Here is a 50420-nt window from a genome sequence, read left to right as displayed (position 1 = left end):
CCCGCGTGATCAGATCAAACGGCCGGTGCAGCCGCGACGGGCTCCAATTCGGCCTCAGAAAACCAGCGCTCATGTGCCTCGCCAGCATCGTTCCAGCCGAGCAAAACAAGCTTCGCGCCCGTCTCCTCATCGAATTTCACACGGATGATTTCGCCCTCGACAATCACGGGGCGAACGCGGGCCTTGTCACCTTTGACCATGTCTTGATCCTCGAAAGTATTGCGGGAGAGCGGGACCTCAGACCGAGAGGTTATATGTCACGCTCAGCGTATCGCCCGACTGCAGGAGGCGGTTGCCGCCAGCGAAGGCGCCGGCGGAAATCAGCGTCCCCGTGGTGCCGCCCTTCGTGGCGCTCGTGCAGAGGAAGCACCCGGCGATCGTGCCGGAGGCGTTGATGTTGAAGACGATCGACACGCTCGCCTTGGCGCCGGCCACGGCAGCGTTGAAGGTCGCGGCCGGGCGGCCGGCGTTCGAGTAGCCCTGATTTTCGGTCCAGCCGGCATGCGAGGCCAACGTGTCGGCGGCGGCAAAAGTCGGGGCCGAGGCACCGTCGACGAGGCCGAGATAGAGCGCGGCCGTGTAGCTCGAACCAGACAGGAAGGTATCGAGCAAGAGGTTCTTGCCCGAGGTGACGACGAGGTTCTTGAACTCCTCGGAATAGAGCAGCTCGCCGGCGGCGTTACGATGTTCAATCGTATAAACGCCCTTGGCCTCGGCCTGCTCGGCATGGGCCGAGCCGGCGATCAGGGCGGCGGCCGAGACGAAGGCCCCGACCAAGCGGTTCATCAGACGCATAGATGTTCTCCGGGAGAGCCGGGCACGCCGGCAGGGCTGGCCGCAGCGGGCGCCGGGCCAAGATCAGGGGAAGGGTCGAAGGGAAGGCGGGCGCGTCAGATCGTCGGTAGCGGCCAGACGCCCGAGAGATCGCCCTGCCGCACCCGGTCGGCGCGCCAGAGACTTTCCTCGACATCATCGGGCGTGAACCCGAAGGCTCCCGCGAGCGCGAGGAGCTGCGCGCGCAGGACGTTGTTGGCAAATTCGAGCCGCTCTTTGGCAACCTTGCCGAGCACCGCGCCCGTCGCATCAGGCGCCGCGATCAGCGCGTTGACCTTGCCGGTCACCTCATCAATGCGAGGTGTCCCGTCCGGCCGCTTCCATAAGGTCAGGCCAACGCGCCAATCCGAGAGCGTCGGATTATCGGGCGCGACGACGGACGGCGCCGCGAAAGCCGCGACCGGCTCAGCCGAGCCTGCCGCGATCAGCGCGAGCAAGTCGGCATAGGTCGGATGCGTGACGGGCAGGTAAAATGAAGCGGGTCCGGAGACCGTACCGAGCTGATCGCCGGCGGCCAATTCGACCGTGACCCCGGCACCCTCGGCATTGGCAAAACGCGCTTTGATCATTTCAAAGCTCCGAGGAGAGCGTCATAGAGCCATCGTACTGCAGCCAGCCCGCCGCTTGCTGCGTAAAGCCGATGCGCGCCGAGGACGTGTCGACGTAGCTGACGAAGGCGGCGGCGACGTTGTTCGAGTAGAGGGGCGCTCCGATGACGGCGATCGGGGCCGAGGCCATTTCCTCATCCCATCGGTACACCATCAGGAGGCCGCCAGCGTCCGCATATTGCCGATCGCCGAGTGGCACCTCGCGGTAGTACCGCAGGCACCGGCGCCGCTCATCGTCACGGCGCTCGAACGGTATCGGATAGAGACCAAGGGCGAGCTGATGACGCCCGAGCGTCTTGCTCGAGCTGATATCGAACTCGACGACAAGGTCGGCGCCAGCCACGACGCCGGGGACGGACATCGCGGACACCGCCTCACCGTTCGGCAGCACAACCGCAATTCCGGCCGCGAAGGCGGGCGGGCTGCCCGACGACTTCGGATAGACGCGCGCCGTGGCCGTGCCGAGCCAGGTGAGCACATAGCTGCCGGAGTCCGGCAGGTAGAACACGCCCTCGACGATCCGTTTGACCGTGTTGGCGGCCGAGCCGGCACCCGTCATGGTGCCGTCACCGTTTGCGGCGGTTGCAAGGGTGTACGAGGCCCCCGAGGCGCCGGCCTTGACGCCGTCGTGGCCGTAAGCGCCGGCAGGCAAAGTCACCGTGCCGGTGAGCTTGCGCTGATTGATCCGGAGCATTCCGTTATGGAGCTTGTTCCGGAAGGAATGGCCGAGATCCGCCGGCGCGGCGACCTGCGAAACAACGGCAGCCGCGCCGAACGCCACCTTACTCGCGCCCGCCGAGGAGGCGAGCACATAGGCGCGCGAGAGGAATTTCACCGCGGCGTTGTATTGCCCGACGCCGATTTCCCATCCGGCGCCTTCCTCGGCGCGATAGGTGCAATAGGCGCCGTCGACCATGCCGGCCGCAGCGAAGGTCTGCGCGCCCGCCACTGCCGCCGAGAGCGCGAAATCGCCCGTGCCTGGCGCCGAGGCAAGCGTCATCTGTGCGTTGACGAGCAGCGCCACGGGCCAGCCTTTCGAGGAGGATCAGGGAAGGGTAGGGATCAGCCGAGGGGAGGCCAGTCGATCGCGTCGAAGGCCTGCGCGGCGGCGGCAGGCGTTGCGGCGGCCTCGATCGCGGCCTTGCCGTGCAGACGGGCGCCACGGATCGCGGCGCCGGCGGCGAGCCAGGCCGCATAAGCCTTCTGCACGGCGCGCGCCACGCCGAGCACGTCGGTCGCCGGGGCATTCGTGCTCGGATCGATGTCGATCCCGATCGAGGCCGCGAGCATCGGATAGGCCGCCGGCGTCACGCTGGCGGGGGACGCTTGCAGAGCGGCGAAGGCCTGCGCCTGCGTCTCCTGATATTCCATCGCCTGCCCGGCGCCGGGCGTGGCGATCGAGAGGCGCAGCGCCTCGGCCCTGGCGTCGACGTCCTCGGTCAAGGTCCGCTTGGCGAGCGCGAGGACGTCGGCCGGGGCAACCCCGCGCTCGGCGAGCTGCGCCAGGGTTGCGGCAATGTATTGTGTGCCGCCGACGATCAGCGAAAAGCTGCGCGTTTCAAGATTAGTCATGTCTTATCCTCCGGCCGCAGCCAAAAAAATGAGAGTTCGAGAAAGCTTTCGAGATCAGCTCAAGCTTAGGCGGAGGTGAGGTTTGACCTGTAATCGACTGAGCTGTTCGGATTGGCGCCGGCCGCGATGCCCTTGAAGATATGGCCAGCGGCGCCGGTGCCGAGCGTCGTGTTCGTGAAGCCGACATAGGACTGCAGGCCATATCCGGACTCGAACATCGATACACCCTTGCTGGCGTCCTCGATCGTCACGGTGCAGTTGAGGAACGACACGCTGGCGCCGTAGCCGCGCAGGACCGTCTTGTTGTCGAGCACGTCGGGCGTGGCCGGCAGGCGGACTTCGAGCGATTGAAAGATCGCGAAGCTGCCGAGCAGGTTGAGGTAGCCCGGCTGACGGCCACCGCCGACATAGGGGGAGTCGACGCTCTCAGCGGCGAAACTGAGCCGGCGCTGCGTGTAGGTCCAGGGCGAGTTGAACACGCCGGGGCTGCGCAGGGCGCCAACCACGAAGATGCCCGAGCCGGCCGCCCAACCCTTCGTGATGGTCTGATCCGTGAAGCACAGGAACCAGTTGATCACCGAGAGATCGGCCTGCGAAATCGCGTAGTCGATCGTCTTGCACGGCGCGCCGATCGTCTTGCCGTGATTGGCATCGTCAACGCCGGTATTGAAATCGATGTACCAAAACACCTGTGCGGCGCGGTACAGGAAGCTCTGGATTGCACCTTCCGCGAGGGCGGCCTTGTTCTGCAACAGCGCGGCGGCTGCGTTCAGAGCATCGACCGCCGCATTCTCGGCGGCGGTTGCGTCGTTCATGGCATCGGCAAGCGTCGACATGCAGGGTCCTCTCAGGCGTTCGTGAAGGCGCGGACGAAGGCGCGCGCCTTGTCGGCAAGGGCGCGCTGGCCGGCGGCGCAGAGCCGGGCAAGCACGGGGAGGGTGTCAGGCAGATCCGGCCGTGTGACCGTGATCGCCATCGAGGCGACGGGGAGCTGCGACAGGAACAGATCGTGCGCGAGTTCGAGGCTCGCCTTGTCGGTCAGGAAGCCGAGCGGATAGGTCGCCGAGGACCATAGGCAGAGCAGCGTGCCATCCGACAGGAACCAGCCGACCTCATTGATGGGCGCCGGCGGGGTGCCGGTCGCGGCGGCCGGGACCTCGGCCAGCACGCGAAACCCGAGGGGATCGCTACCGGCAAGGCTTCCGATCTGCGAACCCGAGAGCAGGGGAACGCGGGTGATTTCGGACTTGAGCGCGGTCTCGGCGCCGGTTGGGCTGTAGCCGACAGCGTTCGATCCGCTCACGACGCCGCGCCCAATCGCGACGGCCGCTATCGTGGCGAGGAGGCCGCTGCCCTGCGCGTTTCGACAGGCCGCGAGGCCTGCCCGTGTGATGGTAGGGACGAGGTCTTCGCTCACGGACGCCTCACGTCGGAAGGATGGGAACGACGGCGTGCGCGATCCGCGTCCTGGCCGTGAAGGCCAGAGCGAACGCGAGCGCCGCATGTGTTTCGGTTGCCGGCAGCGGCGCCACGCCGCGCCGGATCGGCACCCTGGCGACCATGACCGGCGCCAGGCCGAGCGTGTCTTGCGTGCCCGTGGCTGGCCTCGGGACCACACCGCGCCGTAATGGCACCTTGGCGACCATGACGGGCGCCAGGCCGAGCGTGTCGCCGAAGCCGGCGCCAATCACGATATCGAACGCCCGGCTCAGCGGCTTGGCGCGCAGGACGCTCGTATAAGCGACCTTGATCAGGCGAGGATCGAGGAGAGGGCCGTCATAGAGCCGAGCGCGAGCGCGGGCCTTAACAGTGAAGGCGTAGGGCACGCCGCGCGGCGCTTCCTGCCACCACTCAATCACCTCGGCGTCGATCTTGAGGGCGGAGAGCGCCGTCTTGACCGCATAGACCGTGCCCTTGTGCCGATGCACCTCGGGCGCCGCCTTGATCGTCGCCCGCTTGATATCGTCGGGCCACAGCGGGTCCCACACGTCGACGGAGACCGCCTCGGCACGCGCCGGGAGGTATGCGGCCGGGACCTCTTCGATATCCGGCGAGCCGGCTCGGCGGATCAGATCCGTATCGGCATCCGTGACGGCGGCGTTGGCGCCGCCGATCGAGCGCTCGCGCGGCGTCGCGTGCGAGGGGAGGAGCGTATTGCGATCCGCATCAGCCATAGGTTTGCTCGACGCGCAGGGCGATATCTCCGCCGACAATCAGAAGTGTGCCGTCGTCGCCGGCGGATTGCGTCACGCCCTCCGGCCCCGGCGGGGCGCAGTAGGGCGCCACGAACGCCGGGGAGGGGTTGGCCGCGCTCACCGGGCCGGGATTGACGTCGGCGAAGCTGCCGGGGTCGACGAAGCCGACGAGCGGCGTTCCGGTCGCGTCCGGCACTTTGCAGGCGGCGAAGACGTCCTGCAGTAGAACCGAGCCGCCCGGCCTGTGCTGGAAATCCGCCAGAGCGCGCAGACGAGAATAGGCGGCCATGCCGACCGCGCCGAGGTCGACGCCAGGGCCGCAATAGAGCGTCGCGGCGAAGCTCCACGGCAGGACCGTGGCGGCCGAGGCCGTCACGAGGTCGGCGATCGGCCGGCGGCTGTCAGCGGAGACGGCGGCCTGCACGGCTGCGACGAGCGCGGTCGACGCTGTGCCGTCGCCGGCATTGGCCAGGACCGGGATGCGAACCTCGCCGAGCGGCACGAAGGGCGCGAGCCGCGTGCCGCCAAAGCTCATCGGGCCATAGCATCCGGCCGAGAGCACGCCGGGCACTTCGAGCGTGAACCACACATATGCGCCCTCCGGACCACAGGTCGAGAGCGCCTCGGGCGCGAGCAGGATCAGGGCGCGATAGACGTCGTCGGGCTGCCAATCGTCGACCGAGTCCGTGCCGTAAACGTAGGGGCGCGGGTTCGCGACGATCGCCTTGCGCCCCACGGGCGGCGTTTGGCCGGCGCCGAGCGCGTCGAGGTAGGGGCCGAAGGACCACGGCACGAGCACGGAATAGACCGCGTCATCAATCGCCGCCTCGACCGCCTCGACGGCGTAACCGAAGGCGCGGCCCGTGATCGCGTAGGTGTCGGTTGCCAGGTTGACGACGTTTCCCGGCGTGCCGGCGACGTTGTACGGGATACCCTCGGCGTTGAGCCGGGAGGCGAGGTCGGCCATGTAGGCGGCATAGATCGCGTCATAGCCTCGCGCCGTGACCGGACGATCCGGCAGGCGCGCCAGGTCGATCGCGGCAAAGCGGGAGAGCGCCGCCGTGACGGCGGGCGGCAGCGTCGGCATCGTCGACCTATCGGGCGGGAGGGGCAGGGTTCAGGCAGCGAGGACGCGCAGCCGGATACCGGTGTTGTCGTTGGCGGCCGTGAGGCCGATCTTGCGCAGGCCGCCCTCGACCGTGAGGTCGCCGGTGAGCGCCTTCGGCCGGTACTCGCAGAGGATCGTGAAATTCAGCTCGCCGAGGCGCAGACCGTCCGCCGTGTTGCCGGCGGCGACCACCTTGACCACGTTGAGCCGGGGCTCCCACGCATTGATCGCGAGCGCGATCACCATGCGATAGAGACTCAGGTTCGTGAGCGTAGCGCGGCGGCCGAGCAGCTCGGGCAGGCCGGCGCCGAACCAGCGCAGCATGACCATTTCGCCGATCCGGGTCATGAAGATGACCGCGACGCACTGCAGGACGTGCTCGAAATCGGACAGCGGCGCGCCCGTGTAGCGATCGATGCCCGTCGACGACATGCCTTGACCTTATAAGATTCGAACGTTCGAACGTTCAGACATCCGGACCCTGCGACTTGCCGCCGCCAGGCTCGACGCCAAGGTGAACGTGATCCTTGCCGATGTTCTGTGTGCCGTGATGCACCTTCGAGCCATCGGGAAAGGTAATCTGATCTTTTTCATACGTCGTCGAGTTGCCGTCGATCGTATGTGTAATTTTGGCGCCTTCGTAGACCGTGGACGCTTTGTCGTTCGTGATGGTCAGCTTGGTTCCGGTCTTGTCGACCGTGCCTTTGATCTTGCCGTGATTGAACAGCACGATTTCGTCGACGTCTCCGGCGGGGTTCGGATGGGCCGTGTTGTGCCCGAAGGGCAAGACGACGCCTTGAGCCTGATCACCGAACGGCGCGAGGAAAAGGCATTGCTCGCCATTGCGCGGCACTCGGCTGTGAAAGCCGGACTGCTCGGCCATGACGCCCCAATCCGTTTTATGCGGATCGCTGCCGTCCTCGCCGTCCGCGTCCGTCTGCAGGCGCACGCCCTTGTCTTTGTCGCGGGCCACGACAGGGCCAACCCGGAACATATTGCGGACAGCGGCCTTGAGATCCCTGTGGTCGCGCTCAAGGCGCTGTAGCCAACTGATCATCTCGCCGAGGTCGCTCATGGGGCCTCCGCCCGGACGGTTGTCGTGTCATTGATCGTTGCGCTCGCCATAGGCGGCGAGCTGTCGACGCCGGGCAGCGGGCCGTTGCCGAGTCCGTCACCGTCCGGCCGGGAGAGGCCGGCGAAGGCGAGTTCGGCCTGAACGTCTGTCAGAGGTTCGCCGGCAATCAGCGCCTCGAGGAAAGCGGCCTCCTCGCCGGTAAAAGCGTCGTCGGCGCGCATCTTGTCGACAATGTCCGGCCAGGGAAACGGCGCCGGCGCTCCCAATGGCGGCGGCATGATTACCCGGCAGGGGATCGAATAATCTATGATCGGCAGCGGCGGCTTGTTCGGCCGCTCGGCTCGGCCCGGCAAACCGTTGATCGGTTCAGGATGACCGATCCAAACAGCCTGCAATAGGGCGCGCCAAGTGCCGTTACCCGGCACAGTGAAGGCGCGCCGGATTGCCTCGTGCATAGCGGCATAGATCTGCCGCGTGCCGCCGGTGCGCGTATCGAACCGGCAGGCAACGCCGCCGATTTCTGCAACCAACTCAACGGGAAGAACGATCTGCACGACGAGTTCGATCGTGGTTTCACCCTGCGCCCACTTCCGGCGCTCGACCTTCGCGGTCTCGTCGCCGACGAACACGGCGGCAATGACCTTGCCGCTCTCATCGGCGAGGGAGAGTGCGTCCTGTGGCTCAAGCTCGACACGCACCCAAGCGGGCATCGTCTCCGCCAGGGCGCCGGTTGCCGTGATCGCCAAGGCGAGGGCCTGCAGGCTCATGCGTCACACCGGCTCGACGTAGTGGATCACCCCGCCATCGGTCGGCAGAGCAGCGGAGGAGATCCGGAATTCCGCCGGCTCTCCCTGAGGGGGGCATTCGCGTCGGACGTGGTCGCCGGCCCTGCGCTCCAGGCGCGCAGCAAGCGGCGCGTCGAGCCAGAGGAGCCACTTGCCCGAAGCAACCTGTAGATTGCCGGCATTTTGGCCGCCGTCGCCGCTCCGCTGCACCGTGAGAGGCTCGCGCGAGAGGGCACCGCGGAACGCAATGCCGGGCCGCGTAGTATCGGCGCCGGCACTGCCGCCGGTTCGGCCGCTCTTGCGTTCCGGCAGCAGCGTCATTGCCTCACCGAAGGTGCGGACAACGACGCGCTCGGCAACGGCAAGCGCCCGGTCGAAGGGCGAAGGCATCGGCCAGCCTTACGAAACGACGCCGTTGAGACGCACGCGACCCACCGTGAGGCCGGCCGTGTTGGCAACGGCCAGCATGGCGGCGCCGATCAGGGTGTTGCTCGTGTTGACCGTGGTGCAGACCTTGGCGGTGTTGTCCCAATAGATCTTAGCGCCCTGCGCCCAGGCCTGCGCATCGGCCTTGGCGAGGTCGAACACGCCGACAACATCGGCCTCGACCGGAGCGCCGCTAAGCGCAGCGAAATTCGCGACGCCGAAGACGGAGCCAACGAGCAAGCCGCCACCGGAGGCGACGTCATAGGGGGCGATGAGCGTAACGGTGTCGCCCTTCTGGATACGGTTCTTCATGGGGCCTCAGGCCTCCGAATTCAGGGATGACAGACGAAGGGCCGCCCTCTCGGGTGGCCCTCGACGGAACAGGAAGCGGAGCCGCTTAGTTGGCTGCGCCGGGGTTGCGGTATCCGCCGCGGAAGTCGATCGGCGCGACGCCGAAGTCGTGCTCGAGCTTCACCTTCATGCCCTGCACGCCGAACACCTGCTCGGAGGTCAGGCGCGGCCCCTCGTAGCCCTCGAGGTAGCCGTAGACGAAGCACGGCGCGACGGCCGGGTCGGCAAACAGATACCAGGGCAGGAAGGCCGAACCGTCGTCGTTCGCGAGGTTCGCATCGGCAACCGGAGCCATCCGGCGGAAGCTCTCCGGCACGGCGTTGCCGCTGATCTGCGGAGTAATCGCCGTGAAGAGCTGCTCGGCCGCGGTCTGGTTGTCGGGGCCGACAAGCAGGGTCTTGGGCTGCAGGTTGAGCTTGAGGCCGTCGAGCGACTTCTGCTTGACCATCTGAGCCCGGCCCGCCCCCACGCTGCCGACCGAGATCGCAGCGCCGGCACCGGCAAGATTATTGTGCTTGGCGTGGAAAACGGCGGTGTTGTCGGTGAGCAGGTTGCCGTTGCGGAGCAGCTCCGCGAAGGCAATCGCGTTTTCCCAATCGGTGACACGCTCGCCGACCGAGCCGAGGACCTGATCGATGGCGCCGAGGTGATCGTTGACGATCATGGCGCGCGATAGGTTCACGCTCACGCCGTAGGGCTTGACCCGGAAGGTCTCGGCCGACTCGGAGAAGGTGCCGGACTTGATCTCGCCGGCCTCGTTGACCGGCTGGAGCTGCGGGAAGTCGCCGGCGCGGATCACGTAGGTCGGACGGAAATCCGTCGTCGTGTAGAGCGCTGCGAAGGTACGATAGGTCGGCGTCGCCGTGCGGTAGCGGGCAAGCAGACGCACGTTGAGGGCGTCGACGAAGATGCCGGGGAAGTCCGAAACCGTGTGGAAGGCCCGCTCGAACACCTCGTTGACCTGGCGCGAGGTGCGCAGGGCGCCGCGGTGGCCGATGCACTCCGCCGCCATCTCGGCGAGGCCCATCTCGGCATAGGCGCGAGCGTGCTCCGGAACGACAGCGGTCCGGTCGCCGCCGGCGTGAGCCATGCGGGCCGAGAGAGCGTCCGCCATGCCGCGGCGACGGCTGTCGTCGGCGTCCTGGCCGCCAAACTCGGCAACGCGGCCGGTCGAGCGGGTCATCGTCGCTGCGTCGCGGGTGGCGAGCGCCTCGAAGGCCTGCGAGCGGAATGCCTCGACAGTCAGGTCGGGGTTGCGCAGGGCCGTGTCGATCGCCTCGGCCGACATATGGGCGCGGCGGCCGATGTCGGAGATCGTGGCGGCGCGCTCGGCGGCAGCAACGGTCGCGGCGCGGGTGGCATCGGCGTTGGCGAAGCCGCCGGCGGCCGGGGCCGGAGTTGCGGGAGCCGGCCGCGGGGCCGCCTCGAGCGTGCGGATCTCGGCGCGAGTTGCCTCAAGGTCGGAGAGGATGCCGGCGTGTTCGGCCTCGATCGCGCGGCGGGCGTCCTCGGCCATGCCGTCGATCACTTCGCCGATTTTGGCAGCGGCGCGGGTGACAAGCTCACCCTCGGTCTTGCGGAGCGAGGCAAGGGCGAGCGGGCCGGCCATGACGAGGTCGCCGAAGAGATGCGACACGGAATGAGCGGGAGCGAGCGACAGCGGAGTCGCGGCGAAGGCAGCATCCGGCGCCATGGCGACGACGAAGGCGAGTGCGAGAGTGCAGGCGAGCGCGATCAGGCCCGCCGCCCGGTAGGAGCGATGCATAGGTTCCTCGAATTCGGGAGGGTAGGGCCGGGGCAAAAGCAGGCCGAGTCCGCGGCCCCGGTTGAAGCGCGGATCGGGTTCGGAGAGGCGCCGCGGCTACAGACCGGCGGCGCGCGCTCGCATCTTCATGCGCGCCAGAGTGCCCGCGGCCCCCGAGCCCCCGACGGCCGAACGGCCGACGATCTCGAGGGGAAACGAGTGCTCAGCACTGCGCGCCTGCGCGCCGGCATCGGCCGGCACGGTGACGAAGGACAGCTCGTAGGGCGTCCAAGACTCGACGATCCGGCGCTCGACGTCGCCAGCCTTCTGCGGCTCGACCACGCGAACGCGGTTGATCGTGTAGCCGACGGAGAGGTTTCGGACGATCTTCTGACGGACCAGCTCGAAGAGACGATCGGCATCGGGATCGGTGCCGAGGCTCGGGAAGCGGATCTCCGCATGTCCTTCGCCGCCCCGTATCCACGCCCGCTCGACAACCGCCATTTGGCCGCGGACGGAATAGGTCATGTGCGAGTCGACGACAGGCGCGCCCGCGTTGAGGCGGGTTAGGTCGACCGCCGCGTCGGAGACGATCAGCTCCTCATCAAACGGAACCGCCGTATCCCAGCCGACGTAGCGTCGACGGCGCACCGTCGCGCCCGTTGTCCAAACGACAGGCACTGTACGGCTTTCGACATTCACCTCGCCAAGCGTGGCAAGGCGCGTCTGCAGAGGAAGCACCTCGGGATGCGCGTCGGGTCGCGCGCCAAGGCGCTCGGAGGGAACCGGCATGTGCGGAGGTCCTGTCGGGATGACGCCGTCAGCCCTCGGCCTTCGGCGGGTCTGTCGGGTTGACCTCGCCCGGCGGCGTCTGCGCTACGCCGAGCTGAGAGGTCCTGCGGGGATCGATGTCGAGAACGACACCCATCTTGTCGATCTGTTCGAGGAACGACGACGTATCCTTGACCACCTTGCGCCAGTCCTGCCCCCAGGAACCGATGAATTCCTGCGGCGTCAGACGGCCGGCGCGAACGGCCAGAATGTCAGCTTCGAGATCCTTGCGCGGGTCGATCGGCTCGACCGCCGGCAGGACGTAGTTCCAGCGATAGCCGCCCTTGCGGGGCCGCAGTACGCCAGACATCAGGGCCGCATCGGTCCACCAACCCGTGACGCGCCGCATCATCTGCGGAACGATCACAAGGTTTTGCTCCTGCTCGGTCAAGCGCCGCTGCTCGATCTTGCCAGCGCGGAGGCTCGAGTAGTTCGCCTGCCGCAGGTCACCTGTAACCTGATCGAGCGTGAGACCGACGCCGGCCGCGAATGCCATCTGCGAGGCGAGCCACACCGGCTCGAACTGGCCGGCGCCGGTCGGACTGGCGAAGCTGACCTTCTCGCCGGGATTGAGGTAGCTGATCAGGCCCGGCGCAAGGCGCTCGATCAAGCGCCTGCCGCCGGCCGGCTCTTTCGAGACCTGTCCGAGGCCCGTTGCCGGCTCGCCCGTCGTCTCGACGAAGGCGGAGAAACACGCCTCCGTCTTGGCCTTGATCAAAACCGCGTCCATCAGGTCCGCGAGGTCGCGGGCATTGAGCAGGACCGGCGCGAAGATCGGCACACCGCGCACCTGGCCGGGGCGAAGCGGATTGTAGAGGTGAATGACGTCCTCGGCCGAGACGAACTTCGAGACGAAGGCCTGCCCGAAATAGCTCAGATCGCCGGGATGCTGAGGATGCAGCCACAGGCCAAGACGGCGATCCCAATCGCCAAGACCGACGCCGAGGCGCGAGCGGATGCCGTCATAGATGGCACGATCGCGGAACCCGTCGATAAAGTCGCCCTCGAGGACCTGCAGCTTGAGCGGCACTTGGCCCGGCCGCACATCGTCCATTCTCAGGCGGACCCGGCGAAGCACCGTGTCCCCACCCTCGTACATGCCCGACACGCCGAGCTTCTGCTGTCCGCCAAAGGACAGGACGCCCTCAACGTCAGACGTCTCCGCCCATTCGTCGAAGGCCTCGCCGGCGCGGCGATCGACGGCGTCGGAGCCATTATCGGGAACGACCGTGATACCGGAGCCAATCGCGTGCCCGACCTTCACGTCGAGGACACGTCGGCCGCCGGAGGTGTTGCGGGCGAGGTCGCGCGAGCGGTTGCGGAGGCGCGAGAGCGCCGCCCCAATCTCGATATTGGCCGAGCTGTTGCGGTCGCTGAACGACTCGCCGCGACGGCCGAGCTTCGCGCCGTCATAAGAACGAGACGCGTAGAGCGCGCCGAGCGCATGCGCCCGAGCCATGGCCGCGCGCGGCGCCACCCAGGCGAGCGCAGACAGCGCCTTGGTGGCAAAGGTCATGCGATCAATCCCGTGAAAAGCCAGCGTAGGTCGTGCGGATCGGTTCGGGTTTGGCCCCGATGGCGCTGGCGATCTCATCCCGGATCGAGCGCATATCGGCGAGGGTGCGGTATTCGACCTCACGGCCATCGGCAAAGCGGACCTTGCGGGCCGCCGTGCCAATAGCCTGATTGATCGCGTCGAGATCGTCCCGAGTCCAAGTCATCAGCGCTCGAACCATCCTTGCGAGGAGCCGCCGAACCAGTCGTCGTCAGGCACCGGAGGCGGAGGAAAAACCGCCGGCGGGACGGAGGGGATATCCGCCGGCGGGGGCGACAGGCCTTCGTCGCCGGGACCTGCCGAGCCGTCGGGATCAGGCGCCAATCTGTGCTGGGGGCGGAACAGATCGGGCGTGGTCAGCTCATCAGGCAGGCCCCGGCGCCGCGCGACCTCGGCCCATTCCTCCGGGGAGGTGGAGGAGAGCCCGAGGTATTCGGCAAGCGCCAAGTTGTAGATCCGGCAATCGAGCAAGTGATTGTCGCCGGACACTTCCCATTTTCGAGCGGCCGCCTTTCCGAGGACCTTGACGTCAACAAGGTATTCGGAGGTGACTTGCTTGAAATAGTTTTCGTCGTGCCAGTCGCCGAAGTGGCAATAGCCGTCCGGATCGACCAACTGGCCCGAGCGAATGCCGAGCTTGTGCAGATCCGAGTAGAACCCGGCCTTGAGCGACCAGGTGCCGACCGGCCAGAGCTTGCAGCCCTGTTTCACCTTTTTGCCGTCGAGATCGATGTCGACGAGCGTCGGCGTGCCGATCGGCGGCGGCGGCCACCCGTCCTGGCCCTTGACGGCGAGGACGATGTCGCGACCCGTCCAGGGGTGCAGCGTTTGCACCTTCCGGACCCACGAATAAACGACGTGCGAGCGATAGCCGGAGTCTACCGCGAAGGCGTCGACCGAGCGCTTGCGGCCGTAGGCATCCACATACTGGCGCTCGAGCACCCGCCGCAGCTCGGCAAACACCGGAGCATCGGGGCTCGACGTGTCGCCGTCGAGGTAGCCGTGATCGATGGACCACGTCTCCCGGTTCGGCGCATGCGCAACGATCTCGTACCAGATGCCGCGCATCTGGACGTCGGCCGCGCCCGTGAGCAACAGACCACGAACCGGGATGCGCTTCTGCACGAGGCCAGACTCGCGCCGCTCGAGCAGCCGCCGGTGATCCGGGGCGTCGCCGCGATACTTGTGCGGCAGGCCGAGGGTGAGGTTGTAGAGGCCCTTTTTCGCGCTTTCCGTCCCGGCCTTCTCCGCCTTCAAAACCTCCTTGGCGATCTCGCCATAGGACATCATCAGCGAAATGAACGCGTCGACGTGAAAGCTCGGGTGCCTCCCCTCTCCCCCGCGAAGAGGTATCCAGCGACCCTCGCGAACCGCAATAACCCTCTCGCCTTCGGAAACGGGGTGCTCGCAGTGAGGGCAGCTATAGCGGCTGCGATCGGGGTTTTCCCGGTCGATCTTGAGGCGGGAGACCTCGTGATAGAAAAAGCTGCCGCAGTTGGGGCAGGCGATGTTCCAATAGCGCTGATCGCCAGCCTTGAAGGACCGATCAATGCGGCAATGTCCGGCATCGGTGCCGTCTTCGGAGCCCGTATCGACCTCAGGGGTCGAGATTTCAAGGATTTTCCAATCCTTGGTGCGCCGAAAGGCCGTAAACCGGCCCATATACAAGTCTTCAGGATCGCCGCGACCGGGGATATCTTCCCACTTTGACAACTCGTCTTTGACGCCTTTCTTCGTCGTTTTAGACGAGAGGTCCATCGCCGAGTTGGCGTTGCCGAGTGTCACGTACCCGCCGGCGAATTTCTTTTCGAAGGTGGTCGATCCGACGCCGGAACGCGACGTCTGAGGCTCGATCACAGTGCGATCGAGCTTCCCGTGCCAAGCCTCGATCATCGGGCCGAGCTTCTGCCCGGCGAGATCTTTCAGCGCGTCGGTGCCAGGGATGGCATAGATCAGGTTCGCCGGCTCGCGGTCGGCGACATAGAGGCACCATCCGAGGCCGAGGACCGAAACGCCGGTCTGCTGACTCTTGCGGACGGTGACGAGGTTGCAGGGGTGATCCTCGCCGAGGCAATCGGCGATCTCGACGAGATACGGCGCGCCCTCTCGGCTCCAATACTGGCCGGCGAGCGGTCCATCGATCAGCACGACGTGCTTCTCGAGGTACTCGGACACCGGCATGTGGATGACCGGCTCAAGCGCGCGAGCGAGGCCCCCGGCAACCATTTTCAGGGCGCCAGGATGCCCGTTCATCACATATCCCCCGCACCCTCCGCGTCGTCGCCAAGGGGCTCGTCGAGGGCCGGGGCTCCCGCGGCCAGCGACTCGAACCTCTTTGAAAGTTTGCCGCGCAGGCGCACGGCCAGCCCCTTGAGAGCCAAGCGCACGCGGTGCACGTCGTCGAAATCCAGTTCGACCGCGAAGGCGTCGGCCTCCTGCGGCAGAGCGTCGATCAGGCGCGCCAGCTCGGCGCCGCAGCTCGCGACGCTGGAAGTGTAGCGATCGAGGCGCACGAGCTTGCCGCGGATCTCCGCGGTTTCCAGTCGACGCTTCTCGACGTCGAACCACACCTTTTGGCGCAGGCCCTCGTCATAGGAATCCTTCGCCGGAGCACGCACAGTCGGCACCTCGGCCGCGGGCGCCGGCAGGGGAGCGTCCGGCTCCACCGTCGGGGCCTGCGCCTTTGACGGATCGGAGAACTGTGCCCGGAGGCTGTCGTATTGGACCACGTTGACCAGGGAGACCCGGCCGCGCGTATCGCGCTCGACGTAGAGCCCCTGGCGCTCGACGAGCCGGGCGACGTGGTTCGAGACGGTCGGCTTGGAGACCTTGTCGCGCGCGGCGATCTGCGAGACCGACCACAGCACGCTCGGGTGCGGTCTGTTAGGGTCCATTTTACAGACCTGTTAGGGGTGTTAGCCCTGATTTCCGGACTGGATTACTGGAAAAATGCCGGGTGCTTCCCGCCCGCAGGACCTCCGACCGGGGGAGGGACCCGCCGAGGAGGGCCGGAGGGTCACGGGAGGAGGCGGCCGAGGCGTTTGAACACCGCGGCTTCGACAAGCGGCGCCGCCTGTCCATGGAAGGCTGCGGCGCTCTCGTCCTTCACGATTTCTTTCGCGATGCTCGGGCCGTAGAGAGCGCGGATCGGGAAGCGCGACGAGCCACGGCGGGCACGCAGCAATCCCTTGCGGCTCGTCTTGAACGAGCGCTCGAAGGTATGCCCGACGTTCCACGGCTGTGCCGTCACCGGCCCATGAGCAGCAGCTGAGACCGGAAACTCTTTGATCGGCAGCCCCTTGCCCAGGCCGAGCACCGTATATTCGAGGTTTCCCGCGCTTGCGCGGCGTGTGCCCGTGTGGCTGACGATCGTCCCGTAGCGCTTGACGCCCGTCTGACCTTTCAGGGCGCGCCTGTCGATCGTGCGAAACTTGTCGCCGCCCTCGTTGAGGCCCTCCGCAAAGGCGCGCATCGCCCTGGCTGGAACGGCAGAGAGCGCGGCTGCATAGCGTTCGACGCCAGGGCCGAGCGTGACCGTGATACGCACCCGATCGGCTCCGGCGGTGCCCCTTCGGGCGAAACCTTCCAGAGTTTAAGGACATACAGGAAAGTTGGTCCGGACGTGGTTCTGCCCCGTGAGGAGCCCGGCCCATGACCCGCGCCGAAAGGGGGCCGGATATGCTCCGGCGGGCAGCCCATGATGCGCCAGTGCGAAGCGGCCGATTTACGTCGGGCAGACGGCCAGTTTCCGCCGGGCGCGGCGGTCCTTCCGGACAAGGTTTGACATGCAACCTCTCGGCACGGCGCAGGGAAGTTCCCGCAGGCTCTTGGGTTACGTGTTCGGCCGCCCGTGACGTGCGACCAACCCGCTATTTCCGGGTGCAAGCAACAGCGAATGGCATCGGCGGCAAGCTAGTCGAGGGCTCTCAGCGATCCCGACCCGGCTTTGTATGGCCGCTATATCGAAGGCTTAGCGCATAGCTGTAGACCCTGGCCGCGGGCGGATCGCCGTAAGGCCTTCCGGAACGCAAAAACCCGCCGCGAGCTGCGACGGGTTCTTTTGTCCCTTCTGAGGGTGTTCTGACTATCGTCAAGTTTTTTCCCCCGGTCAATCGAAACCCGCAGGGGCCAAATTCATGCGGCGCAAGCCTTTGATTTTGCTTGAGAATTGCCCGAACTCCGAACCTTCCGCGGGCGGCGCTTGCCCGGCGAAGGGGCGGCCTCCTCGGGCTCCTCATCCTTGAGCCCGTCGTTCCACGCGATCAGGCCCGGCAGCACGCGCGGCTCGTCGAGCCATGGCGCCGGCGAGGCGGCCGGCCCCGTCACCTCGTACTCGCTCGATCCGGCGAAGATCTCTCGCAGGATGCCGCAGGCCGCGTGCCAGACGGCATAGGAGGCGCGACCCTCGACGACGGCGTGCAGCGGCGTGACATAGACCGGCTCGTAGCCGACGGCTTCCTTGCGAGCGCCCTCATAGATCGGGCGCATGCGGGCAATCTCAACTGCGGGCACGAAGGGGCGATCGGCGGCGCGGCCGTGTTGGATCAGCAGCGTCGACGTTACGATGCGCGTCAGACGGCGGGCAGGTCCGGCCGGCAGGAGATCCTCGCGGCCGGCGCCGACGCCGCCCCGGCGCTCGACCCTCACGATCGTCGACGCGCCGTCGACCGTGTCGATCCGATGGCCGAGGCGCTCTGCCGTGTCCGCATCCCAAACCCGGCAGTCGAGCCCGGTGACATGCTCAACGTAGAAATCCTCGAGCGACAACACGACGTCGTGCAGGTCGAGCAGGCCGGACGGCGCATTGGCAAGCCGAGCCTGCATTTCGCGGACCTGTGCGGCGACGCGGGAGGAGAACGACGAGGTGTCGACCTTGTCATCGGTCGAGTAGCCGCCGCCCGCGCCCTTCGGGCCGCTCAGCCCGAGCGCCACGGCGCCGACGTCGCCGAGCCGGTGGATCGCCTTCTCGTAGTAGGCGCGGATCAGGAGCGCTTCGATGTCGATTTTTTCGCGGCTCGGCATAGTTGTCCCCAAGGTCGTTTGCGAGGGTTGCGAGGGTTCGCGAAGGTTTCAAAAAACCCTCGCGCGCCAATTTCGTTTTATTTTCGAGTTACTTGCTTACCCTCTGCGAGGGTTTCGAGGGTTTGTCTTGATAGTACACATGAGAAAAAAGCTTTGATCGGGATGCCCCGGACCCCAATGCTCATATGCAGGAGCGCGCGCTAAAACCCTCGCAACCCTCGCAGGGGCCGCGCAAGCGGTTCGGATTGTTGAGATATTCGCGCCGCGAGGGTTTGCGGAAACCCTCGCGAAACCCTCGCAACCCTCGCAGAATTCAGCACAATTTGGCCGCGCGAGGTCGGGCGAATACTATGCGCGCCAGGGCAAAGCCTGTCGAGCCCCTCCCCACCTCCGGTGAGATGGGAGAGCGCGCAGCGCGAACCCTCGCAGGCGGATCGGGCGCGAGGGTTACGAGTCACTACGGCCACCTCGACCAGGGGCATGGGGATCAATCATGGGGATCTCGCCCATGTCGAGCTTGACGTTGAGGTAGCGGCGCACGCGTCCGTCCTCGCGCACAAAGCCCTTCTGAGGCATGACGCGTCCGAACATGGTCTCTTTCCAGGGGCGGACGGAGTTGGCCTCGCACCAACTGTAGAAGGCGTTGTACATCGTGCGCGCCGCCACGAACTGGCCCTCGGCCGAGACGACGCAGGCCTTGGTGAATTCGCTGATCGGGTCCATTTCCGCCCGGTAGGAGGCCGTCGCCTCTCGCACGCTGTCGGGCTCGAGCAGGCCCTCGCGAAAGTACGTATCGAGCCCCTCGATCAGCCAGTTGAGGATTCCGGATCGCTCCTCCTCGAACTCGGCCAGCACCTCGGCCATGGGGCGGCGCTCGCCCTCCGCCAGGGAGACCGGCCAAACGACAAGCTTCACACGGCGCCAGATGCCGTTGTCGAGGCCGCCGATCGACGGCTTGTCGTTGCCGCTCATTTCGGCCTTGAACACGGGCACGAAGTTGAAAAACCCCTTGTTGAGGTGGCGCACCTTCATCGGCTCGCCGCCGGTGAGCGCCTTCACGAGGGCTTCCTTGAGCGGCTCGCCCCGCGGCAGCTCGGAGACGCGCAAGTAGCGGGCGCCAGGCAGGTCGGCGAAGTCCGGCGTAGCCTGATCGCCGCGCCGCTGCCCCTGGCCCGTCACGGACTCGGCGTTGAGCGTGTCGCCATAGGTGCCGTAGAGGCGCCCGAGCGCTTCCATGAGCGTACTCTTGCCGTTGGCGCCCGAGCCGAAGTTGAAGACGAAGCACTGATGATCGGCCATGCCGGTGAGGCCGAGGCCGTGATAGACTTGCAGAAACTTTCTCTGAGCCTCATTCGGCTGAAACTTTTCCATGAACTTGAGAAAGCGCGGGCACTCCGCCTCCGGATCGTAGACGACAGGCGCTAGCTTCGTGATGAGATCCGCGCGGTTGTGCGGCAATAGCTCGACCTTGAGCCGATAGTTGTCGTGGTGGTCCCCGATGTTCACCGGGTCGAGTTCCCGCGTGAACCGAAGCGTACCGTTCTCGACGTTGAGCAACATGGGATCGGCGTCGATCTCCGACGGCGCGACGCTCTTGTGCGGGAGCGCCTGCGAAATCATCGCCGAGATCTTCGAGGCATTGCCGGACGTCGTCGCGTGCTTGTGCAGCGACCGCCGGCGGCCCTTGAGTGCCTTCTCGGCATCGTCCGCCTGATCGACGGCCGCCTGTTCCTCGGCGCTCAGCTTTCTCAGGCCGCCGGTGGCGGTGCGCGCCGCCTTGGCCGCATTGATCAGCTCGACCTCGTGGGGCAGGTGCTCGAGCAGGGGCACCTCGCCGTGGATACGCTTGGCCGTGCGTTGGGCATAGGTCACGACAGCTTCGTCGCCGCCCTCGCGCTTCCACAACTTGCCCGACCAAGTGTGCCAACCGACCTCGCGCACGTGCTGCAGCTCGTCGCCGAAGTGCAGCAGCAGCCGACGCCCATTATCAGTGTCGTTCAGCTCGAGCCCGGCGCATTTCGCGAGGGTTTCCCAATCGCCTCGATCCTCGACCGGGGGCACGGGGGCGTCAGACTCGTGGGCGTCGTCGTCAGCGGGATCGACGTCGTCGAAAGCGCCGGGAGGCATGTCCCAAGCGGAGCCGATGGCGGCAGGATCGGCAGCCGAGGAGGGCATGCGGACGCCCGCCCATGCAGGGGCGGGCGGGGCGCCTGTCCCCAGCGCCGGCGCGCGATCGATGATGTCGACGCTCGTCGACGGGATTTCGATTTCCACGGAACGCACTCACTCGGCCGCGAACAGCGGGAGGGTTTCGGAGGCCGCGGGAACGGAGCGGCGCCGGATCGGCAGGCTCGCATCCTCCTCGCGGTAGTTCGCGGCGACAAGCGCGCGGGCGATATCGGGGCAGACGGAATTCCCGCACATGCGGATCTGCGCCGTTTTGGTGAGCGGGATCGTGGTCCCGTCCTCGGCAAGCCCACGGTCAATCACGTAGTGATCGCCGAACCCCTGCGCGCGGAACAGCTCGCGGGGCGTGAGCATCCGCATGCCGATATCGGTGATCACGTAGGGCTCGCCGGCGACGAGGACCTGCACGAGGCCGAAGCGCGCCTTTGTCGTCGTCGTGTGCGCGGGCTCCTCGAGGGGCTGGCCAACGCTCGGGCCGTAATATTTCGTGAGGAAGGCACGCACCTCGGCGGCGTGCGTGCCGCCAGCGAGCACCGTCGCCGCCGGCGCCTCCACGTCGCGCAGGCGGCGCTCCGAGCCCTTGAGGCTCAGCAGGCCAGCGGAGACGACGGCCTGCGTGCAGCCCTTGCCGACGATCGTCGAGACGGGCTCGGTCGCCGCATGGCCGACCATGTCCGTGTTGTGCTGCGCCAGGAAGGCGGCGACGAGCGCCGTCTTGCCACCACCGCCAGCCGTCACCGTGCCGACCGGTTCGGTGGCATCGGACCCAACCGAGGCGCCGAACTGGCGCGAGAGCATGACGGCCGCGACTTGGTTCTGATCCTTGCTCGACGCCGTAACCGTGTGCAGCGGCTCGCCGGCCGAGCGCGACCGGCCGCCTTGCTGCGCATGGGTGAGGATTGGCGCGACGATGCCGATCGGGGCCGCCCCGCCTGGCCGAACCTCGAAGCCGTTGGCCGTGACCGTGCAGAGCGGCACCTCGGCCGAGGCGCCGACGTGCCCGGTGCGGTGATGGGCAACGAACGGCGTGACAATCGCTTCGCCGCGGCTGCCCGTGAGGGTCCGCATGACCTCGTCGACGCCGTATTCGCGGCGACCGCCGCTGTCGCCATGGTTCAGGCTGACGATGAAGGGCGCGGCCGCGTCGAGCACGTACCGCTTCACGCCCTTGGCGATCCGCGCCATCGTGTTCTCAGCCAAGGGCCGGTTCACGCCGGCGGCACGGCCGTCTTCGCGCGTCAGAAAGATGCTGTGGCAGGGCTGCGACCAATCAATGATGCTGGCCGCCGTCCGTTGCGGGCGCATGCCCTGCAGGTCGGCCGAGGTAAGGCCGTGTCCCTTTGTCCAGGCCGTGACCAGGCCGTCGCTGTTGACGTGCAGCGGGGCGTGCGTCGGCGCCGGCCAGACGATCGGCCGGCCGTCACGGCGGGCGATCAGGAACAGGCGCTTGCGGATCGTGGGCGCGCCATAGTCGCAGGCGCGAAGCTCGCGCCACTCGACGCGGTAGCCGAGCCGGCGCAGCTCGCCGACCCATCGCTCGAACGTCTGGCCGCGGCGCTCAGGGCACGGATAGAACTTGCCGGGCTCGCGCTCGACGAGCGGCCCCCAATCGGCGAACTCCTCGACGTTCTCGAGCAGGATCACGCGCGGCCGGGCACGCTTCGCCCATAGCACCACGACCCACGCAAGATCACGGATCGCCCGCTTGACCGGCTTGCCGCCCTTGGCCTTCGAATGATGTTTGCAATCGGGGCTGAACCAGGCGAGCCCGATCCGCCGGTTGCCGACCTCCTGCAGGGGATCGACCTGCATGATGTTCGCGCGCACGTGGCGCGTCTCCGGATGATTCATCCGGTGCATCGCCAAGGCTTCGGCGTCGTGATTGTAGGCGAGATCCGGGCCGCGGCCGAGCGCGAGGGTGATGCCCTCGCTCGCACCACCGCCGCCGGCGAAACCGTCGACGATCAGTTCGCGCATGTCAGTATGCCTTTGCCGCCCGAAACCGGGCCGAGATGCTGGAAGGGGAGGGGACGGGCTTCGCGCCGACGCCGCAGCACGCGCACCACGCGCGGGTTGTCCGGCGGGCCTTGAGGTTGCGCTCGAAGTCGCGGCCGTAGACCTCACCCTCGAAAGCATGGGCGAGCGTCACGGCGCACCCGGCGCCGATCGCCGCTTTGACCAGCGGATTGCCCCTCGGGCCGCAGGTCATGTGCTCGGAGACGCGACGCGCCACCGTCGGATCGGGCGTGAACCCGATGTAATGGCGCGCATGGGCGAAGGGCGGATCGAAGTGCAGGACGTAGACGCTCACGACCGCCTCGATCAGAACAGCGAGTAGGAGTCGGGCTCGACGAGCTTGCCGGCGGCGCGGTCGCGCTCGGCCCTCTCCGCGAGCTTGGCGCCCTTGACCGTGGCGGCGCGGCGCGAGAGCGGAGCCGTCGCCAGTTCCATCCGCCGAGCAATGTCGATGCAGTGCTTGGGCTCGCGCTCGATCAGGATCGCGCGCAGGCCCTCGCGCCAAGCCGCTTCACCTGTCGTGCCGCTGCCGGCGAAGGGATCGAGCACCAGGCCGCCCGGCGGCGTCACCAGCCGCACGAGGTATTGCATCAGGTCGAGCGGCTTGATCGTCGGGTGCTTGGAATTCACCCGGTCGAGCGCGTCGGCCTTCGCCGTGTAGAAGTATCGGGCGGCAGAGCCAGCGCCGTCGCCGGGATGGAAACCGCCTCCCATGCCCGCGCCATAGACGGCATTCCTGCCGTTGGCCTCATAGGCCCGAGCCTCTTTGACGACGGACGAGCCGCCGGTCTCGGGGAATGGTGCCGCTACCTCGTCCGAGCCGTCGAGGATGAGGTTTGCGGGAAAGCGCCCCTTGCTAGCGTCATACGAGGCCGCGCGGTCCATTGCCTCGCCGCCGCCATAGGCCGACGAGCCGCCGATCGAGCGCGTGTTGTTGAAGCCGCCGATGCGCTCGCCAATGTAGGCAGCATCTTCGGCCGACATATCGACCCGGCACCCGTCGATATTCAGTGCGCCAACGCCGTGCTTGAGCACGTTGGCAGCAACGGTGCCGTCGAGCGGCTTACGAGCGAGAGTGATGGGCTCAAGGGCGGGTTTGAGCGCCGTGCCGAAGCCCTGCCATTGGACCGCCAGATCGGAGAGCGCTCGGATCTTGTTGTCGCGCACCTCGAAACGATGATCGCCAAAGCCGCCGGGCGCGCCGTCATGCTCGCCGAGGATCTCGGCTCCCTTCCACACATCGCCCAACTCTCCCTTGCGGGCATTCAGGCGCGCGACCTCGGAATCCATGCTGTCCGCAAGCGTGAGCACACGCTTGAGCGTTACCCATTGCTCCGGCGTCGGCAGCGAAGGTTGGCTGTCTGTGTCGCGGGCGGCCCAGTGATCGATTAGCCGCGCGTTGCAGTTGCCGAAGTGATGCGTCAGGTCTCTCGACTTGAGGCCGAGGCGATCCATCGCGGCTCGCACAAAGCGGCAGACCACCCGCACCGGCTCAGCATCATCGCGCTGTTTGTCGATCGCCTTCGACACGTCCATCGACTTCGGGAAGCCGGAGCCGAAGACCCAGGCCATCATCCCGCCGAACGTCGAATTCTCGCAGCACCGCATGAAGGCGCCGCGCTGTTCGTCGTCGAGCGAGGCCATGAAGGCAGCGACGTGCGTGTCGGCCGCGACCGCCTCCCAAATCGCATCGCGGATCTCGAAGCCGGCATCCTCGATCGCCACCGTCATCCGGTGAACGGTGCGGTTGGCCGAGAAGGCGAGGAGGTGCCCGCCGGGCTTGAGCACCCGGAAACATTCTTTCCAGAACGCGACGGAGAAGGCCCGCTGATCGGGACCGGCCGTATCCCAGGCGCGCCCCATGAAGGCGATGCCGTAGGGCGGATCGCTCACGATCGCGTCGATCGAGGCCGAGGCGAAGGTCTTGAGCACGGCGAGGCAATCGCCCTCGTGCAAGGCGACCTTGCCGTCGAGGAACAGGGTCGGCGCGCTCATGCGTCGAGGTCCTCGCGGCAGGTCGGCAGGATCATGCCCGCTAAGCGCGGCCGGCTGTCGAAGCGGTTCGGGTCGAAGGCCTGGCGCTTGAACTCAGCCGCGACGTGGCCGCAGCGGTTGCAGACGTCGCGCGAGCGCAGGCCCGATCGCGTGCCGATCTCAATCCGATCGACGTCGCAGCTCGTGCATTCCGGGCATTCGATGTAGGGGCGCAGCGAGGGTTTCACGGGCGCGCTCCCGAATTGTCGAGGAGCACGAGGCCCGCGGCCGTGATCGTGTCGGACCTACCGAACCGCGTGATCAGCCCGACGCCGCCGAGGAAGTTGCGGGCGCTATGTGGCTCCCGGCTCCGATCGCCGGTGCCATCACGAACGGATTTCAGTACTGAGAGGGCGGAGGAGGCCGCCAGCGCATCCTTGCCGTAGGCGCCCGCCCGCCCCTCGAGGGCGCGATCGAGCGCCGGCAGATCCGTCGGCTCGAGGAGATCCGGTCCATTGGGCGGAGGAGAGCGGCGGCCGCGGCGGCAGAACAGGCTCACGACACCACCTCGCCGGCGAGGAGATCGCGAACCGCCGCCTCGTGGGGCGCCAGCCGTCGCAGGAGGGCGGCGCCTTGGCGAAGCTGATCGCGGCGCAGGGCCATGTCGTCACGCGCCCATTCGAGGCCGTGCGACTTGCCATTCGGGCGCGGCATGGCCTCGATCCGATCAATCCCGTCGATCGAGACCTGCAGGCTCTCGGCTGCGCTCTCGACTACGAGGGCGAGCAGGCCCAGCCGTATCAATGCCCGAGGAGAAGCCGCCGGCCAGGTCGCGACGGCCGAAGCCGCCGCTGCCGCATCGAGCGGGCAGGCGCCACGGCCGCGAGGCGGCGCGGCCAGGTCGAACCGCGGGCCGAACATGCGGAAGGGCGACAGGCGCGCGGCGAGCGCGCCGAGCAAACGGCGTGTCATGCGAATTCTCGGGCTCGGAGGCGGGCGCGCCGCAGGGTGTTGAAGTCCGTCCCCTCGGGCGCCATCGCGGTACGGATGACGCGGCCCGGCCGAGCCCAGCGGGCGGCCGCGCGAGCGAAGGTTTGCTCGGTCAGGAACGGGTCGGAGTCGCCGTCGCCGAGGAGAATGACCTCGTCGACGCTGTCGGGGATCGGAATGCCGTCACCCTTCGGCACAGGGCCGGGGACGCGCACAGGCCGGTTCCCGCGGTCCTTTTTGACGGGGTGCGCGACGGTGCCGTCGTGCGGGCCGCCAATGTTTCCGAGGTTGATCCCGGCCCAAAAGGCAGCGTCCGAGATATCCCGGCCTGCCTCGCGAAGATCGTCATAGACCGAGAGCGTCGTCTCGATCCCCTCGCCCATGTAGAGGCGACGGGGAGAGGGGTGCCGCACAAGCTCGATCCGGCCGCCCCGCTGAGAGCCGCGAACCTTTTTCGCAGGTAGGAACTCGCCCGTTTCCGGATCGGGCACGCGCGCCTTGCCGTCCTCGTCAGCAAGGTCGATCCACGTCATGTGGAGAGCAGAGAACAGGCCGTCGCGGCCCGTGACCGCCGCGAACATGGCCGGGCCGGTATGCACGACGGCCGCGCCGCTCTTGTTGTCTGCGAAGAGTTGTGCTGCCGGCTCGAGGCGCAGTCGCGCGCCGCGCGGCAAGCTCAGGCCCCGATGGCTCAGGTATCTCTCAACAATCGTTCCGCGGGGACTGAGAGCCTTCTCCCACCACCGGAACACGAGCCGCCGCTCTCTCTCGCGGTATTTCTCGGCCTCGAGGTCCTGCGCCCGACGGCGGTCGGCGCGCTCCTGCTCGCGCGCGGCCAGCTCGGCATCGGACAACCTGTGTCCCTGGCCTTTCGGAGGGGCCTGCCCCGTGAGGATCTCGACGGCCGCGAGGAAATCGCAGTCATCGAGCCACATCACGAGGTCGATCACATCGCCGGCCTTCGGGTGGCACTGGCGGCAAAACCAGACGCCCTTGTCGGCGTTAATGTCGAAGCGATCGTAGCCGTCGCAGTGAGGGCACGGCCCCTTGCGTTTGGCGCCGCGGCCGAACAGGCGGAACCCGCGCTCGTCGCACACGTCGGCGATCGACACCGCGCGAGCGGCGTCGGACCATTGCCGAAATGCGGAGTCGACGTCGCGGGCCATGGATCAGGCCTGCGCGCAGAGAAGCCCGGCGCCACCTCCGAGAGCGGAGGGCTCGGGCACGATGCGACGGGTGGTGAGGCCGTCGGAGACGATGCGAACCGACGGATAGAAGCGGTCGCAATGCTCGTAGAGGTCGGCGAGGTGGTGCGTGTTCGCCGTGAGATCGGAGAGCGGAGCGTCGCCGTAGGGCAGCGGAGAACGGGAGCGCAGACCATCCACGAAGATGGCGCGCATGCCGGGGTCCCGAGCGAGCCGCGCCGGGTCGATCGAGCCGATCGGGCCGCTCGACACCACGACCGCAACGCGGGCCGTGGGGACAGGAGGGGCCTCCGTCTCTGCGGCCGCGTGCTCGGCAACGGCGGCAGCCTCGGCATCAGAGAGAGCGCGGGCGTCGCCCCTGTTGCGGGCGATCTGCAGGATGCGGTTCACTTCCTTGACCGCCCCGCGCACGGCGTAGGCGATCTGAACCCGCTCCGTTCCGAGTGCCCGCAGGTTCAAGACGCGGGTCATGAGGCGGTCGCTGATCGTGACCGCGCGAGCCTTCGACAGGGCGCGTTTTTTCACGCGCACGGGATCGCGCGCCGAATTCGACGTGACGGGCATCGGAACCTCAGGCGGTGACGGAGTGAGCGGCGGGCGCTAAGAGTCGTTGTCGGCTTGGCCGTCCGGAGGTGCGGTGGCCGGACGCGTGACCTGGCTCGGCCACTCGACCTCCGGAGGCCAGTGCGACGAGAACCAGGCGAGCCCGTCCTCAAGCCCGTCCGAGGACATGCGCTTGCCCTGGCGCAGACCCTTGATCCGGTGCCCGGCGCCGAAAACGACGGTGGACACCCGGTTCTCGGATCGGCCGACGGCGCGGCAGTAGACCTCGGAAACGAGGATGACTTGCTGTTTCAGTCTCATCGTGCCGCAACGGTGCGGCAAATTTGGTCGCTCGTCAAGCCGGCATGCGGTTAAACATGCCGCACGTCCGCGCGGAAAATATGCCGCGTTCGGCTTGTGGCTTCCGTTCAGTCGCGGTAAGTTTGCCGCACGTTGAATGATTAGAACGGGTTGTGAGATGTCCGCCGAACTCAAGACGATGCTCGAGCGCATCGACGCGCGCATAAAGGAAATGCGTTCCTCGGATCGCGAGATTTCGGAGGCCGCAACCGGCAGCCTCTACACGATCCGCAATATGCGCCGCGGCTCGGTTCCCGGTTTCGACGTCATCGCCAAGCTCGCTAACGCTCTGCAGATGTCCCCGTCGCAACTCGCTTACGGTGAGGGCAAGGCGGAGGCTCCGCGAGCGGCTAACGTCAATATCCCAATCATCGGGCGCGTGGCGGCCGGCCTTTGGCTCGAGGTCGACACCTACGTCGACGCCCCGCTCTATTCGGATATTCCGCTACCGCCCGACCCCGACTATCCCGTCGACTGGCAGTTCGCGGTCGAGGTGCAGGGGACGTCGGTCAACCGTGTCGCGCCAGATGGCGCGATCCTCGGGTGCATCAGCGTGGAGAAGTCCAGGCGCGAGCCGCGCGAGGGCGACCTCGTCATCGCCGAGCAGCGGCGCGCCGACGGGATGGAGCTGATGCGCACGGCCAAGCGCTTCCACCGGATGGCGGATGGGTTCGAGCTGCGCCCCGACTCATACGATCCGAAGTGGGAGCCGATCATCATTTACAGCGACGACCGGGCGGAGGAGGGCAGCTCGATCAAGGTCATCGGCATCGTGACGTGGATACATGCGCCGCTGCGCAGCCTCGATCGAAGCCGCACCCATTGAGACCGTCGAACCAAATTTGCCGCGTTTGCTATTGACGAGGTAAATTTGCCGCGATAGCTTCGGCCTCCTCAGACCAAGAGGGGGCCGACATGAGCCTTGTTCCAGCGGTTAAGCACGACGATCCGCGCACCCGTGCGGCACTTTTGGACTATTTGAGCGACAAGCTTCGCTCGCTCTACCCCTTCGCGGATCTGCGCGGATGGCTCGCCGGGCACCTTGCGCCCCTGGCCAATCACGAAATCGCCTTCGCCCTAAAAGGCTCTCCCGAGCTAACCGCCGGGCGCCTCGCGGACGCGCTTCTGCGCACGCTGGCTCAGTCCGATCCGAGCGCCGTGATCACGACGCTGATCGGCGAAACCCTTCCCCATCTGCCCCGCTCGCAGGTCGCCCGGCTCGCGGAGTTCACCCGAGCCGTTCGCGAAATCGCGATCCAGTGCGACGGCCAGGTCGACGAGGTGGCCTTACGCGCCGCCGGGTTCGGCGCCACCGAGGCGGCCCGCCTGATGCCGGACGCCTCGCGGATCATCGCCAGCCTGAACGAGCGCCGCGCCTCGAATGTCGAGCCGGAGCGCAACCCCGCCAAGCGGCTGATGGACGCCGGAAGCCGCGCCGCCGCGCAGCACGCCGCCCGCTTCTACGAGGCTGCCTGACATGCGCGTCGAGGCCGCCGATCACGCCAGGCGCGCGGGCGGCCTCGCCTTCGCTGCCTTCAAATACTGGCACGCCAACGTCGAGGCGACGCTGACGGTCGGCGCTGGCGCCAGACGGCAGGCCGCTTCCGCCGTGGAGATCCTCTGCAAGCTGGCGATCGACGGCCACCCGAAGATTCAGGAACGCGCCGACAGCGCGGCCCGCAAGCACGTCCTCACACTGACAGGGGCCGCCGTATGACGTGGATTCCGAACTGCAACGGCCAGCCGATCGACCTCGTCAATCCGAGCCTCGATCAGGTCGACTTCGTCGCGATGGCGCACGCTCTCGCTAATCTCAACCGCTACGTCGGCGCCGGCTATCAGCAAGTTTCCGTTGGCCTGCACGTCCTGATCGGGCTCGACTTCTGCCCCGAGCCGCTCAAGCCGTACTGGCTTCTGCACGACGGGCACGAGGAGCGCCTTGGGGAGATTGCGACGCCGGTCCTGCAAGCTCTGCAGAACACGGCGCGGGAAGTCTTCAATGAGACCGCCGCCATTGTGATCAAGCGGGCGGTCGCGGAGTTCAAGCTCCGGCACGATCGGGTCATTCACGAGGCAGCCGGCCTGCGACTGCCGTCTGCTGACGAGCGCCGGCAGATCGCCGAGATCGATGTGCTCTGTCTGGCGATCGAGCATCGCGACTTCCATCGGCCGAGCGCCCGGAAGTGGAAGCACGAGATCGACGGCGTGCAGCCCGGCCGTAGCATCCGCCGCTGGCAATCGCCCGACAAGATCGCAGAGCAGATCATCGCCCGGTTTGAGCGCTACCTGCCGGCCCTGCGCGGCGAGGCGCACGCCAGCCTTCCGTTTGAGGGAGCGTGAGACATGCGCAGCACCGCCCTCGCGGCCTTTACGGCCGGTCAGCTTAGCGACGAGCTGAAAGCTCGCGGCGAGCGAGCCTCGTGCCCTTTCCCCTGCCACGAGGGCCAGGAACGCGCGCTCGACGCCAGAGCCCTTGAACACGCGCGCGCCCTACTCGCTGCAGGCGACCTCACTGAGGCGGCCATTTGGCTTGGGCGCGCCCACCCACACCTCACGCGCCTGCCCGATCTCGTCGAGCGCGCCCTCCGATCGAAAGCCTGAGCCATGCCGACGACAAACCAGCCCGACGGCTTTGCGCTGTCGATCGAGCGCGCTCCGCTGCTCGCAGCGCTCAAACGCACCCTCAAGGCCGTCGAGCGCCGGAACACGATCCCGATCCTGTCGAACGCACTCCTGCGAGCGGACGGGGACACCCTGACGGTGACAGGGACCGACCTCGACATTGAAGTCACCGCAAGGGTTCCGGCCGCCGTGAGCGGCGGAGGCGCGCTCACCGTGCCGCTCACGCCGCTCGAGGCGATCGTCAGCAAATTCGAAGCGAATAATACCGTTTCGCTCAACTATGACGAGAAGACAGGGCGGCTCGTCGTCAAGTCCGGTCGGTCCAAGTTCCAGTTTGGCACCCTGCCGGCGAGCGACTTCCCCGAGCTGACCGGAGCGCATCACGGCGAGCCGGGCGCCTTCCGGCTGACGCTAGCCGGGAAGGTCCTGGCGGACATGATCAGCCGGTGCGCCTTCGCGATCTCGAACGAGGAAACCCGCTACTATCTGAATGGGATCTATACCCACGTCGTCACGATCGACGGCGAGCCAACGCTGCGCTTCGTCGCCACGACCGGGCACCAGCTCGCGCGGATCGACTCCACGCACGCGCAGGGCCTCGACCCGCTGATGCCGGGCATCATCATCCCGCGCAAGGCCGTGGCGATTTTCGGCGCCCTCGGAGCCGATACCGGCGACGGCGACGTCGAGCTGATCGTCACGCGCTCGAAGATCCGCGCGAGTGCCGGCACGACATCGATCGTCTCGAAGCTGATCGACGGGACGTTCCCCGACTATCAGCGCGTGATCCCCACGCAGTTTCAGAATGAGGCGCGCGCCCCGACCCTGGCGCTGATCGAGGCGCTCGGGCGCGTCGCGACCCTGTCCGGAGAGAAAGTCCGGGGCGTGAAACTGCAGTTCAGCGAGAACCTGCTCGGCATCACCCTCCGCAATCACGACATCGAGAGTGAAGCTAGCGACGAACTCGATATTGAGTTTGAGGGCACGCCCTTCGAGATCGGCTTCAATTCCCGATACCTCGCCGAGATCCTCGATCACTCGGGCAGCGACGTCACGACGCTGCACCTCGGCGCCGACAACACGGCCCCGATCGTCATCGGCGATCGACTGGCGGAAGGCCTCTACGTCCTGATGCCCCTGCGGATCTGAGCCACCCGGCCGAACCGCCCTCCCCGCTCCGCTCACTTCCGAGGCTCGCCATGCGCCGGCTGATCACGATCTTTCAGGACATTCTTGCGCGCGATCAGGCGAAGGCCGGTCACGGGATCTACATCGCCAGCAAAACCGTACACGCGCCTCGCTGGCGCGGCGTGCGCGCCGGCGGCGTGCCGATCATCTCGACCTGGATCGATGAGGCCGGCGCTGGCGAAACGGCATGCTTCAGAGACCTGTGGCGGCGATGCGTTGCGGAGGCCGCCCGGTCGGGCGCCCTGATCGTCTACCGAGAACCCGGCGAGGTCCTGAAAGGGGCCTTTGTCGAGGTCGGCGCGGCCCTCGCCAGTCAGGTCCCCGTTTTCGCCGTCGGCTGCCGTGACCTGAGCTTTGGGCACCATGCCCTCGTAACGCACTGCGACACGATCGAGCGCGCTTTTAACGCCGCAATCGGCCGCGCCTACCTCGCCCGCTGCGCCGAGCGCGAAGCCCGATGACCCGCGATGCCGACCTCGGCGCGCGCGTCAGGATGCTTTGCGGCGCCTTCCACGCCGAGGCTGTCACGCTCTCCGCCGCGCTGCTCGACGCGATCGAGGCCGCACACGGCGTGCTGCAGCCGGTCGCCGACCACCGGAGCCCGGCGGGCATCGCTGCCGCGGTCGCCTTTCAGATCCTCGCGGACGCCATCGCTGACGCGAAACCACCGGAGCCCGTGAAGCTATGACCACAGACACCGCGGCCATCAAACACGTCAGCAGCTCGGAAGGCGTCGCCGCCGACGAGCTGAAACAGTTCATCGAGCGGATCGAGCGCCTCGAGGAGGAGAAAGCGGCCGTCTCCGGGGACATCAAAGAGGTGTTCGCCGAGCTGAAAGGCCGCGGCTTCGACGTCAAGGCCGTCCGCTCGATCCTCGCCATTCGCAAGCAGGACCACTCGGAGCGCACCGAACGGGAGGCGATCCTCGAGCTGTACCTGCAGGCGCTCGGGATGGCTGCCTGACCTTCGAACCTCAGAACCATAGAACCTTAGAAGGTCAGAACCGTCATGTACAACAAAGCAACCCTCATCGGGAACCTCGGAGCCGATCCCGAGATCCGTGCGATGCCGAGCGGCGACAAGGTCGCGACGCTACGGCTCGCAACGTCGGACACGTGGAAGGACAAGGAGACCGGCGAGCGTAAGGAACGCACCGAGTGGCATCGCGTGACGGTGTTCAATCAGAACCTCGTGCGCGTCATCGAGCAGTACGCCCACAAGGGCGATCGCCTTTTGATTGAGGGGGCGATCCGCACCCGGAAATGGACGGATCAGGCCGGCGTCGAAAAGTTCTCGACCGAGATCGTTCTCGAAAACTTCAATGGCGAAGTCCGGCTGATGACGCCCCCACAGCGGAGCGCGCCGAGCCAGGACGACTACGGCTCGACCCGCTCGCGCGAGGGTTCCGGCGAGCGCCGTCCGAGCAGCGGGGCGGGGGGCGGGGGACGGCCGCCCTACGATCTCGACGACGATATTCCGTTCTAGCCCGACCATGCGGCGCAAGCCCGCTCACCTCACAGCAGCCGGCCGGGCGCGGATCGTCTCTCAGATCGTCGCCCGCGGCCGAGCGCCGGCAGAACTGGCGCTGGAACTCGGCCTCTCGACCCAACGGGTGCGCGAGATCTGCCAACGGGAACTGTTTCGGCTCGGACGGGAGATCGGCCGAGCCTTTCCGGAGATCAGCCACCCGCTTGGGCTGTCGGGCGCCAACGGGATCGCCAGCGCCCGGCGCGCCTACCCGATGCTCCCGGCCGCCGCCAGGGCGCTGATCGTCCCCGGCAGTGACCTCTGAGGTCCGAACCTTCGGACCTCCGGACCTTAGAACCTTCAAGCTGCGAAAGGACGCCTCATGCTGCTCGTATTCGTGACCTGCGCCGGCATCCTGGCGCCCTCCCCCGGCTGCCGCGAACACCGGGTGCCGCTCGTCGTCGACGTCACGCCCGCCGGTTGCGCCGCCAAGGTGCAGGAGGCGCTCGCCGAGCGGCCTGAGGCCACTGCCGGCGACGCCGTCGCTCGGTATGGATGCGTCCGCCGCTCGCGCCTTTCCGCGGCGCAGTCATGACCTTCGATTTTCAGCGCGCCGCGCGGCTCGTCGACCAAGCTTCGTGGACAAGCGCGATGCGCCTCCCCGACCGCATGCATCTGCGCGAGGCCGCGCGGGAGCTGTCAGCCCTCCCCGCGCTCAAGGCCGAGCGCGATCAGCTTGCCGCCGAGGTGGTGGCCCTGCGCGCTCGCAAGCCCGGCCATTCGGGCGCCCTCCCCGCCGTCGTCAGCCCGTCGAGTTGCTGAGCCATGCCCCGCCAGACCGCCAATCGCGCCGAGATGCGCCGGCAGCTCGCCGCCCAGCTCGGGGTCAAGCCCGACACCCTCTATCACCGCGAGCGGCGCGCCCGGCTCGCAGCCGAGCGGATCGCCAATGCGCCGCCTGCGCCCTCCCCTTGGCTCGGCGCCAGGATTTCGCCTCCGATCGAGGCCGATCACCCGTCCCGGCAGCCTCGCATCATCATGAACGCCGGCGAGCGGCCGAGCGTCGCGCATGCGCCAAGCGAGCCATTCCGCCGCTTCCACCTGATCACCGTCTAGCCGGAGCCAGTTCGATGCGCGTGAAACCCTTCACCGGCCGGAACGGCGATCCCGTCTGCTCGATCGACGGCGCCCTTGGTCTGTTCAATCGCCGCGGCCAGCGGCCAATCCCTGGCGTCGAGATCGAGGTGATGATCACGCATCACACCCCGATCAAGTATCCGGCCGCCAACGTCGAGAAATACGTCAAGGAAGGCGAGTCCCTCGCAGGCGGCACGATCGGTGCCCTGATCGTCCAGCCCATCACAGACGATCACGTCCTCGTCGCGCACAAAGGGTTCGAGTGCGCCGGGACCATGTGCCGGACCATGGCGAGCCTTACCCAGGACGCGGAGCGCGAGCTGTATGCCCGGCACCGCATCCGCCTGTCGTGGCTCACGCCCGGCATGACGCCCGTTCGCGAGGCGAGCAACGTCAATGTCGGATGGTCTTACCGCGACGAAGCTGGAACCCTGCACATACGGAAACGCGTCGAGCCGACCCCAGGCCTTGCCTATGTCAGCCTCACGGATCTGCGCGAACACCATCGCCGGATCGCGGGCGTCCCCGATCTCGGCCAGCTCGAGCCGTGGATTTCGAACATGCTCGCGCGCCGCGGCTCACGCTCGACCGCGCAGGCGGAGGCGCGGCCATGAGGCCGCTGCGCGCGCTCTCGATCCGCCAGCCTTGGGCATGGGCGATCGTTGCCCTCGGGAAGGACATAGAAAACCGCAAATGGCGGACGCATCATCGCGGCCGCACGCTGATCCACGCAGGCAAGGGCCTCAAGTCGCAGGACCTCGAGGACTTCCTCGGCCTCGCAGAGGCCGAGCCGGCGATCATGGCGCGCCTCACGGCCGCCGGCGGCCTGCCGATGGATCACCTGCGCGAGCAGTGCGGTGGCATCGTCGGGGCTGTCGAGATCCGCGATTGCGTCACGCACTCGGACTCGCCGTGGTTCGTCGGCCGGTTCGGCTTCGTCCTGGCCAACGCCGAGCCCCTGCCCTTCCGGCCCTGCCCCGGCCAGCTCGGGTTCTTCACGCCCGCCGATGGCTCGATGCCGGCGCCCGCGCCTCGGCCCGCGATCGAACCTGAGCCCGACCTCTTCTCCCATCCGCGCCACGCCTGAGAGGCCGCCATGCCCCGCAAGATCCGTGAGATACAGCCCGCGCCCGAGGCGACGAAGAAAGCGCCGTCCGGCTTCGGAAGGGAAACTGAGCAGGAGCGCTATGAGATCGCAATGCGGGCACCGCGCTCGCGCAAGCTCCTCGATATCTTCTCGACGCTCGCCACAGGGCACCTGCCGTGGGGAGTGCGGTTTCCTTATCGGCTCACCGGCGACGGCGATCATCAGTGGCACCTCTGCTGCGGCCACTCTCTCAATTACGATCGCATGCAATCCCTCGTCGCGGCCGGCCTGCTTGAGATCAACCGCGACAGCGACCTGCAGGTCGACTTCGCCGTGATCACGCCTGCCGGGCGCCTATGGCTCAACCTGAACTGGAGCGGTCGGCCAAAGCCGCCCCGCCCGCCCAGCGAGCGGCCGATGCGCGCGCGAGACGCGAGCGAAGAGTGGTCGAGCCGCTCGCCCGTCGACGTTGACGACGAGAGCAACGCCCTCCCCTTCTGATCTCATGAGGTTCGAACGTTCGAACCTTCGGTGCTCCGAACATGCCCCGCCAGCGCGCCGTCACGCTCCCCCGTCTCACGGTCGAGGACCTCGATCGCGACGAGCTGCTGTTTCTCGCAAAGAGGAGCCTCCTCGGCCCCCGCGAGCTTTGGCTCGCCCGCTGCGAGATCCTCGCCGATCGGGCGGCCATTGCCTTCCGGGCAAGGGATGCGGCCGACTCCGCATGGGCGCGCGCTGCGGTCGAGCTGCTCGGCTCCGGAGCCAGAGGCGCCGAGTGGACCCGGCGGAACGCCGAGGTCGACCGCCTCGAGCGCATCAAGCAGCACGCGGCGGCCAAGTACCGCCGCGCCGAGAACAAGGCCCAGGCTGCCCACGCGGCCTTCATGGCCTGCCCGTAGGCGGAGGCGACCTCCGTCGAACGCAATTCAGGACACGACAGGACGATGATCGAACTATCTTATATGCCCGGCGGGAAGCTGCTCGTTTCGCCCCATGCAATCACCGCCATTCATCTTTCGCCGATCGCAACCGCCGCTGAGCCGTCAAGCTTGATCTATATGGGCGACCGCAGCTTTTGCGTCGCCGGCACGCCGGACCAAGTCAGGGCGTCCCTGTACCCGAAACCGGCTGAGAAGAATGACGAAACTGTCGCCCAATTCATAGAAGCCAATACAATCAGCGGCGGAGGCGAGACCGTAACTGTTGCTGATTTTTACGACAGTTATCGACGTTGGTGCGATGAGAACGGCCTAGACGATCTGTATCGGCGACAGCTCGTCGCAGAAATGCAGCGGCTTGGATTTCCGGTGCGGAATGGTTCCGCTCGCTTTTTTGCGGGGATCGGCCTCCGTTGCTGGAAGCGGGAGTCCAAACGATGAGCCCCGCCGAGGCCTTCGCCACGCGCGCCCATGCCGGCCAACTCGACAAGGGCGGGCGCCCCTATATCGAGCACCCGGCCCGCGTCGCCGCCCGCGCACGTCAGATCGCCGAGCGCTTGGAATATCCGAGCCATGTCGCCGACGGCTGCGAAGCGGCCGGATGGCTGCACGACACGATTGAAGACACTGGCACGACGCAAGAGGATCTTCACGCGGCCGAATTTCCCGGTGCGGTAGTGCGCGCCGTGCAGCTTCTCAGTCGGCCGGCCGGCGTGCCCTATGCCGGCTTTATTCAGGCCATCATCGATAGCGGCGACGTTGTCGCCCTGCTCGTGAAACTGGCCGACGTCGAGGACAACACGAACCCGGCCCGACCGTCGACGGCAACGCTCCCCCGCTCCCTGCATGCGCGTTATGGCAGCGCCAAGTATTCGCTGCGCAACGCCATCCGCCTAGGCGGCCGCGAGCCGCTTCACGCCGGTCAATGGTGACGACATGACCAGGATCAAGAAAAAGAAAGTCTACCTGTTCTTCCGAACGGGTCATTTTTACCCGCTTGAGCTTTGTGACGATGCCGAAGCAGCCAAGAACGCCGAATGCAATCCCGGCACGACAAAGGTCGAGACCGTCAGCGGCCGGCGCGTCTGGACTGCGACCACCACGCACTGAGCAGAAAGCGATCCATGCCCGTCTACGTCGATCAGCCCATCTTCCCATTCGGCCGAATGATGATGTGCCACCTATGGGCCGACACAGAGGCCGAGCTGCTCGCCATGGTCGACCGGATCGGCGTCGACCGGAAATGGATTCAGGGGCACCCGACCTTGTCGTTTGGCAAGCACCGGGACGCGTCGTGGGTGCATTTCGATATCGCCAAGGCCAAGCGCGCCCTGGCGATTGAGGCCGGCGCGATCGAGACCGATCGCTACGGCGCCAGCTACTTCGACGCCAAAGCGCGCGGCCGAACCAAGATGGTCGAGACGATCGAGGAGCTGCGCACGCGCGACGGCCGGTCGATCGATGGCTTTATTCGATCCACCCCGGCCGAACCGCCGGCGGCCGACTTGTTCGGCGCGTAGGGCAGCGGGGCGCTGTGCCAGTTTTACAAAACAAGGCCGCAAATATGCAAACCGATATGCAGACGCCGACGGAAGGCCCCTCCCCGATCTACACGCTTCACCTTTGGGGCGAGCCAGCAAGCGAATGCGGGATCTGCGAGGAATGGGGACCGCACCGCCATGCGGTCGGCTGGTACTGCGGCCCGGTGCAAGAGGACATCGGCGAGCCCGTCCCCGAATGGGGGCCGGACGCCATCGCCGGCGGTCGATCCGTCTGCAAGGCGTGCCATGATCGCTTTTACGGCATCGAGGCAGGCGCTCCTGCGGTGGCGTTGCAAGATGGCCAAAAGGCGATGGAGCGGGAGTCCAACTGATGAAACGATCCGAGTTCTCGCGCATCCTGCGGCACATGGAACACGTCCGCGAGGCCTCCCATGAGGCCGAAACCAGGCGGGAGGAAAAACGCCTGATCGCTGAATACAACCGCATGTCGCTCGCGATCCGACCCTACACGACGGGCGCCGAAAAACTTGAAGAGGACGCCGATCCGAGGGCGTCCGAGGGAGAGCGCGCGGCATGGGCCGCCGCTCGATAGGGCGGAGGGGCACTCCGTCGAACATAGGGAACCGGCATCCGTCTAACTTCAAACCAGAGCAGATCATGCAAGCTTCGGAACTATCAGTGCTGGTCTGGGAATGTCCTAGCGCGCCAGCATCAATGCGCTTTCTTGCGGGCGTTATCGCGCCGGGCAGCACCTGTTTATCCGGCGGCGAGACGTTCATGGCCCGAACTCTCGAAGCCGCCAAGCTGGCCGCGCTCTCATCAGAGCGGGCGAATATCGAGCGCCGAAAGGTCGCGCGTGCCGCAGATCTCGCCGCCAAGGCCAGGGCAAACTTGCCAAAGGCAAGACCGCAATCGGCAATAACTGATCAAGGTTATGCATACTTGTTTCGGGCCTTACTCATCGAAAGAAGGACTTGCGCAAGTTTAGGCGAGGAGTTCGCTCGCTCCGGAAGCCGAGTTCAGTCGGTATTCATGAAACTACATCGCCGCCTGAAACACCCTGCACGCTTCCGCCTCTTGCGGCGCCAGATACCTGATTTCACCGCCTGCGAAGCATTCCTAAAGGCACGCGACCTCGAACAGATGCGCGCCGCGTTCTCCGCTATCGAGCCAAGAGCGCAAGCATTAGTGCTAGATACAATCGACAGAATGAACGCAGACGCCGCAGCGCTGGAAAGCGCGTCAGGTCCGCTTGCGTGAGAGCGCCAGGCCCGAAGGGGGATCAGTATGTCGGACAACACAATCACCACAAAACAAGCAATGGCCGCCGCAGAGCGAGCAATTGCGGCGGGCGATCGTGGTGAAATGGCACGCACGCTTGCGGTTATTGGAGCCTTCTTTGAGATGCTCCAAGGCCTCAAGGGGATCGAGAGCTATATTGTTGATAAGATCGACCAAGACAAATTTGACATAGAAGCCGGCGAGCGTCATCCGGCCATAACCGCCGAGCTAAAGAGCTGGAAAGACGCGCTTAACGCCCTTAAAGCGGGCGAGCGCGTCGCCGAGCTTCTCGGCGGATCTGCCAAGGACTCCGGCGAGGTCAAGCCGCCGCAAGACAACAGCCCGGCGAACGAGGGCTGAAATGTGGGGCAACCGCGCCCCACAACGCCGCCCACATCACCGAAGGGCACGCAGAGCGCAGACAGCCGCGAGACGGCACCCGATCAGCCCGCGCAAAACGTGGGTGAAAATGTGGGGTGAGGCACCAACATGACGATCAGCTCGACCCTCCCGCCCGGCGTGACTTGCAGCGATCACCGCTGGCAGAGCGGTTACGAGGCGGGCTTCGAAGATGATCACCCGTGGTCTGACGACCCGGTCTATATCGCAGGATGGCTCACGGGATACATGGGAGCCGATCAGTGCGGTGAGGCTGATGCGGTCGCGCGCTACCGCGAACATGCCGTGCCCTGGCATACGCTGAGCCAGCGTGTACCGGCCCGAGCATCGCTCGGCGAGCCGGAGGGCTTAAGCGAAGCTTGTGAAGTCAAGAACGGAGACCGCCGAGCGTTCGCTCGATACCTGCCCGGCATTGGCGGCTCATACGAAGATATGAACGCCCCCAACATGCGAGAGGAAGCGTGGATAGGGGAAGACGGGAAGCCGCTTTCTTGGGAGCCGACACACTGGCGGCCGGCGCCGATCTAGGCGGACAGGGTAGGAGCCGAACCATGCAGAACGAGATGCTACACGTCGACGAGCTGCGCCGCGAGCGCGCCGAGCTGCAGTCAGCCATCGATCGGGCCGAGCATTGGGGCGCCGCCACGACGGCACGCTATGAGCGCATCCTCGGGATCGACGCGGCACTACGGTTCGCGGAGTGCCTCACGCCGCCACCGGAAGCCGCGCCCATCGTCTATATCAGCACGCCAGGCTCGGCCTAACCCTTCCCGCCTTGGATCAGCCGAGGGCGCATCATCGCCGCCGGCAAATCCGGCGGTCTCGGCGACGGGTTCGCGATATCGGGGAAGTAGGCGTGGCACCGGGGGCTGTATTTCTGCAGCTTGCGGGCGCCGGGGCCAGGATCGGGCCGGGGATAGGGGCAGTCGGCCGCGATGCCGGCGAGCACGTCGGCGATCGGCGTCTCTGAGCCGAACCGGGCCGCCAGGCGCGCCAGCCGGTACACGCCATGCCGGTTCGGGCACAGGTCGCACGCGACGCGCACCCTCACCCACGGATAATAGGCCAGGCACGGCACATAGGGATGATCAGCCATGCCGCCCGGCTAAGTCGCCCAGTTCAGTTCTCCGGTTCCGAACGCCCGAAGCACCCGTTGCCCGGCCGGCGTCAGAAACCAGGCCGGCACCCGCTCGTGCGGATCTTCGGCAACGGATGGGCGCACCTCGGCATATCCCCGCACGACAAGGGGCGGCATGACGCGCGGATAGGCCTCGCGGCGGAGACCGGTCGGATTGGTCCGGAGCGCGCGGAGAGCCTCGAGCTGGCGTCGGGTTATGCCAAATTCGGCAAGCAAGCGATGCTGAAACAAGGCGCTATTCCGCCTCTCGATCGACAGCCGCGAGCCACTCCTCGCGCTGCTCACGGTTCATCAGCTCCCACGCCGCCACGGTCGCGAATACGGGGACCGGGAGTCGCTCCTCGCTCTTGCGGATAAGATCGCGCGTGCTCACCAGCGACCGCCCTGTAAGGCGCGCCAAGTCGACGAGTTCGAGGTCGTGTTCCCGCAAACGCTGATGCCAGCCTTGATCACCCATGACGCATTCCCTCACTGTTACGCAGACGATGGCGCGCGGCTTTAAGCCGACACGAGATTGACGCGCAGGAAGCCACGCGAGATCAGGCGATTGCGCTGATCAAGCGCTTTTTCGACGGTCGCGAGGTCCTGCAGGGCGTCCCGCACGACGAGGCGAAGCGCGACGGACGGGTTGCCCTGCGCGAGCGCGAGGTAGCTGTCGGCGATCGTCTCTGCCTCGGTGAGTTTGTGTGCCGGCTGTCCCATGTTCCGTTCTCCTCGTGAGAGAACAAAGTAAGAACAAACCGTATGTTCCCGTCAAATCGGTGGCTGTGGATGAGTGTGGACGAAACAGCCGAATACGGTTCGAACCTTATAAGGTTCGGTGGTCAGAACGTTCGAACGTTCGAGGCTTAGAATGTTAGGACAATCGACGTCGAGCAATCTCTTGGTAGAGCGTCGAGCGGCCGAGCCCGACAGCCTTTGCTGCGTCCGAGGGGGACGTGCCGGCGTCGACCAATGTGAGGGCCGCCTTGAGCTTCCCTGCGTCGCGCGGCGGCCGGCCCAGGCGCTTACCTTCGGCCCGCGCAAAGGCAATCGCGTCACGCGTGCGAGCCGCAATCATGTTGCGGTCGAACTCTGCGAAGGCTCCACAAATCTGGAACATCAGCTTGCCGCCCGGTGTCGTGGTGTCGACGGGCTGCTCGAGGCAGCGAAACCCAAGGCCGCGCCTCCCGAAGCCTTCCACAAGGTCAATCAGATCGCGCAGAGATCGGCCGAGGCGCTCGAGGCGCACGACGAGGATCGTATCGCCCGGCCGAGCATAGTCGAGCATGGCGGTAAGCTGCGGACGATCCGAACGGAGGCCGGAGATACGGTCCTCGAACACGCGAACCGCGCCGGCCTCCTCGAGGCGGAGCCTTTGCGCGCCAGGGTTTTGCTCTTCCTTGGACACGCGGGCATAGCCGAGGAGCGCGCTCACGGCTCGGCCGGCGCCGGCCACTGACGATAGCAGATCACCCCGTCAGTCAGCTCCTCACGATCGAAGGGCTCGGCAACCTCACACGGCTTGAAAGTGTGGCGGATGATCCGGAAGCCCTCTGCGTCGAGACGGTTCATCACCCAATGGTGGAACTGGCGTTCGCGGGGGACGCGGATGAAGGTGTCATGCTCGAACTCTGCCGGATTGATCCGCACGAGCTGCACAACTGCCGCCACAGTGCCGGCCCGAAAAAGATCGAGCTGGCTTGGCGCCGGCCTCCGATGCTTTGCCAAGCTCCCCTCCCCGTCCAGAAATCGACCGTTTTACGGACGACGCAGAGGGAATCCTAGCTCAGCTTGTTGAGGCCGTCCAGAAAGTGCGTCCAGAAAAGCGAACGTCCAGAAAGTGAACTGAGACGATTTATGGACGCTGGAATAGGGACGTCAAGCGCGCGCCCGATTGAAAGCTCTGCCGCTCTTGCGGATCACCGGTCATTCGGAGTCTATGAGGTTCGGATTCCCGAACCGTCTGAGGTCAGACCGTGCCGATCCGGCCCGAGCACCGTCACTTCTACCCGATCGATTGGGCCGAGCTGTCCGAGGTGATCCGGTTCGAGGTCGCCGGCGGCCAGTGCCAGCAATGCGGCGCCCCGCACGGCGCGTCGATCGTGCGCCTTGGTGACGGCCGATGGTTCGACTTGGCCGGAGGGATCTGGCGGGACGGGCGGGGGCGGCCGGCGGCGCCAGGTGCGGCGATCCGGTGCGAGGCCGTGAAGGTGACGCGCATCGTCCTGGCAACGGCGCACAAGCGGCACGACACGAGCCGCAATTCCCGCAGTGACTTGGCCGCGTGGTGCCAGCGCTGCCACCTCGAGCACGACAGGCCCGAGCACCTCCGTCGTCGGCGGCTTACCTATCTCCGGCGCTACGCACTCGGCGACCTGTTCCTCGGCGCCTATCCAGTGGCCTAGGGCTGCTCACGCACATTTACGTTGCGCTGGCGAACCCAAACACAGGCGTCGATCGAGCCGATCTTTCTCACACAGGCGTAGGGCCAGGAGTTTTCTTCGATCCGCACCTTCAGACCCTCGGGCAAGACGGAGCACTGCCCCGTATCGAGGCCGCGCTGTATGAGCTTTGTTTGCGCCTCCTTGTCGTCGACCATATCGTCCAGCCGACGTTGAACTTTGAGATCTTCGCAAGCGAAGGCCAGTTTGCCCTCAATGAAAGCGGCGCGGGCCGGCAGGGCGAGAAGACAGAGCGGAATCACAACGGCAAGCTTGAGCATCTGCAGAGATTGGCAGGAGCGGTGAGCGGCGACGAGTCTGTTTCGACATTGGCGCGGCTGTCATCCCCGACGTCTTTTGCGGCCCGCGACCTCGTAACGATTTTCCCCCTTGGTAGCCTTGAGCGGGTTCCGCCTGCCTTTTCTCGAGCAAGATGAATCTCTTGTATTCGTGCCGGTCCCGGTTTGAACCCCTCCCCCTCGACAAGTGCGCAGGGCGAGCCAGGACAGCCAGGCGCGATCGATGATCCGCACGACGTTCGTTTCCGAGCGGTAGCGTGAGAGGCGCCGCTCCTCGATCGTCACGAGGCCGAGCGCGCGTGCTTCGCGAAGGGCACGCTTGACTGAGCTGCGGGCTACGCCGGCGAGCGCCGCAACGTGCTCGATCGAGAGGCGGCAATCCCCGCGCTTGTTGATCTCGGCCGCCACAACGGCTAGGGCGGCGGCCTCCGCCAGGGTGAAGCGGGCGGCGATCGGCGGGGGCATGTAGCCCGAGGCAGCCCAACGGCGACGGCGTTCCATGCTGTCCGATGAGCGCGGCCGGGAGCCGACGCGGGCCGGCTTGCGCGGCGTGGGTGCCGATCGGCCGAGGAGCACGCGGGCCTCGATCTCGGCGGCCAGCTCGGTCGCGCCCGCCTCCCCGATCACGCCGGCGGCGAAGGCTTGCCACAACGCCTTAGAAACCTCCGACAGTCTATCCGGAGCGGCCCCCGCGATCTGCGCGCGGAATTGGTCATAGAGCATCGGTCACACGCCTTGCTGAGGCGCGCGGCAGGGCTCTCACGGGAGAGAACCCGCGAGGGCATTCAGGCAAAGCAAGGCCATTGCAGGAATTGGCGTTCCTGCTTGATCCCTGGCGGGATCTGTGAGAATGTCGGGACTGCAAATGGTGTCCCGTCGATCTCTGGTCGGCCCGAAGGCCCTGCGTTTGGCGACGCGGGGCCTTTGCTTTTGTCTAGGTCACTGTCGCGGCAGGTTGCCCTCGGTTGCGACTCGGCTGGCCGAGTCGGGTGAACGGTTCATGTCGCCCAACTTTGGTTCAGGCGTCAAATGAATGGGCCTCAAAGCTACATCGGCGGCGTCAAGCGCCCAGGCTAGAAGAGACCTGATAGCTTCTGAAGTATTCGGAATAATATCTTGCCGCGCTCGCCATTCGGTTAGCCGGTCAATCATTGTCTGATCAAGCGATAGACCTATTGTAATTCTTTTGCTTGGTGATATTTCAGCCAAACTAGGAGCACGCTCCCCGTCATCAAAGCGTTGCTCGGCCGCCGCAATTATTGCCGCCGCTTCCTTTCTACTTATCCGAAACCACTCGCCATCGACTCGACGTTCCCGCCCTATCCAATGGCAAAGCTTTTCGATCGCAACGGCATCGGCCCTAGGCCGCTCCAGCCACGTTAAGACTTCAAGATCCCTCAAGCCGCCCGATTCAAGAACTGCCATGCGGTTTGCAAGATCCGAGGAGTGACCAAGCTTTATCGCGCCATCGCGGCGGCGAATTGCATACACATAGGCGCGCTCGGAAAGACGCTTTCTTTGCATGTTCTACTCGACCGCGCCGAGGTCTTGTCTGATCTTTCTCATTTCCTCGCGTAAACGATCCCGCTGATCCTGAGCCAGCATTTCCCAAGAAATAATCAGAGCTTGGACATACAACGGCACGCCGGATTTCCACCTTCCTCGCAATTGCAGGGACACGGTGTTTTCGGCGACACCCAGCAACCCAGCCAATTCTTTTTGGCTGAGGCCCGCTCGCTTTGCTCTTAGTTGCCAGGGAGAATTGTCCACGATCCGGGCGGGTAGCCGTACCGTGGCTGCAGAGCAATCGGTCAATGTCACGTTGATTTCCCTCTTGACGCCCAGAATCAATGTAACATACATTTTAGTCAACGGGGCGGAGAAAACAAATTTTTCGCTCAAGGGACTAGGAAGCGCGGCGAAGACCCAAAAAGCCGGGTGCGTCCTGCCTATACGAATCAGCTACGGTTTCCGGCTACGTACCTCATGAGGTCATGAGTCTCTGAGTCTCTGTCCCTCGGGACGCATAACGTTCGAAGGTCATGCCGTGCGGGTGATAGCCCTAGTTTCTCAAAAAGGTGGCGTGGGGAAGTCGACGCTGTCGATCAACCTGGCCGCACTAGCCGGCGAGAAAGAGCCGGCGATGATCATCGATCGCGATGCACCTCAATGCACCGCCTCGAAATGGTGGAACCGTCGCCAGGATCTCGAACCGCCGCCCGCCTATCCGGAGCTGATCGATATCGGGCAAACGCCGCTCAAGGCGGCCGTCACGAAGCTGAAACCGCAGCCGGGCTTCCTCTTTCTCGACACGCGGCCGGCGGTTGGCGCCGCCGAGGCCGAGGCCGTCCAGGCCGCCGACTTCGTCATCGTGCCGGTCAAGGCGGCCATCGTCGATATCGAGGCCATCGCGCTCACGCTCGACATTATCCGGCGGCTCGACCGCAAGGCCTTGATCGTCGTGAACGCCGCGAAGAATGACCGACGCGCCACCGATGCGCGCGCCGCCCTGTCGCGCTTCCCCGTTTCCGTTTGCCCGCACCACCTCTCCGACCGCGCCGCCTATCTCGACGCCCCGATAGACGGATTGAGCGTGATGGAAATGCAAGGCGCAGGCGCACGCGCCGCAGAACACGAGCTGCGGCAAGTCTGGCAATGGGCGTTGGAGACGATGAATGGCTAACCCGCCACGCCGCAAGCCCCGGTCACTGTCCGAGTTCGATCCGAGCCAGGGCAATGGCGGCACGCAGCCGCCCGCACCTCCGCCCCCACCGCCGCCGGAGCCGCCCGACGAGGAGGGCGTGCCCGTGAGCTATCTCGTGAAGGAGAGCGATCGGGATATGCTCAAGATGCTCTGCATCCAGAAAAAGCTGTCGGGGCAACAGCTCCACCACCTCGCGATCAATTACTGGCTGGCCTCTGAGGGCCTTCCGCCCCTGCAGCCACAGACGGCCAACCGGGCGAGCGGCGGTCGCAAACGACGGTAGCCGCTGCGACTCCGGACCTCATGAGGTTCGGAGCTTCTGAGCTTCGCAGTTTCGCATACGTACTTTAGGGTCGCCCAACAATTCGCGAATCCGTGCGAGTTGGGGGGACCCTCGTCGTGCTCTTACACGCGAGGTAGGAGGCGGGCGTTCACGCACTGTCGCTCGCCGGCCGGCAAGGGGTCGCGGACTTATCACCCGCGCCCCTTGTTCTCACGGCTAGGCCGCCTCTAGGGCACCCTCGGTGAAGGTGACGGGCAGCGGCGCCGGCTCGGGCAAGACGCCCGCCTTGAGGCCAAGCAGAGCCACGGTTGCGACAGAGCGGATCTCACGCAGCTCGCACCGATCGATCGAGGCATCGGCCGCGACCCGCTCATCGCGGCGCGCATCGTCCTCAGCCTCGCCGTCGTCCTCGCACTCATCGTCCTCGAAGTCCTCGAACAACGCGCCGAACATGGCGAGTTGGTCAATCATTTCTGGCTGCCCGTCGAACGTGAACCGCACGGTTCCGTCAGGGAGAGGCCGAACGTCAAGCCCCTGCATAATAAGGTTGAGGAGGCGAGTCGCCTCCCGCTGCACACACAAAGCCGCCCGAGCCTGAGACAATTCCAAGACACGCACTGTCGTCGTTCCCATGTAACGCTAGCTCTTACTAGCGGGAGTGACAGGCTCTCAGCTTAGAAATTAGAGATCGCAGGCAACGTTTATCACGCGCCACCTGCTACGTCTGATCTCGCGATCTCGCGTTGTCCTCGCCTTTGTTTAGCTTCTAGCCTCACCGAGTATCCGACCCGGTTAACGGTTTCGTAACACGACGTAACAAACGCGCAAATTGAATTTTGAGTCGTCCAGCGAAAAAGTTCATGCGTATTTTGACGCGCCGCAAGAGAGTCACACTTCGGAGATTCAGACCTCATGAGGTTCGGACGTTCGGAGAGTCGAATATTCGGCCTGATCTATGCTGGCCTGAAAACGCAAAAAGGCCCGGCCGCGCCTGAGAGCGCAACCGGGCCTCAGATTGACAAGGAGCAGGGGCGACCTCACCTTACGGCTGCACACCATTGGAGCCATCCCCTTGGCTAAGCGCACACATCGCGTCGGCCTTGCCACGTGGCACACTGTCACCACGCCGCCGACGAGCACGGACGCCGAGCCGAAGGCGAAGGTGCGCGCAGCGCGCGCGCCTCGCATTGCTATGCCCAATCCCGAGGTCGACGTCGCGCAAGCCACACGCGAGACGATCGAACGCTATCCGACCGTCCTGGCCTATCTTGCCCGTTGAGCCTACGTGGCTCGACGCCAACACGGTTATCGCCGTCAATCGAGAGCTGCTCGACGGTACTCCCGAGCCACATGGCGTGCTTGATTGGGGCAAGCTCGACAGCGCCGTGAACCGTCCGCGCATGTGCTTCGCCTATGACGAGATCGACGACGTCGGCGATCTGGCCGTGCTTCTGATGTTCGCTATTGCTCGAAGCCACGCCTTCCAGCAGGGCAACAAGCGCACAGGCTTCGTTGCCGCAGACGTCTTCCTAAAGCTCAACGGCTACCGTCTCACCGTGCCGGACATAGCGGACACAGCCAAGCGCATGGTCGCCGTCATCGAAGGGCACGCCACGTTCGGGGAATTTCAGCGGTTCATCGATCCCTACATTCAGCCGATCCCCTGAAACGCAAAAAGGCCCGGCCGCGCGTGAGAGCGCAACCGGGCCTTGGTGTAACATTGTAGTTGACACACCACGCGAAAGCGCGCATATGTGTAGCGTGTCGTTTGACACGTTCCCGCAATTGTTTTCAAGCTTAGAGGAAAAAAGGCTGTTTTCAGAGTATGATAGTGAGTTTTCGCCACAAGGGGCTCGCGAAGCTTTTCGCTTCGGGTTCCTCGCCCAAGGTTGCGCCTGCCTTACACAATCGCTGCCTTCGCATTCTCGATGCGCTCGACGCCGCATCAGCACCCGGAGGGATGAACTTCCCCGGCTTCGACTTCCACGCACTCAACGGGTTCAACCCGACACGGTACACCGTTCACGTGAACGGGCCGTGGTGCATCACGTTCGAGTTCGAGGGGGAGAACGCCGCGCGCGTTGACCTCGAGCAGTACCACTAACCGAACGGGCGACGGCCTCGGCTGTCGCCCGCACACAGACAGGAGAGATTGCTTTGGCTCAGGAATTCGCGGCCGAGCGCCCGAACCGGGCACCCACTCACCCCGGCACCATCCTCAGAGAGGACGTGCTGCCGGCTCTAGCCATCACGATCAAGGCGCTGGCCGAGCACCTCAAGGTGTCGCGGCAGCAGGTGCATCGCGTTCTCGCTGCGGAGTCGGATATCTCGCCAGAGATGGCCATCCGCCTCGGCAAACTTTGCGGGAACGGCGCGCAGGTTTGGATGAGGATGCAGGCCGCGCATAGCCTATGGCGCGCGGCTCAGCATATCGGCGCCGATCTCGACACCATTCCGACGCTCCACGCCAAGCGCGCCGCCTAGAAACGCAAAAAGGCCCGGCCGCGCGGGAAAGCGCAGCCGGGCCTTGGTGCCGCGTCTAGGCGGCCGCTCGGAGGAGATCGGCGAGCACCCGATCAAGGGCGCAGCCAAGCTCGTCGCGCGATCCGTCGTTGAGGATTGTCGCATTACGCGGGAGATCGACCTTTTCCGATCCGTGCCCCGAGAGCGGGATCACGGCGCCGGGGCGGTCGATCCTCACGATGAGGCCGCCGAGGGCCTGCACGGCCTCCGCTTCGTTCGGAAACCGACAATCCTCGACGACGACGCCAGGGGCGCCGCGCGCCAGGGCCGCGCGGGCACCGGCCTTCCAGCCCTCGACCCATAGGCCAGGGGCGATCAGGTCGCGGCCCCATTCGGTGCCGAGGGTCTGCATAACCTTACGCGGGGAGGCGCCGAGGAACTCGGGCGCAGGGGCTTCCTTGCGGTCGCCCTCGATCATACGCTCGATTTCAGAGGCCTCGACGCCCGCTTGCGCCAGGAAGGCACGAACCATGGCCTTAAGCGGCCCGGCGAAGCGCACGCGGGCGAAGCCGTGTCGATCGGCGAGGATCTCGGCCGCCGTCGACTTGCCGGCCCCGGCAGCGCCAGTGAGGGCAATAATCATGCGGCGTTCTCCGGAGGCAGGATGTTGACGGTGTTGCGGGAGATTTCGCCGCGCTCGGCGTGATAGGTGACGGCCGTCAGTGCGCGGCCGGCGCCATAGCCGTTCTCATGGTGCCAAGCATCCGGCGGGATTGGCGTGCGCAGGCTCTCGACGGTGACGCCGCCGACCTCGACGGCCGTCTTGGTGTGAATGTGCCCGGTGAAGATCGCGCGGAACCGCGTGAGCCCCCACGCCTCAGGATTGCGGGCGGCCATGAGCATGGGGAGATCCGCCATCTTGGCGGCGTCGCCATGCGTGCCGCCGAGGAGGTTGCGCCCAAATCGCCACCACCAGAAATACCCCGGATCATCGTCGACGGTGACGCGCGGATGATCCCGATAGTGCAGGGAGAGCGCCAGGCTTACCGCAATAGCGCTCTCGCGATCGTGGTTGCCGCGCAGGATACGCACGAGCACGCGCTCGTGCCGGGCGAGTGCCGCCTCGACGGCCTCGATCATCAGGAGCGTGGCCGCCCGGAGGATCTTGGGATAGCGGCCGTCGACGTCGAGGACGTTCTTAGATTTCGGCGTCGCGTTATCGTAACCGTCCGCGTGCAGGAGGTCACCGAGGCCAAGCACGACGGCCTGCCGTGAGGGCGGCGCCGAGGCGACGAGGCGGCCGACGCTCTCGCGGATGACCTCCTGCGCAATCGAGAGATCCCAATTGACGCCGGTCTCCCGGCGCCAGGTGAGCAGGCCGAGGTGCAGATCGGCGAGGGGATAGATCGTGGCCGTCGCGTCATCGACGGCGGCCGGCGGCGGCAGCACAAGGGCGCGGGACGCGAAGGCCTCGAAAGCCGACCGGATCGCCTCGACCATCTCGGCCGGGGACAGGGGCTCGCGATCAGTCTTGACCCATTTCGCGATCGTGCGGCCGTCGCCGTCGAGGAGCGCGGACTCGCCCTTAATGCGCTGGCCGGGCAGGGGCGCGAAGGCCTCGCCGGGCGCGCGGGTCTGCGTGACATACTCGGCCGCCACCTTGCCGGCCGCGTCCGTCTTGCGCGTGGTTCGCTTGATGACGAAGCCAGGGAGCACGGGCGCCGTTCCCAGCTCGCCGCGCACGGCCGCGATCGACCAATCAGGCTTGAGGCCGTAGCGCCGGAAATACGAGCCGGGCTTGTCCGGCGTGCCGATCCGGCCACGGAAGGTGACGCGCTCGACGCCGAGTTCGTCGCCGGCCATGCGGATGGCGGATTTGAGTTTCCAGTTGCCGACAGGCGAGGAGACCGGAAAGCCCTGCGCCAGGAAGTGATTGACGCGCGCGACAGCGGCGCCGGCCGCCAGGCGGGCGGCCCGTTTCGATTTCGACATGGGAAGGACCTCGAGGGCGAGGGAAGACGCTCAGGCGTCGTTCGCGGGAGGCGCGGGGCTGATCGCACCACCGGGCGCGCGAGCGCCGATGAGCTGGCCGACGGCGCGCGACAGGG

At 66.1% G+C, this 50420-nt stretch carries 79 protein-coding genes; 35 read left to right on the top strand and 44 right to left on the bottom strand.

Annotated elements, in window-relative coordinates; all coding sequences use genetic code 11:
- Window positions 1-14: 14 nt before the first annotated feature.
- The 32 genes from MGN01_RS18145 to MGN01_RS17985 form a co-directional block, all read right to left on the bottom strand.
- A complete protein-coding gene (locus tag MGN01_RS18145) occupies window positions 15-200 on the bottom strand; it encodes a hypothetical protein (protein WP_147048237.1) in 186 nt (61 codons plus the stop codon).
- Between the two features lie 37 nt (window positions 201-237).
- Window positions 238-795: a hypothetical protein gene (locus MGN01_RS18140; protein ID WP_147048236.1), complete on the bottom strand. Its 558-nt coding sequence runs from the start codon at window positions 793-795 to the stop codon at window positions 238-240.
- 95 nt (window positions 796-890) lie between these two features.
- Window positions 891-1403 carry a hypothetical protein gene (locus tag MGN01_RS18135; RefSeq protein WP_147048235.1) on the bottom strand — a complete coding sequence of 171 codons (513 nt, stop codon included), beginning with the start codon at window positions 1401-1403 and terminating at the stop codon, window positions 891-893.
- A gap of 1 nt (window position 1404) precedes the next feature.
- Window positions 1405-2466, bottom strand: a complete 1062-nt coding sequence (locus MGN01_RS18130; protein WP_147048234.1) for a hypothetical protein — start codon at window positions 2464-2466, stop codon at window positions 1405-1407.
- 38 nt (window positions 2467-2504) lie between these two features.
- A complete protein-coding gene (locus MGN01_RS18125) occupies window positions 2505-3014 on the bottom strand; it encodes a hypothetical protein (protein WP_174804603.1) in 510 nt (169 codons plus the stop codon).
- Between the two features lie 65 nt (window positions 3015-3079).
- Window positions 3080-3850 (bottom strand): hypothetical protein, encoded by a 771-nt coding sequence (locus MGN01_RS18120; RefSeq protein WP_147048233.1) that lies wholly within the window; start codon window positions 3848-3850, stop codon window positions 3080-3082.
- A gap of 11 nt (window positions 3851-3861) precedes the next feature.
- Complete coding sequence (locus MGN01_RS18115) at window positions 3862-4431, bottom strand: phage tail protein (RefSeq protein ID WP_147048232.1); 570 nt, start codon at window positions 4429-4431, stop codon at window positions 3862-3864.
- A gap of 7 nt (window positions 4432-4438) precedes the next feature.
- Entirely contained in the window at window positions 4439-5188 is a 750-nt protein-coding gene (locus tag MGN01_RS18110) for a phage tail protein I (RefSeq protein ID WP_147048231.1), read from the bottom strand.
- The gene (locus MGN01_RS18105; protein ID WP_147048230.1) at window positions 5181-6296 is read right to left on the bottom strand and encodes a baseplate J/gp47 family protein; all 1116 of its coding nucleotides are present in this window, start codon (window positions 6294-6296) and stop codon (window positions 5181-5183) included. The genes MGN01_RS18110 and MGN01_RS18105 overlap by 8 nt, the downstream gene beginning before the upstream one ends.
- A 30-nt stretch (window positions 6297-6326) precedes the next feature.
- Window positions 6327-6749 (bottom strand): GPW/gp25 family protein, encoded by a 423-nt coding sequence (locus tag MGN01_RS18100; RefSeq protein WP_147048229.1) that lies wholly within the window; start codon window positions 6747-6749, stop codon window positions 6327-6329.
- Between the two features lie 34 nt (window positions 6750-6783).
- The gene (locus MGN01_RS18095; protein WP_147048228.1) at window positions 6784-7392 is read right to left on the bottom strand and encodes a phage baseplate assembly protein V; all 609 of its coding nucleotides are present in this window, start codon (window positions 7390-7392) and stop codon (window positions 6784-6786) included.
- Window positions 7389-8159: a hypothetical protein gene (locus tag MGN01_RS18090; protein WP_147048227.1), complete on the bottom strand. Its 771-nt coding sequence runs from the start codon at window positions 8157-8159 to the stop codon at window positions 7389-7391. Before MGN01_RS18090 ends, MGN01_RS18095 begins: the two co-directional genes overlap by 4 nt.
- A 3-nt stretch (window positions 8160-8162) precedes the next feature.
- Window positions 8163-8567, bottom strand: coding sequence for a hypothetical protein (locus MGN01_RS18085; RefSeq protein ID WP_147048226.1), 405 nt, complete (start codon window positions 8565-8567; stop codon window positions 8163-8165).
- A gap of 9 nt (window positions 8568-8576) precedes the next feature.
- Complete coding sequence (locus MGN01_RS18080) at window positions 8577-8915, bottom strand: DUF2190 family protein (RefSeq protein WP_147048225.1); 339 nt, start codon at window positions 8913-8915, stop codon at window positions 8577-8579.
- An 85-nt stretch (window positions 8916-9000) separates the two neighbouring features.
- The gene (locus MGN01_RS18075; protein WP_147048224.1) at window positions 9001-10719 is read right to left on the bottom strand and encodes a phage major capsid protein; all 1719 of its coding nucleotides are present in this window, start codon (window positions 10717-10719) and stop codon (window positions 9001-9003) included.
- 96 nt (window positions 10720-10815) lie between these two features.
- The gene (locus tag MGN01_RS18070) at window positions 10816-11490 is read right to left on the bottom strand and encodes an HK97 family phage prohead protease (protein WP_147048223.1); all 675 of its coding nucleotides are present in this window, start codon (window positions 11488-11490) and stop codon (window positions 10816-10818) included.
- A 28-nt stretch (window positions 11491-11518) separates the two neighbouring features.
- Window positions 11519-13045, bottom strand: coding sequence for a phage portal protein (locus MGN01_RS18065; RefSeq protein ID WP_170246059.1), 1527 nt, complete (start codon window positions 13043-13045; stop codon window positions 11519-11521).
- Between the two features lie 4 nt (window positions 13046-13049).
- Window positions 13050-13250, bottom strand: coding sequence for a phage head-tail joining protein (locus tag MGN01_RS18060; protein ID WP_147048221.1), 201 nt, complete (start codon window positions 13248-13250; stop codon window positions 13050-13052).
- Window positions 13250-15310, bottom strand: a complete 2061-nt coding sequence (locus MGN01_RS18055) for a terminase gpA endonuclease subunit (protein WP_238258039.1) — start codon at window positions 15308-15310, stop codon at window positions 13250-13252. The genes MGN01_RS18060 and MGN01_RS18055 overlap by 1 nt, the downstream gene beginning before the upstream one ends.
- Before the next feature lie 26 nt (window positions 15311-15336).
- Window positions 15337-15978, bottom strand: coding sequence for a helix-turn-helix domain-containing protein (locus MGN01_RS18050; protein ID WP_147048219.1), 642 nt, complete (start codon window positions 15976-15978; stop codon window positions 15337-15339).
- Between the two features lie 122 nt (window positions 15979-16100).
- On the bottom strand, window positions 16101-16631 hold the full coding sequence (locus tag MGN01_RS18045) for a hypothetical protein (RefSeq protein WP_147048218.1): 531 nt from the start codon (window positions 16629-16631) through the stop codon (window positions 16101-16103).
- 587 nt (window positions 16632-17218) lie between these two features.
- The gene (locus MGN01_RS18040) at window positions 17219-18106 is read right to left on the bottom strand and encodes a hypothetical protein (RefSeq protein WP_147048217.1); all 888 of its coding nucleotides are present in this window, start codon (window positions 18104-18106) and stop codon (window positions 17219-17221) included.
- A 447-nt stretch (window positions 18107-18553) separates the two neighbouring features.
- A complete protein-coding gene (locus tag MGN01_RS18035; protein ID WP_147048216.1) occupies window positions 18554-20380 on the bottom strand; it encodes a DNA primase family protein in 1827 nt (608 codons plus the stop codon).
- A gap of 9 nt (window positions 20381-20389) precedes the next feature.
- Window positions 20390-22270: a DNA cytosine methyltransferase gene (locus MGN01_RS18030; RefSeq protein ID WP_147048215.1), complete on the bottom strand. Its 1881-nt coding sequence runs from the start codon at window positions 22268-22270 to the stop codon at window positions 20390-20392.
- Window position 22271: 1 nt separating this feature from the next.
- Window positions 22272-22604 (bottom strand): GIY-YIG nuclease family protein, encoded by a 333-nt coding sequence (locus tag MGN01_RS18025; protein ID WP_147048214.1) that lies wholly within the window; start codon window positions 22602-22604, stop codon window positions 22272-22274.
- 11 nt (window positions 22605-22615) lie between these two features.
- Window positions 22616-24304, bottom strand: a complete 1689-nt coding sequence (locus MGN01_RS24010; protein ID WP_210246084.1) for a DNA methyltransferase — start codon at window positions 24302-24304, stop codon at window positions 22616-22618.
- Window positions 24301-24531, bottom strand: coding sequence for a hypothetical protein (locus MGN01_RS18010; RefSeq protein ID WP_147048213.1), 231 nt, complete (start codon window positions 24529-24531; stop codon window positions 24301-24303). The genes MGN01_RS24010 and MGN01_RS18010 overlap by 4 nt, the downstream gene beginning before the upstream one ends.
- A complete protein-coding gene (locus tag MGN01_RS18005) occupies window positions 24528-24842 on the bottom strand; it encodes a hypothetical protein (protein ID WP_147048212.1) in 315 nt (104 codons plus the stop codon). The genes MGN01_RS18010 and MGN01_RS18005 overlap by 4 nt, the downstream gene beginning before the upstream one ends.
- Entirely contained in the window at window positions 24839-25255 is a 417-nt protein-coding gene (locus MGN01_RS18000) for a hypothetical protein (RefSeq protein ID WP_147048211.1), read from the bottom strand. The genes MGN01_RS18005 and MGN01_RS18000 overlap by 4 nt, the downstream gene beginning before the upstream one ends.
- Window positions 25252-26439 (bottom strand): DUF7146 domain-containing protein, encoded by a 1188-nt coding sequence (locus tag MGN01_RS17995; protein ID WP_147048210.1) that lies wholly within the window; start codon window positions 26437-26439, stop codon window positions 25252-25254. Before MGN01_RS17995 ends, MGN01_RS18000 begins: the two co-directional genes overlap by 4 nt.
- Before the next feature lie 3 nt (window positions 26440-26442).
- Window positions 26443-27042, bottom strand: a complete 600-nt coding sequence (locus tag MGN01_RS17990) for a hypothetical protein (RefSeq protein WP_147048209.1) — start codon at window positions 27040-27042, stop codon at window positions 26443-26445.
- A 36-nt stretch (window positions 27043-27078) separates the two neighbouring features.
- Entirely contained in the window at window positions 27079-27342 is a 264-nt protein-coding gene (locus MGN01_RS17985; RefSeq protein ID WP_147048208.1) for a hypothetical protein, read from the bottom strand.
- Between the two features lie 157 nt (window positions 27343-27499).
- On the opposite strand from MGN01_RS17985, the gene MGN01_RS17980 reads away from it, so the two are divergent.
- From MGN01_RS17980 to MGN01_RS17850, 28 genes are all read left to right on the top strand, one after another.
- The gene (locus MGN01_RS17980; RefSeq protein WP_147048207.1) at window positions 27500-28207 is read left to right on the top strand and encodes a LexA family protein; all 708 of its coding nucleotides are present in this window, start codon (window positions 27500-27502) and stop codon (window positions 28205-28207) included.
- An 89-nt stretch (window positions 28208-28296) separates the two neighbouring features.
- A complete protein-coding gene (locus MGN01_RS17975; protein ID WP_147048206.1) occupies window positions 28297-28857 on the top strand; it encodes a hypothetical protein in 561 nt (186 codons plus the stop codon).
- A 1-nt stretch (window position 28858) separates the two neighbouring features.
- The gene (locus MGN01_RS17970; protein ID WP_147048205.1) at window positions 28859-29098 is read left to right on the top strand and encodes a hypothetical protein; all 240 of its coding nucleotides are present in this window, start codon (window positions 28859-28861) and stop codon (window positions 29096-29098) included.
- Window positions 29095-29721: a hypothetical protein gene (locus tag MGN01_RS17965; RefSeq protein WP_147048204.1), complete on the top strand. Its 627-nt coding sequence runs from the start codon at window positions 29095-29097 to the stop codon at window positions 29719-29721. Before MGN01_RS17970 ends, MGN01_RS17965 begins: the two co-directional genes overlap by 4 nt.
- A gap of 3 nt (window positions 29722-29724) precedes the next feature.
- Window positions 29725-29982, top strand: a complete 258-nt coding sequence (locus tag MGN01_RS17960) for a hypothetical protein (RefSeq protein WP_147048203.1) — start codon at window positions 29725-29727, stop codon at window positions 29980-29982.
- Window positions 29983-29985: 3 nt separating this feature from the next.
- Window positions 29986-31152, top strand: a complete 1167-nt coding sequence (gene dnaN / locus MGN01_RS17955) for a DNA polymerase III subunit beta (RefSeq protein WP_147048202.1) — start codon at window positions 29986-29988, stop codon at window positions 31150-31152.
- A 50-nt stretch (window positions 31153-31202) separates the two neighbouring features.
- A complete protein-coding gene (locus MGN01_RS17950; RefSeq protein WP_147048201.1) occupies window positions 31203-31652 on the top strand; it encodes a hypothetical protein in 450 nt (149 codons plus the stop codon).
- Window positions 31649-31879, top strand: a complete 231-nt coding sequence (locus tag MGN01_RS17945) for a hypothetical protein (RefSeq protein ID WP_147048200.1) — start codon at window positions 31649-31651, stop codon at window positions 31877-31879. The genes MGN01_RS17950 and MGN01_RS17945 overlap by 4 nt, the downstream gene beginning before the upstream one ends.
- Entirely contained in the window at window positions 31876-32154 is a 279-nt protein-coding gene (locus tag MGN01_RS17940; RefSeq protein ID WP_147048199.1) for a DUF2312 domain-containing protein, read from the top strand. Before MGN01_RS17945 ends, MGN01_RS17940 begins: the two co-directional genes overlap by 4 nt.
- Window positions 32155-32199: 45 nt before the next feature.
- A complete protein-coding gene (gene ssb / locus MGN01_RS17935; RefSeq protein WP_147048198.1) occupies window positions 32200-32676 on the top strand; it encodes a single-stranded DNA-binding protein in 477 nt (158 codons plus the stop codon).
- A gap of 7 nt (window positions 32677-32683) precedes the next feature.
- A complete protein-coding gene (locus MGN01_RS17930; protein WP_147048197.1) occupies window positions 32684-32983 on the top strand; it encodes a hypothetical protein in 300 nt (99 codons plus the stop codon).
- Window positions 32984-33040: 57 nt separating this feature from the next.
- On the top strand, window positions 33041-33253 hold the full coding sequence (locus MGN01_RS17925) for a hypothetical protein (RefSeq protein ID WP_147048196.1): 213 nt from the start codon (window positions 33041-33043) through the stop codon (window positions 33251-33253).
- A complete protein-coding gene (locus MGN01_RS17920) occupies window positions 33250-33480 on the top strand; it encodes a hypothetical protein (protein ID WP_147048195.1) in 231 nt (76 codons plus the stop codon). The genes MGN01_RS17925 and MGN01_RS17920 overlap by 4 nt, the downstream gene beginning before the upstream one ends.
- A 3-nt stretch (window positions 33481-33483) precedes the next feature.
- Window positions 33484-33774, top strand: a complete 291-nt coding sequence (locus tag MGN01_RS17915) for a hypothetical protein (protein ID WP_147048194.1) — start codon at window positions 33484-33486, stop codon at window positions 33772-33774.
- Between the two features lie 14 nt (window positions 33775-33788).
- Complete coding sequence (locus MGN01_RS17910; RefSeq protein WP_147048193.1) at window positions 33789-34409, top strand: hypothetical protein; 621 nt, start codon at window positions 33789-33791, stop codon at window positions 34407-34409.
- Complete coding sequence (locus tag MGN01_RS17905) at window positions 34406-34882, top strand: ASCH domain-containing protein (RefSeq protein WP_210246083.1); 477 nt, start codon at window positions 34406-34408, stop codon at window positions 34880-34882. Before MGN01_RS17910 ends, MGN01_RS17905 begins: the two co-directional genes overlap by 4 nt.
- Window positions 34883-34891: 9 nt before the next feature.
- The gene (locus MGN01_RS17900) at window positions 34892-35383 is read left to right on the top strand and encodes a hypothetical protein (protein ID WP_147048192.1); all 492 of its coding nucleotides are present in this window, start codon (window positions 34892-34894) and stop codon (window positions 35381-35383) included.
- 41 nt (window positions 35384-35424) lie between these two features.
- The gene (locus MGN01_RS17895; RefSeq protein ID WP_147048191.1) at window positions 35425-35781 is read left to right on the top strand and encodes a hypothetical protein; all 357 of its coding nucleotides are present in this window, start codon (window positions 35425-35427) and stop codon (window positions 35779-35781) included.
- Between the two features lie 45 nt (window positions 35782-35826).
- Window positions 35827-36261, top strand: coding sequence for a hypothetical protein (locus tag MGN01_RS17890; protein WP_147048190.1), 435 nt, complete (start codon window positions 35827-35829; stop codon window positions 36259-36261).
- Window positions 36258-36752, top strand: a complete 495-nt coding sequence (locus tag MGN01_RS17885; protein ID WP_147048189.1) for an HD domain-containing protein — start codon at window positions 36258-36260, stop codon at window positions 36750-36752. The genes MGN01_RS17890 and MGN01_RS17885 overlap by 4 nt, the downstream gene beginning before the upstream one ends.
- Window positions 36753-36756: 4 nt before the next feature.
- Complete coding sequence (locus MGN01_RS23680) at window positions 36757-36930, top strand: hypothetical protein (RefSeq protein ID WP_170246057.1); 174 nt, start codon at window positions 36757-36759, stop codon at window positions 36928-36930.
- A complete protein-coding gene (locus MGN01_RS17880; protein ID WP_373319187.1) occupies window positions 36858-37340 on the top strand; it encodes a DUF4031 domain-containing protein in 483 nt (160 codons plus the stop codon). The genes MGN01_RS23680 and MGN01_RS17880 overlap by 73 nt, the downstream gene beginning before the upstream one ends.
- Before the next feature lie 56 nt (window positions 37341-37396).
- Window positions 37397-37693: a hypothetical protein gene (locus tag MGN01_RS17875; protein WP_147048187.1), complete on the top strand. Its 297-nt coding sequence runs from the start codon at window positions 37397-37399 to the stop codon at window positions 37691-37693.
- Window positions 37693-37914: a hypothetical protein gene (locus tag MGN01_RS17870; protein ID WP_147048186.1), complete on the top strand. Its 222-nt coding sequence runs from the start codon at window positions 37693-37695 to the stop codon at window positions 37912-37914. The genes MGN01_RS17875 and MGN01_RS17870 overlap by 1 nt, the downstream gene beginning before the upstream one ends.
- 65 nt (window positions 37915-37979) lie before the next feature.
- On the top strand, window positions 37980-38582 hold the full coding sequence (locus MGN01_RS17865; protein WP_147048185.1) for a hypothetical protein: 603 nt from the start codon (window positions 37980-37982) through the stop codon (window positions 38580-38582).
- A gap of 27 nt (window positions 38583-38609) precedes the next feature.
- The gene (locus tag MGN01_RS17860; protein ID WP_147048184.1) at window positions 38610-38963 is read left to right on the top strand and encodes a hypothetical protein; all 354 of its coding nucleotides are present in this window, start codon (window positions 38610-38612) and stop codon (window positions 38961-38963) included.
- 129 nt (window positions 38964-39092) lie between these two features.
- Window positions 39093-39530: a hypothetical protein gene (locus MGN01_RS17855; protein ID WP_147048183.1), complete on the top strand. Its 438-nt coding sequence runs from the start codon at window positions 39093-39095 to the stop codon at window positions 39528-39530.
- 23 nt (window positions 39531-39553) lie between these two features.
- Complete coding sequence (locus tag MGN01_RS17850; RefSeq protein WP_147048182.1) at window positions 39554-39766, top strand: hypothetical protein; 213 nt, start codon at window positions 39554-39556, stop codon at window positions 39764-39766.
- Here MGN01_RS17850 and MGN01_RS17845 read toward each other — a convergent pair.
- From MGN01_RS17845 to MGN01_RS17820, 5 genes are all read right to left on the bottom strand, one after another.
- Window positions 39763-40098 (bottom strand): hypothetical protein, encoded by a 336-nt coding sequence (locus MGN01_RS17845; protein WP_147048181.1) that lies wholly within the window; start codon window positions 40096-40098, stop codon window positions 39763-39765. The genes MGN01_RS17850 and MGN01_RS17845 overlap by 4 nt on opposite strands.
- A gap of 277 nt (window positions 40099-40375) precedes the next feature.
- Window positions 40376-40597, bottom strand: coding sequence for a hypothetical protein (locus tag MGN01_RS17835; RefSeq protein WP_147048180.1), 222 nt, complete (start codon window positions 40595-40597; stop codon window positions 40376-40378).
- A 41-nt stretch (window positions 40598-40638) separates the two neighbouring features.
- Window positions 40639-40842 (bottom strand): hypothetical protein, encoded by a 204-nt coding sequence (locus MGN01_RS17830; protein ID WP_147048179.1) that lies wholly within the window; start codon window positions 40840-40842, stop codon window positions 40639-40641.
- Window positions 40843-40996: 154 nt separating this feature from the next.
- Window positions 40997-41557: a recombinase family protein gene (locus tag MGN01_RS17825; RefSeq protein WP_147048178.1), complete on the bottom strand. Its 561-nt coding sequence runs from the start codon at window positions 41555-41557 to the stop codon at window positions 40997-40999.
- Window positions 41554-41850 (bottom strand): hypothetical protein, encoded by a 297-nt coding sequence (locus MGN01_RS17820; RefSeq protein ID WP_147048177.1) that lies wholly within the window; start codon window positions 41848-41850, stop codon window positions 41554-41556. Before MGN01_RS17820 ends, MGN01_RS17825 begins: the two co-directional genes overlap by 4 nt.
- 248 nt (window positions 41851-42098) lie before the next feature.
- Between MGN01_RS17820 and MGN01_RS17815 the strand changes: the two genes are divergently transcribed.
- On the top strand, window positions 42099-42527 hold the full coding sequence (locus MGN01_RS17815) for a hypothetical protein (protein ID WP_147048176.1): 429 nt from the start codon (window positions 42099-42101) through the stop codon (window positions 42525-42527).
- Here the strand turns inward: MGN01_RS17815 and MGN01_RS17810 are convergent.
- The 4 genes from MGN01_RS17810 to MGN01_RS17795 all read right to left on the bottom strand — a co-directional run bounded on the left by MGN01_RS17810 (window position 42524) and on the right by MGN01_RS17795 (window position 44764).
- Window positions 42524-42844, bottom strand: a complete 321-nt coding sequence (locus MGN01_RS17810; protein ID WP_147048175.1) for a hypothetical protein — start codon at window positions 42842-42844, stop codon at window positions 42524-42526. The genes MGN01_RS17815 and MGN01_RS17810 overlap by 4 nt on opposite strands.
- Before the next feature lie 60 nt (window positions 42845-42904).
- Window positions 42905-43585, bottom strand: coding sequence for a transcriptional regulator (locus MGN01_RS17805; RefSeq protein WP_147048174.1), 681 nt, complete (start codon window positions 43583-43585; stop codon window positions 42905-42907).
- 216 nt (window positions 43586-43801) lie between these two features.
- A complete protein-coding gene (locus MGN01_RS17800; protein WP_147048173.1) occupies window positions 43802-44386 on the bottom strand; it encodes a GIY-YIG nuclease family protein in 585 nt (194 codons plus the stop codon).
- A 3-nt stretch (window positions 44387-44389) separates the two neighbouring features.
- Entirely contained in the window at window positions 44390-44764 is a 375-nt protein-coding gene (locus MGN01_RS17795; protein WP_147048172.1) for a helix-turn-helix domain-containing protein, read from the bottom strand.
- A 145-nt stretch (window positions 44765-44909) separates the two neighbouring features.
- Here MGN01_RS17795 and MGN01_RS17790 point away from each other — a divergent pair, with 145 nt between their 5' ends.
- Window positions 44910-45545 (top strand): AAA family ATPase, encoded by a 636-nt coding sequence (locus MGN01_RS17790; protein ID WP_147048171.1) that lies wholly within the window; start codon window positions 44910-44912, stop codon window positions 45543-45545.
- The gene (locus MGN01_RS17785; RefSeq protein WP_147048170.1) at window positions 45538-45849 is read left to right on the top strand and encodes a hypothetical protein; all 312 of its coding nucleotides are present in this window, start codon (window positions 45538-45540) and stop codon (window positions 45847-45849) included. The genes MGN01_RS17790 and MGN01_RS17785 overlap by 8 nt, the downstream gene beginning before the upstream one ends.
- A gap of 216 nt (window positions 45850-46065) precedes the next feature.
- Here MGN01_RS17785 and MGN01_RS17780 read toward each other — a convergent pair whose 3' ends face one another.
- Window positions 46066-46320, bottom strand: coding sequence for a hypothetical protein (locus MGN01_RS17780; RefSeq protein ID WP_147048169.1), 255 nt, complete (start codon window positions 46318-46320; stop codon window positions 46066-46068).
- A gap of 601 nt (window positions 46321-46921) precedes the next feature.
- On the opposite strand from MGN01_RS17780, the gene MGN01_RS23675 reads away from it, so the two are divergent.
- The 4 genes from MGN01_RS23675 (at window position 46922) to MGN01_RS17765 (ending at window position 48333) form a co-directional block, all read left to right on the top strand.
- Window positions 46922-47128 (top strand): hypothetical protein, encoded by a 207-nt coding sequence (locus MGN01_RS23675; protein ID WP_170246055.1) that lies wholly within the window; start codon window positions 46922-46924, stop codon window positions 47126-47128.
- Entirely contained in the window at window positions 47118-47516 is a 399-nt protein-coding gene (locus tag MGN01_RS17775; protein ID WP_170246054.1) for a type II toxin-antitoxin system death-on-curing family toxin, read from the top strand. The genes MGN01_RS23675 and MGN01_RS17775 overlap by 11 nt, the downstream gene beginning before the upstream one ends.
- Window positions 47517-47674: 158 nt before the next feature.
- Window positions 47675-47953: a type II toxin-antitoxin system RelE/ParE family toxin gene (locus tag MGN01_RS17770; RefSeq protein WP_147048167.1), complete on the top strand. Its 279-nt coding sequence runs from the start codon at window positions 47675-47677 to the stop codon at window positions 47951-47953.
- Window positions 47954-48006: 53 nt separating this feature from the next.
- Window positions 48007-48333, top strand: coding sequence for a HigA family addiction module antitoxin (locus MGN01_RS17765; RefSeq protein ID WP_147048166.1), 327 nt, complete (start codon window positions 48007-48009; stop codon window positions 48331-48333).
- 55 nt (window positions 48334-48388) lie between these two features.
- Here the strand turns inward: MGN01_RS17765 and MGN01_RS17760 are convergent, their stop codons facing one another.
- Both MGN01_RS17760 and MGN01_RS17755 read right to left on the bottom strand, forming a co-directional pair.
- Window positions 48389-48955: a deoxynucleotide monophosphate kinase family protein gene (locus MGN01_RS17760; protein WP_147048165.1), complete on the bottom strand. Its 567-nt coding sequence runs from the start codon at window positions 48953-48955 to the stop codon at window positions 48389-48391.
- The gene (locus MGN01_RS17755) at window positions 48952-50304 is read right to left on the bottom strand and encodes a metallophosphoesterase family protein (RefSeq protein ID WP_147048164.1); all 1353 of its coding nucleotides are present in this window, start codon (window positions 50302-50304) and stop codon (window positions 48952-48954) included. Before MGN01_RS17755 ends, MGN01_RS17760 begins: the two co-directional genes overlap by 4 nt.
- Window positions 50305-50420 lie beyond the last annotated feature (116 nt).

Source organism: Methylobacterium gnaphalii, from assembly GCF_007992215.1.
GTDB lineage: Bacteria > Pseudomonadota > Alphaproteobacteria > Rhizobiales > Beijerinckiaceae > Methylobacterium > Methylobacterium gnaphalii.
Note: the sequence above shows the minus strand (reverse complement) of the source record. Positions and strands in the feature narration are given on the sequence as shown.

What these genes read in the sequence shown, in the direction of transcription:
- MGN01_RS17860 (WP_147048184.1), top strand. Translation starts at nt 38,610, where the DNA reads ATGTCGGACAACACAATCACCACAAAACAAGCAATGGCCGCCGCAGAG.
- MGN01_RS18135 (WP_147048235.1), bottom strand. Translation starts at nt 1,403, where the DNA reads ATGATCAAAGCGCGTTTTGCCAATGCCGAGGGTGCCGGGGTCACGGTC.
- MGN01_RS18060 (WP_147048221.1), bottom strand. Translation starts at nt 13,250, where the DNA reads ATGACTTGGACTCGGGACGATCTCGACGCGATCAATCAGGCTATTGGC.
- MGN01_RS17835 (WP_147048180.1), bottom strand. Translation starts at nt 40,597, where the DNA reads ATGGGTGATCAAGGCTGGCATCAGCGTTTGCGGGAACACGACCTCGAA.
- MGN01_RS17785 (WP_147048170.1), top strand. Translation starts at nt 45,538, where the DNA reads ATGGCTAACCCGCCACGCCGCAAGCCCCGGTCACTGTCCGAGTTCGAT.
- ssb (WP_147048198.1), top strand. Translation starts at nt 32,200, where the DNA reads ATGTACAACAAAGCAACCCTCATCGGGAACCTCGGAGCCGATCCCGAG.
- MGN01_RS18095 (WP_147048228.1), bottom strand. Translation starts at nt 7,392, where the DNA reads ATGAGCGACCTCGGCGAGATGATCAGTTGGCTACAGCGCCTTGAGCGC.
- MGN01_RS17880 (WP_373319187.1), top strand. Translation starts at nt 36,858, where the DNA reads ATGCAATCCCGGCACGACAAAGGTCGAGACCGTCAGCGGCCGGCGCGT.
- MGN01_RS17850 (WP_147048182.1), top strand. Translation starts at nt 39,554, where the DNA reads ATGCAGAACGAGATGCTACACGTCGACGAGCTGCGCCGCGAGCGCGCC.
- MGN01_RS18055 (WP_238258039.1), bottom strand. Translation starts at nt 15,310, where the DNA reads ATGGTTGCCGGGGGCCTCGCTCGCGCGCTTGAGCCGGTCATCCACATG.
- MGN01_RS17870 (WP_147048186.1), top strand. Translation starts at nt 37,693, where the DNA reads ATGAAACGATCCGAGTTCTCGCGCATCCTGCGGCACATGGAACACGTC.
- MGN01_RS18075 (WP_147048224.1), bottom strand. Translation starts at nt 10,719, where the DNA reads ATGCATCGCTCCTACCGGGCGGCGGGCCTGATCGCGCTCGCCTGCACT.
- MGN01_RS17760 (WP_147048165.1), bottom strand. Translation starts at nt 48,955, where the DNA reads ATGATTATTGCCCTCACTGGCGCTGCCGGGGCCGGCAAGTCGACGGCG.
- MGN01_RS18110 (WP_147048231.1), bottom strand. Translation starts at nt 5,188, where the DNA reads ATGGCTGATGCGGATCGCAATACGCTCCTCCCCTCGCACGCGACGCCG.
- MGN01_RS18000 (WP_147048211.1), bottom strand. Translation starts at nt 25,255, where the DNA reads ATGACACGCCGTTTGCTCGGCGCGCTCGCCGCGCGCCTGTCGCCCTTC.
- MGN01_RS17830 (WP_147048179.1), bottom strand. Translation starts at nt 40,842, where the DNA reads ATGGGACAGCCGGCACACAAACTCACCGAGGCAGAGACGATCGCCGAC.
- MGN01_RS18050 (WP_147048219.1), bottom strand. Translation starts at nt 15,978, where the DNA reads ATGGACCCTAACAGACCGCACCCGAGCGTGCTGTGGTCGGTCTCGCAG.
- MGN01_RS17755 (WP_147048164.1), bottom strand. Translation starts at nt 50,304, where the DNA reads ATGTCGAAATCGAAACGGGCCGCCCGCCTGGCGGCCGGCGCCGCTGTC.
- MGN01_RS24010 (WP_210246084.1), bottom strand. Translation starts at nt 24,304, where the DNA reads ATGAGCGCGCCGACCCTGTTCCTCGACGGCAAGGTCGCCTTGCACGAG.
- MGN01_RS17895 (WP_147048191.1), top strand. Translation starts at nt 35,425, where the DNA reads ATGCCCCGCCAGCGCGCCGTCACGCTCCCCCGTCTCACGGTCGAGGAC.
- MGN01_RS17990 (WP_147048209.1), bottom strand. Translation starts at nt 27,042, where the DNA reads ATGCCCGTCACGTCGAATTCGGCGCGCGATCCCGTGCGCGTGAAAAAA.
- MGN01_RS17945 (WP_147048200.1), top strand. Translation starts at nt 31,649, where the DNA reads ATGACCCGCGATGCCGACCTCGGCGCGCGCGTCAGGATGCTTTGCGGC.
- MGN01_RS17780 (WP_147048169.1), bottom strand. Translation starts at nt 46,320, where the DNA reads ATGATTGACCAACTCGCCATGTTCGGCGCGTTGTTCGAGGACTTCGAG.
- MGN01_RS17985 (WP_147048208.1), bottom strand. Translation starts at nt 27,342, where the DNA reads ATGAGACTGAAACAGCAAGTCATCCTCGTTTCCGAGGTCTACTGCCGC.
- MGN01_RS17905 (WP_210246083.1), top strand. Translation starts at nt 34,406, where the DNA reads ATGAGGCCGCTGCGCGCGCTCTCGATCCGCCAGCCTTGGGCATGGGCG.
- MGN01_RS17960 (WP_147048203.1), top strand. Translation starts at nt 29,725, where the DNA reads ATGCGCAGCACCGCCCTCGCGGCCTTTACGGCCGGTCAGCTTAGCGAC.
- MGN01_RS18140 (WP_147048236.1), bottom strand. Translation starts at nt 795, where the DNA reads ATGCGTCTGATGAACCGCTTGGTCGGGGCCTTCGTCTCGGCCGCCGCC.
- dnaN (WP_147048202.1), top strand. Translation starts at nt 29,986, where the DNA reads ATGCCGACGACAAACCAGCCCGACGGCTTTGCGCTGTCGATCGAGCGC.
- MGN01_RS23680 (WP_170246057.1), top strand. Translation starts at nt 36,757, where the DNA reads ATGACCAGGATCAAGAAAAAGAAAGTCTACCTGTTCTTCCGAACGGGT.
- MGN01_RS18080 (WP_147048225.1), bottom strand. Translation starts at nt 8,915, where the DNA reads ATGAAGAACCGTATCCAGAAGGGCGACACCGTTACGCTCATCGCCCCC.
- MGN01_RS17800 (WP_147048173.1), bottom strand. Translation starts at nt 44,386, where the DNA reads ATGCAAAGAAAGCGTCTTTCCGAGCGCGCCTATGTGTATGCAATTCGC.
- MGN01_RS17865 (WP_147048185.1), top strand. Translation starts at nt 37,980, where the DNA reads ATGCAAGCTTCGGAACTATCAGTGCTGGTCTGGGAATGTCCTAGCGCG.
- MGN01_RS18090 (WP_147048227.1), bottom strand. Translation starts at nt 8,159, where the DNA reads ATGAGCCTGCAGGCCCTCGCCTTGGCGATCACGGCAACCGGCGCCCTG.
- MGN01_RS17890 (WP_147048190.1), top strand. Translation starts at nt 35,827, where the DNA reads ATGATCGAACTATCTTATATGCCCGGCGGGAAGCTGCTCGTTTCGCCC.
- MGN01_RS17770 (WP_147048167.1), top strand. Translation starts at nt 47,675, where the DNA reads ATGATAGTGAGTTTTCGCCACAAGGGGCTCGCGAAGCTTTTCGCTTCG.
- MGN01_RS17915 (WP_147048194.1), top strand. Translation starts at nt 33,484, where the DNA reads ATGCCCCGCCAGACCGCCAATCGCGCCGAGATGCGCCGGCAGCTCGCC.
- MGN01_RS18030 (WP_147048215.1), bottom strand. Translation starts at nt 22,270, where the DNA reads ATGCGCGAACTGATCGTCGACGGTTTCGCCGGCGGCGGTGGTGCGAGC.
- MGN01_RS18145 (WP_147048237.1), bottom strand. Translation starts at nt 200, where the DNA reads ATGGTCAAAGGTGACAAGGCCCGCGTTCGCCCCGTGATTGTCGAGGGC.
- MGN01_RS17995 (WP_147048210.1), bottom strand. Translation starts at nt 26,439, where the DNA reads ATGGCCCGCGACGTCGACTCCGCATTTCGGCAATGGTCCGACGCCGCT.
- MGN01_RS17975 (WP_147048206.1), top strand. Translation starts at nt 28,297, where the DNA reads ATGAGCCTTGTTCCAGCGGTTAAGCACGACGATCCGCGCACCCGTGCG.
- MGN01_RS17875 (WP_147048187.1), top strand. Translation starts at nt 37,397, where the DNA reads ATGCAGACGCCGACGGAAGGCCCCTCCCCGATCTACACGCTTCACCTT.
- MGN01_RS17925 (WP_147048196.1), top strand. Translation starts at nt 33,041, where the DNA reads ATGCTGCTCGTATTCGTGACCTGCGCCGGCATCCTGGCGCCCTCCCCC.
- MGN01_RS17950 (WP_147048201.1), top strand. Translation starts at nt 31,203, where the DNA reads ATGCGCCGGCTGATCACGATCTTTCAGGACATTCTTGCGCGCGATCAG.
- MGN01_RS17885 (WP_147048189.1), top strand. Translation starts at nt 36,258, where the DNA reads ATGAGCCCCGCCGAGGCCTTCGCCACGCGCGCCCATGCCGGCCAACTC.
- MGN01_RS18070 (WP_147048223.1), bottom strand. Translation starts at nt 11,490, where the DNA reads ATGCCGGTTCCCTCCGAGCGCCTTGGCGCGCGACCCGACGCGCATCCC.
- MGN01_RS18105 (WP_147048230.1), bottom strand. Translation starts at nt 6,296, where the DNA reads ATGCCGACGCTGCCGCCCGCCGTCACGGCGGCGCTCTCCCGCTTTGCC.
- MGN01_RS18040 (WP_147048217.1), bottom strand. Translation starts at nt 18,106, where the DNA reads ATGCCGAGCCGCGAAAAAATCGACATCGAAGCGCTCCTGATCCGCGCC.
- MGN01_RS17940 (WP_147048199.1), top strand. Translation starts at nt 31,876, where the DNA reads ATGACCACAGACACCGCGGCCATCAAACACGTCAGCAGCTCGGAAGGC.
- MGN01_RS17805 (WP_147048174.1), bottom strand. Translation starts at nt 43,585, where the DNA reads ATGCTCTATGACCAATTCCGCGCGCAGATCGCGGGGGCCGCTCCGGAT.
- MGN01_RS18065 (WP_170246059.1), bottom strand. Translation starts at nt 13,045, where the DNA reads ATGACCTTTGCCACCAAGGCGCTGTCTGCGCTCGCCTGGGTGGCGCCG.
- MGN01_RS17845 (WP_147048181.1), bottom strand. Translation starts at nt 40,098, where the DNA reads ATGGCTGATCATCCCTATGTGCCGTGCCTGGCCTATTATCCGTGGGTG.
- MGN01_RS17910 (WP_147048193.1), top strand. Translation starts at nt 33,789, where the DNA reads ATGCGCGTGAAACCCTTCACCGGCCGGAACGGCGATCCCGTCTGCTCG.
- MGN01_RS17980 (WP_147048207.1), top strand. Translation starts at nt 27,500, where the DNA reads ATGTCCGCCGAACTCAAGACGATGCTCGAGCGCATCGACGCGCGCATA.
- MGN01_RS18085 (WP_147048226.1), bottom strand. Translation starts at nt 8,567, where the DNA reads ATGCCTTCGCCCTTCGACCGGGCGCTTGCCGTTGCCGAGCGCGTCGTT.
- MGN01_RS17920 (WP_147048195.1), top strand. Translation starts at nt 33,250, where the DNA reads ATGACCTTCGATTTTCAGCGCGCCGCGCGGCTCGTCGACCAAGCTTCG.
- MGN01_RS17810 (WP_147048175.1), bottom strand. Translation starts at nt 42,844, where the DNA reads ATGCTCAAGCTTGCCGTTGTGATTCCGCTCTGTCTTCTCGCCCTGCCG.
- MGN01_RS17930 (WP_147048197.1), top strand. Translation starts at nt 32,684, where the DNA reads ATGCGGCGCAAGCCCGCTCACCTCACAGCAGCCGGCCGGGCGCGGATC.
- MGN01_RS18100 (WP_147048229.1), bottom strand. Translation starts at nt 6,749, where the DNA reads ATGTCGTCGACGGGCATCGATCGCTACACGGGCGCGCCGCTGTCCGAT.
- MGN01_RS18120 (WP_147048233.1), bottom strand. Translation starts at nt 3,850, where the DNA reads ATGTCGACGCTTGCCGATGCCATGAACGACGCAACCGCCGCCGAGAAT.
- MGN01_RS17965 (WP_147048204.1), top strand. Translation starts at nt 29,095, where the DNA reads ATGACGTGGATTCCGAACTGCAACGGCCAGCCGATCGACCTCGTCAAT.
- MGN01_RS17900 (WP_147048192.1), top strand. Translation starts at nt 34,892, where the DNA reads ATGCCCCGCAAGATCCGTGAGATACAGCCCGCGCCCGAGGCGACGAAG.
- MGN01_RS17970 (WP_147048205.1), top strand. Translation starts at nt 28,859, where the DNA reads ATGCGCGTCGAGGCCGCCGATCACGCCAGGCGCGCGGGCGGCCTCGCC.
- MGN01_RS17855 (WP_147048183.1), top strand. Translation starts at nt 39,093, where the DNA reads ATGACGATCAGCTCGACCCTCCCGCCCGGCGTGACTTGCAGCGATCAC.
- MGN01_RS18125 (WP_174804603.1), bottom strand. Translation starts at nt 3,014, where the DNA reads ATGACTAATCTTGAAACGCGCAGCTTTTCGCTGATCGTCGGCGGCACA.